The sequence below is a fragment of the Mycobacterium sp. 1245111.1 genome (assembly GCF_001673405.1).
Lineage (GTDB): Bacteria > Actinomycetota > Actinomycetes > Mycobacteriales > Mycobacteriaceae > Mycobacterium.
Map to the genome: position 1 here is coordinate 1 of NZ_LZLV01000009.1, position 57671 is coordinate 57671.

Below are 57671 nucleotides of genomic sequence, written 5' to 3' on the forward strand. Positions count from 1 at the left end.
CGGTGACCCCCTGATTTTTGATGCGGACTTGCATCGGCTGCGGGTTTTCTTCGAAAGCCAGGGGATCGCGATGCGGTTCGGTCAGCCCGACGAGCACGACGACACGTTGCCGCACAACGATTTAAGCGGGCGGTCGCTGGCTGAGTTCGTGCACGCCGAACTCGCCGCGACGTTGCAACTGGGCGACGCGCTGTCGATCGACCCGACCGCATCGCTGATCGACCTCGGGTTGGACTCGCTGCTTGCGCTCGACCTGCGGCGGCGCTTGCGCCGGACCGTGGGCCGCTCGGCTCCGGTGGCGCGGATGCTCGGCGGCATCACGGTCAACGAGCTGATCGAGGTCCTCGGTGCGACCAACGGACAGGACATGGGGAAGGTTGGGACGTACGCGTGACTGACACCACGAGCTTCGACACGCTCGAAGCGCAGCGTCTGGAGTTATTGCGTCGCAAGATCGCCGAGCGTGGCCTGACCCGACCGAACATCGGCGCGGCCGCCGTCACGCAGAACCCCGAAATGTCCGACGGCCAACGCCGGATGTGGTTCGTTCAGTCGGTCGACCCGGACGGGGCGCTGCTCAACATCTGTGTGTCCTACCGCATCACCGGTGAGGTCGACATCGCGCGGCTCCGCCGCGCCGTAGATGCCGTCGCGCTGCGTCACCCGGTGCTGCGCACCACGTACCAAACCGGCAGCGACGGCGATCCCTACCCGGTGATCCACGGCGACCTACGCCCGGACTGGGCCGAGCATGACCTGTCCGGCCTTGCCGATCAGGCCCGCCAGCTCAGGCTGGAAGTACTGGCGCAGCGGCAGTTTCGGCAACCGTTCGACCTGACCAAAGACGCGCCGCTGCGAATCGCCGCCGCGCGGGTGGGCGCCGACGAGCTGATCCTGCTGTTCACCGCTCACCACATCGCGTGGGATGACGGTTCGTGGGCGCCGTTCTTCAGCGACCTCACCCGCGCTTACACCGACGTCGACAGTGTGCCGCCGGTGTCGACGTCGGTTGCGGGGGACCCGGTCCGCAGCAGCGACGAAGACCTGGGTTATTGGCGGTCGCTGATGACGAATCTGCCTGAGCCGCTGGAACTTCCCGGCCCAAACGGATCGGTGGTCCCCAGCACCTGGCGCGCCCAGCGCACCGTCGCGCATCTGTCGGCGGAAACCATCGAGCGAGCCGCCGCGCTCGCCCGAGAGAGCGGCGCCACCCCGTACATGGTGTTGATGGCGGCGTTCGGCGCCCTCGTACACCGATACACCCACGCCTCGGACTTCCTCGTCGCGACGCCCGTGCTGAACCGCACAGCCGCAACCGAGAACGCGATCGGATACTTCGGCAACACCCTGGTGCTGCGGATGCGGCCGGAGTCACGGATGACGTTCCGTGAGTTGCTCGTGCAGACCAGGGACAGCGCTGTCGGAGCCCTGGCCCACTCGCGCGTCGACCTGGAATGGCTGGTGCGCGAATCCAATCCCGACCGCCGGCACGGCGCCGAGCGGATGACCCGGGTCAGCTTCGGGCTACGCGAGCCCGACGGCGGCGGGTTCAGTCCGCCCGGAGTGCGCTGTGAGCGCGCCGAGCTGCGCGGCCACATCAGCCAGCTGCCGCTCGGGTTCATGATCGAATTGGACGGTTCGGGTCGCGGCGCAACGGTCGAAGCCGAATACCTGGTCGAGGTTCTCGACCGTCCTCTGGTGGACCAACTGCTGCGCCACTACGGCGTGCTCTTGGAACACGCGCTGGCAGAACCGGATACCACGCTCTCAGCATGCCGACTGCTGAGCGACGCGGACGCCGAATGGCTACGGGACGTGTCGGCAGGCGAGGACTTCAGCAGCCCGGCAAGCACGCTCCCGAGCCTGGTCGCGCGGCGTGCGGCCCTGACGCCGGACGCCGTGGCCGTGGTCTACGAAGGCCGGCAGTACAGCTACCGCGAAATCGACGACGAGGCAAACCGGTTGGCGCACTGGCTGATCGAGCAGGGCATCGGCACCGAAGACCGGGTCGCGGTGCTGCTCGACAAGTCGCCCGAGCTGGTCATCACTGCGCTGGGCGTCCTGAAAGCGGGCGGCGTCTACCTTCCTGTCGACCCCACCTATCCCGACGACAGGCTGACGTTCATCCTCGACGACGCCGAAGCGAAACTGGTTCTTCGTGAACCGGTCACCGGCCTCGCGGACTACCCGGCCACCGAGCCGACGGACCTGATCCGCCCGCTCGGCCCCGCCAACACCGCGTACCTGATCTATACCTCGGGGTCGACCGGGCTGCCCAAGGGTGTGCCGGTGCCGCACGCGCCGATCGCGGAGTATTTCGTCTGGTTCGGCGAGGAATACCGAGTCGACGAAACCGACCGGCTGCTGCAAGTGGCCTCGCCGAGCTTCGACGTGTCGATCGGCGAGATCTTCGGCACCCTGATCTGCGGCGCGCGGCTGGTGATTCCGCGGCCGGATGGTCTGCGCGACATCGGATACCTGACCGAGCTGCTGCGGCGCGAAGGCATTACGTCGATGCACTTCGTCCCGTCGCTTCTCGGGCTGTTCTTGTCGCTGCCCGGGGTCAACCAGTGGCGCACCCTGCGGCGGGTGCCGATCGGCGGCGAACCGCTGCCCGGCGAGGTGGCCGACAAATTCCACGCCACCTTCGACGCGCTGCTCTACAACTTCTACGGCCCCACCGAGACCATCGTCAACGCGAGCAGCTACCCGGTGGAGGGCGCCCAGGGTACTCGGGTGGTGCCGATCGGCCGGCCCAAGATCAACACCCAGATACATCTGCTCGACGATGCGCTGCAGCCGGTCCCAGTCGGTGTCATCGGCGAAATCTACATCGGTGGAACGCATGTGGCTCGCGGCTACCACCGCCGGCCCGGGCTGACCGCCGAGCGCTTCATCGCCGACCCGTTCATCCCGGGCGCCCGGCTCTACCGTTCCGGCGACCTGGCGCGCCGCAACTCCGACGGCGATATCGAATTCGTCGGCCGCGCCGACGAACAGGTCAAGATCCGCGGCTTCCGGATCGAGCTGGGTGAGGTCGCCGCGGCGATTTCGGTCGACCCCAGTGTCGGGCAGGCCGTCGTGGTGGCCAGCGATCTACCGGGATTGGGTAAGAGCCTGGTCGGCTATGTCACCCCGGTCGACGGGAAGGGCCGCGAAACCGTTGACCTCGAACGGATTCGTGCGCGAGTAGCGGCGGCGCTGCCCGAATACATGACCCCGGCCGGCTACGTGGTGATCGACGAGATCCCGATCACGACCCACGGAAAGATCGACCGCTCTGCGCTGCCGGAGCCGGAGATCATGACCAAGGCGCAATACCGCGATCCGACGACCGTCACTGAACGCCGGATCGCTCAACTGTTTTCCGACCTGCTGGGTCATGACCCGGTCGGCCTCGACGACTCGTTCTTCGATCTCGGCGGCCACTCGTTGGTGGCCACCAAGCTGGTCACCGCGATCCGCGCGGACTGCGCCGTCGAGCTCGGCATTCGCGATATCTTCGAGCTCGGTACGGTCGGCGCGCTGGCGCAACGGGTCGACGATTTGCGTTCCGGGGCACACGGCCAGTCGAGGCCCAGGCTGATCGCCACCAACCACGACGAACCCTTGCCGCTGTCGGCGTCGCAACTGCGGAGCTGGTTCGCGTTCCGGGTGGACGGGCCGAGCCCGGTCAACAACATCCCGTTCGCCGCGCGGCTGACCGGGCCGTGGGACATCGACGCGTTGATCGCCGCCGTCGGCGACGTCATCGCGCGCCACGAAATCCTGCGCACCACATACGTTGACGACGACGGCATCCCGTACCAGATGGTCGGCCCGGTCGCCGAGCTGGCGGTGCGGCGCGCTGCGGGTAACGGCGAACGGTGGCTGCAGGAGCAACTCGAGGCCGAGCGTCGGCACTGCTTCGAGTTGGACCGCGAATGGCCGATCCGGGTCGCCGTGTTGGACAACGGCGGCGAACATGTGCTGTCGCTGGTCGTCCACCACATCGCCTCCGACCACTGGTCCGCGGGTGTGCTGTTCGCCGACGTGATGACCGCGTACCGGGCCCGCCGCGACGGCGAGGCGCCGGCATGGGCTCCGCTTCGCGTCCAGTACGCCGACTACGCCGCTTGGCAACGTGATTTCCTGGGGGAGCCGGGCGGACAAGAGACCGCGGTTGCCACCGAGCAACGGGACTACTGGACGAGCCAGCTGGCCGGTCTGCCGGAGGACAGCGGTCTGCGCCCCGACTTTCCGCGCCCGCCGCTGCCCAGCGGCGACGGTGAATCGGTCATTTTCAGCATCGACGCGGCCACCCGCGCCAAACTCGCCGACCGGTGCCGTGAGTTGGGCGTCACCGAATTCATGGCACTGCAGGCCGCTGTCGCCGTGGTGCTGCACAAGGCGGGCAGCGGGGTCGACATTCCGCTCGGTACGCCGGTCGCCGGCCGCACCGAAGCCGAGCTCGATCAACTGATCGGGTTCTTCGTCAATATCTTGGTGCTGCGCAACGACTTACGGGGCAACCCCACGCTCCGCGAGGTGTTGACCCGGTCGCGTGAGACCGCGCTGGCTGCCTACGCCAACCAAGACCTGCCATTCGACCGGGTGGTCGACAGCGTCAGCCCGGTGCGATCGCTGTCGCGCAACCCGCTGTTCCAGGTGATCGTGCACGTCCGCGATCACCTTCCCGCGACGCGGGTCATCGAGTCGGGGCCGGACGGTGACACCGTGTGCACCTCGCTGGATCCCGTGTTCGACATGGCGCACGCCGACCTCAGCGTGAACTTCTTCGGCACCGACGGATCCGGCGATGTCGGCTACAACGGCAACCTCATCTTCCGCACCGAGCTCTACCACCGCAACACCATCGAGCGGTTGGCCGGGTGGCTGACCCGAGTCGTCACTGAGTTTGCTGACGACATCGACCAGAGTTTGCGGGACGTGGTGCTTGCCGATGCGCACGAACAGCAGCGCATCCTCGCCCAGTGGAGCCGCGGCGAGCAGCCACCGCCCGACCGGCCGCGGACCGTGCCGGAACTGCTCGAAGCCAGCCGACAGTGCGATGCCGGCCGGGTCGCGGTGCGCTGCGCCGGAGAGGATCTCGATTACGCTGCGCTGCATCGACGTTCGGACAATCTAGCCACGATGCTCGCCGACCGGGGTGTGTGTCCGGGTTCCTTCGTGGGCCTCTCGACACGTCGCGGGATCGACATGGTGGTGGCGCTTGTCGGCATCGTGAAAGCCGGTGCGGCCTATTTCCCGATCGACCCGGCATATCCGTTGGCGCGCAAGCAGTTCATGCTCGATGACGTGCAACCACCGGTGGTGGTCGCGACCGTCGAAGCGCTCAACACCATGCCGGATGATTTTGCGGGTACCACCGTGTTGCTCGATGACGCCGAAGTGCGATCCGCGATCGAGGCCCCGGAGCCATTGTCCGCGCTACCGCGGTTGCCGCACCCCGACGACCCGATGTATCTGGTGTTCACCTCCGGATCCACCGGAAAACCCAAGGGCGCCGTAGGAACTCAACGCGCTATGGCCGCCCGGCTGGATTGGCAGCTGCGGCACTATCCCCCGAGAGGGGACGACATTCGGCTGTCACAGGCGTCGATGACGTTCCTCGAAGGTGGCATGGAGCTGTTGGCCGGCCTGGCAGCCGGCGCCACGATGATCCTGGCCGACGACATCGAGCATCGTGACGCGGAAGCGCTTGGCGCGCTGATGAATCGCGAGTCTGTCGCTCAGATCACCGCGGTGCCCAGCCTGGTGTCCGCATTGGTGGACAGCGCGCCGGACGCGGTGCGGTCACTGGCCCGGTTGGTGTGTGGCGGTGAGCCGGTGAGCAATTCGCTGCTGCAGCGACTGACGGCCGTGCGTGCAGACGCGGGCGACCAGGGTCCGCAGTTGTTGAACAACATCGGCTCCACCGAAACCTGCGGCGCGGTGTCGCGCGGACGGCTGAGCCTGCCGAGCCCGCGGGTCGGCTCACCCGTGGCCGGGGCGCAGGCCTACCTGCTCGACGACGGATTGCGGCCGGTGCCGGTGGGGGTGGTGGGCGAGTTGTACTACGCCGGTGACCAGTTGGCCCGCGGGTATTGGAAGCGGTCGGCGCTGACGTCGACGCGGTTCATCGCGAATCCGTTCGCCGACGAACCCGGTAGCCGGTTGTACCGCAGCGGCGATCTGGCGCGCTGGACCGACGACGGCGAATTGGAGTTCGCCGGACGCGCCGACCACCAGGTACAGGTGCGCGGATTCCGGGTCGAGCTCGCCGAGGTTGAGGCCGCGCTGGCCGCCGCAGACGGTGTCGCAGCGGCCGCCGCCCGCACCTGGGAGGTGCACGACGGTACGAGCCTGGCCGGTTACGTTGTGCCGCAGCACCCCATCACTGACGAGGCGGATTTCGCGGTATCGGTGCGCGCCGCGATCAGTGCGACATTGCCCGGCTACATGGTGCCGTCGTCGCTGACGGTGCTGGACGCGCTGCCGAAGACGGAGTCGGGCAAGCTGAATCGGCCCGGGTTGCCACGGCCCGCGGTGAGCACCAGCGGCCACACGGAGCCGGCCCGCACCGACACCGAACGCGCGCTGGCCGCCGTCTTCGCCGACCTGCTGTCCACACAGGAGGTCGGCCGCTTCGACGATTTCTTCGCGCTCGGCGGAGACAGCATCCTGTCGGTCCAGTTGGCCTCGCGGGCACGGGCGGTCGGGCTATCGGTCAACCCGCGAATGGTTTTCGAGAACCCCACCGTGGAGCAGCTGGCCGCCGCGGTCGATGCGCTGCCGACAGACAGTGAGGTGGGCCCCGTGGAAGACACCACCCGGTTCGAGCCGATGACGACCTCGGGCTTGTCGGCGACCGACTTGGCGGCGGTGACGCAGCTGTGGTCGAAGTCGCGGGACGGGACGTCATGACCGCGACCGAAGCCCAAGCCTGCGATGACGTCACGACACCCGACATCGAGGACGTGATGGCGCTGAGTCCTCTTCAGGAGGGCCTGTATTCGCTGACCGCACTGGCCGAATTCGCCGAAGGCCAGCCCGCCGACGACCCGTACGTGATCGGTATGGCCGCCGACATCTTCGGCGCCCTGGATGCCGCGTTGCTCCGCGACTGCGCGGCGAAGATGTTGGTCCGGCACCCGAATTTGCGAGCAAGCTTCTTCAGCCGCGGAATTCCCCGCCCGGTGCAGATCGTGCCGTCGCGAGTCGACCTGCCATGGCGCGACGTCACCGCTGTTGAAGCAGACATCGAGGCGATCGAACTCGACGAGCGTCGGCGGCCGTTCGATCTCGAGCGGCATCCGGCTATTCGGTTTCTGCTCATCGAATTGCCCGATGCGCGATGGCGTTTGGTGATCACCGCGCACCACATCGTGATCGACGGCTGGTCGCTGCCGGTGTTCGTCGCCGAGATGATGATCCTGTATCGCGCCGGCGGCGATCTCGACGCGCTACCGGTTGCCCCTCGGCCGTACCGCGACTACATCGGCTGGCTCGCCGGCCGGGATCAACAAGCCAGTCAACGGGTTTGGCGTGAGCACCTTGCCGGCCTGCCCGGTCCTACGCTGCTCGCGGCCGCGTTCGGCGGTGCTGATGCCGCGCGAACCTCGACGCGTCTGCCTCAGCGGACCGAGCTGCAGCTGGATGCCGAGGCCACCGAGCGACTGGTCACGGGTGCCCGCGCCCACGGGGTCACGCTCAACACCCTGCTGCAGACCGCGTGGGCGACGATCGTGTCCCGGCTGACCGATCGTGACGACGTGGTTTTCGGGGTCACCGTGTCCGGCCGCCCCGCCGAGTTGGCCGGCGTCGAGACGATGGTCGGCTTGTTCATCAACACCGTGCCGCTACGCGTGCGGCTCGATGCCGCCGCGCCGGTCGGCGAGCAATGCCGTGCCGTACAACGGGATTCGGCAATGCTGCGCGATCACAGCTACCTGGGGCATGCGCAGCTCCGGGCCATGGGCGGCGTCGGCGAAATGTACGACACCCTGCTGGTCTACGAGAACTTCCCGACGGGCGGGATGGCCGCGGGCGACCAGTTGGCCGGCACCGGCCTCACGTTCCGGCCAGCCGCCGTGGAAAGCCTGACGCATTTCCCGATCGTGCTCGCGGCGCACATGGCCGACCAGCGACTGGTCCTGATGGTCGAAGTCGTCGACGGCGCGATCGGAAACACCACCGCGGAAAACCTCGGCCAGCGGCTGCTGACCACCGCGGATCGGATGCTGGATCACTGGGACAGCCCGCTGCGCGACGTCAGCGTGCTGCTGGCCGGCGAGGCGGCACCGGTCGGCAGGAGTGCGGCGAAACCAGCCACGCCGCACGGCATTCACACCCGATTCGCGGAAGTCGTCGCCCGCGTGCCCGACCATCCGGCGGTGACGTGGTCGGGCGGCGTCCTGAGCTACCGCGAACTCGACGAGGCGGCCAATCGTCTGGCCGGCGCGCTCGCGGCCCACGGCGCCGGCGCCGAGACCCCGGTTGCCATCCAGCTCCCCCGCGGTCCGCAGTACATCGTCGCCATCCTCGCCGCGCTGAAAGCCGGAGCGACATACGTCCCGCTGGAGCCCGCAATGCCGGCCGAGCGGGTGAATTCGATTCTGCGGCAAAGCGGTGCGACCATCGTCGTCGACGACAACTTCACCGCCGACGGTCACGGCGACTTCCGCCCAGCAGACGTCGATTCCCGTCAGGCCGCCTACGTGGTCTTCACGTCGGGTACCACCGGAGAGCCCAAGGGCGTCATCGGAACTCACGCAGCGGTCGGCGCCTACGCCGATGACCATCTCGAGCATGTGCTGCGACCGGCCGCGGCCCGAGTCGGCCGGCCGCTGTGCATCGCGCACGCCTGGTCGTTCGCGTTCGACGCGGCCTGGCAGCCACTGGTCGGATTGCTCGACGGCCACACGGTCCACGTCGTCGACGAGCACACCCAGACCGACGCCGAGGCCTTGGTCGCGGCCATCGCCGAGCACGGTGTCGACATGATCGACACCACCCCGTCGATGTTTGCCCAGCTGCGCTCGGCAGGTTTGCTGGCCCGGGTGCCACTGGCCGTGCTCGCGCTCGGCGGCGAAGCACTCGGCCGCGGCTCCTGGGAGTTCATCCGACGCCGGTGCGCGCAGACCGGGATGACGGCCTTCAACTGCTACGGACCCACCGAGACCACGGTCGAAGCGGTGGTGGCCGCCATCGACCACTACGACGAGCCGTCGATCGGGCATCCGACCGGCCACACCCGCGGCTACGTGCTGGATTCCGCGCTGCGCCCGGTGCCCGACGGTGTCGCGGGCGAGTTGTACCTCGGTGGCGCCCAACTGGCCCGCGGGTACCTGAACCGTGCAGGCGAAACCGTCGGGCGTTTCGTCGCCGATCCCTTCGCCGCGGGCGAACGCATGTATCGCACGGGGGATTTGGTGCGGCGCCAACCTGACGGATCGCTGCAATACGTGGGCCGCGCGGACGCGCAGGTCAAGATTCGCGGCCACCGGGTGGAGCCCGGCGAGATCGCGGTCGTGCTCGAATCACACCCCGACGTCCGGCATGCCGGTGTGGTGGTGCGCGAGCATCAGGGCGTGCCGCGGTTGATTGCCTATGTGGCGCTTACGGATTCGTCATCGGTGATCGAGCTGCGCGGCATGCTGGCGGCTAGGCTGCCGCGGTACATGGTGCCGCAGCGCATCGTCGCCGTCGACGAGATCCCGCTGACCTCCAACGGCAAGCTGGATGAAGCCGCCTTGGTGGCAACCGATTCGACGGCGCTGACCGAGTCGGGCGGGGCCGAGCCCGAAACCGAGACGGAGTCGGTGCTGGCCGAGGTGCTGACCGAGATCCTGCGCGTCGGCCGCGTCGACCCGAACGCGGACTTCCTCGAGCTGGGACTGGACAGCATCGTGGCGCTGTCGGTCGTACAGGCGGCCCGACGGCGCGGTATCGCACTGCGTGCCAGGCTGATCCTGGAGTGCGCAAGCGTCCGCGAGCTTGCTGCGGCCATCGACGCCGAAGCCGCCGCCGGCAAGCCCATCGCAGACACCGAAACGGGCAGCGGGCCCATCCCCTTGCTGGCTAACGCGCACTGGCTCTACGAATTCGGTGAGCCCCGCCGGCTGGCGCAGGCCGAAGCGATTCGCCTGCCCGACGGCGTCACCGGCGAGCAATTGCGGACGGCGCTGGCGACCATCGTCGCCGGTCACGAAGTGCTGCGCAGCCGACTGGACCGCGCGACGATGTCCTTGCACGCCGCTCAGTCTGTCGACATCCTCACCGAGACAACGGTGTCCGGTGATCTGCGGGACGCCGTTGCCACCCAGACCGCGCAGGCGATCGACGGACTCGATCCTGAACACGGGAAGCTGATGACAGCCGTGTGGCTGCGACCGCAGACCGGCCAGAGCGTGCTGGTGCTGGCCGCCCACGTGCTGGCTTTGGACCCGGTGTCGTGGCAGGTGGTGCTCGGCGAACTCGACGCCACCATGCACGCTCTGATGGCTGGCAACACCCCGGCCCCGGTTCGCGAGCACACCAGCTATCGGCGCTGGGTGCGGGCGATGACGATACGCGCGGAATCCCTTGACAGCGAGCCGTATTGGACGACGCAGCTGGCCGGCGACGACCCCGAGCTCGGACAGCGGCGCTTGGCGCCGGCCAGCGACCGCGCCGCCGGGCTGTTGGTGCGGACGGCGATGCTCGACGTGGACGCCACCGCCCGGCTGCTGAAGTCCGGGCTGCCGGTGTTCGACGTCCTGATCGCCGCCGCGTCGCGGATGATCACCCGGTGGCGGCGACAGCGCGGGCAACCGACACCGCCGCCGCTACTGGCGTTGGAGACCCACGGCCGGGCCGATTCGCTGTTCGACACCACCGTCGATACGAGCGAGACCGTTGGGCTGTTGAGCGCGATCTATCCGCTCCGCGTCGACACCGACGACCCGCGACGCGTGCGGGAACTGCTGGCGGCCATCCCCGGCGACGGTGTCGACTACGGGCTGCTGCGGTATCTGCGCGGCGACACCGCCGGTCGCCTCGCCGCCTTCGACGGGCCGCAGGTGTTGCTGAACTACCTGGGTCGCGCCGAAGTGGGCGGCACCAGCGGACTGTGGCTGGATCGCGGGCTGCTGAACGGTGTTTCACCGCTGCCGGAGCCTGACCTCGCGGTCCGTTACGAGCTGAGCCTGGTCGCGACCGTGCTCGGCAGCGGCGAGCATCAGGTGCTGGTGACGCAGTGGCGGGCACTGCCCGACATCCTCAGTGAGTCGGACATCGCTGCCCTGCAGCAGCTTTGGACGCAGTCGCTCGAGGAGATGGTGTCATGACCACGCTTGCCGTCCTGGGTGCCGGTGTGAAGGCGGTGGCGGTTGCCGCCAAGGCGCACGTGCTGAGCGAAATGGGTGTCGAGGCACCCAAGGTGGTCGCCATCGAACGCACCGGGGTGGGCGCCAACTGGCAGGCCAGCGGCGGCTGGACCGACGGCGCCCAACGACTGGGCACCAGCCCGGAAAAAGACGTCGGATTTCCTTATCGCTCCTCCCTGGTCCCACGCCGCAATGCCGAACTCGACGAGCGGATGACCCGGCACAGCTGGCAGGCATATCTGATTGCCACCACCCAATTCGCGCAATGGATCGACCGTGGCCGGCCGGCGCCGACCCACCGACAATGGAGCCAGTACCTGCGCTGGGTGGCCGACGAAATCGGCATGACGGTGGTGTACGGAGAGGTCGACCGGCTGGCCGTCGACGGCGACCAGTGGGCGTTGCACACCGACGAAACATGTGTGCACGCCGACGGTTTGATGATCACCGGACCCGGACAAGCGGAACGCTCGCTGCTGCCGGGCAACCCGCGGGTGATGTCGATCGCGCAGTTCTGGCATCGCGCCGGACAGCACGACCGCATCAACGCCGAACGGGTCGCGGTGATCGGTGGCGGCGAGACCGCCGCGGCGATGCTGAATGAGCTGTTCCGGCACCGCGTTTCGACCATCACGGTGATCTCGCCGCAGGTCACGCTCTTCACCCGCGGTGAGAGCTTTTTCGAGAACGCGCTGTTCTCCGACCCCAGTGACTGGACCGCGCTGACGGTGGAGGAGCGGCGCGACGCGATCGCGCGCACCGACCGCGGGGTGTTCTCGGCCAACGTCCAGGACGCCCTGTTGGCCGACGACCGCATCCGTCATCTGCGCGGGCGGGTGGCGCACGCAGTGGGTCGCGACGAGCAGATCAGGCTGACGCTGTCGACCAACCGGGGCAGCGAAAACCTGGAAACGGTGCACGGTTTCGACTTGGTCATCGACGGGTCGGGCGCCGACCCGCTGTGGTTCACCTCGTTGTTCAGCCAGGACGCGCTCGACCTGCTGGAGCTGGGCCTGGGTGGTCCGCTGACCGGGGACCGCGTCCAGGAAGCCATCGGGCACGACCTCGCCGTCGTCGATGTCGCACCGAAGTTGTTCCTACCCAACCTCGCCGGGCTCAACCAGGGACCCGGTTTTCCCAACCTCAGTTGTCTGGGGCTGTTGTCCGATCGGGTGCTGGGCGCCGATCTGGGTGTCAGCACCGGCCCCTCGATCAGGAGAGATGATGAGCACCAATCCCTTCGATGACGAGAACGGCACCTTCGTCGTCCTCGTCAACGACGAAGACCAGCACAGTCTGTGGCCGACGTTCGCCGACATCCCGGTGGGCTGGCGCAAGGTCTTCGGGGAGGCTGGACGCGCGGAATGCCTGGCCTATGTCGAGGAGAACTGGACCGACATGCGGCCCCGAAGCCTGCGCGAGGCGATGGACAGCTGATGGCCCGCGGTTTTCAAGGTGCGATGCTGCGGGGCTTCGGCGCCCGCGACCACACCGCGACCGTGCTCGAAACCATCCGGATAGCACCGCATTTCGTGCGTATCCGGATGGAGTCGCCCACGCTGTTCTCCGACGCCCAGGCCGAGCCCGCGGCCTGGCTCAGGTTCTGGTTTCCCGACCCCGACGGGTCGACCACCGAATTCCAACGCGCGTACACGATTTCCGAGGCCGACGTGGCGGCCGGGCGGTTCGCGGTCGACGTGGTGCTGCACGACCCGGCCGGCCCGGCCTCGACGTGGGCCCGAACGGTCGAACCCGGCGCGACCATCGCGGTGATGTCGTTGATGGGCTCGTCGCGATTCGACACACCCGACGAGCACCCGGCCGGCTACCTGTTGATCGGTGACTCGGCGTCCATACCGGGCATCAACGGGATCATCGGCATCGTCCCCGACGACGTGCCGATCGAGGTCTACCTCGAGCAGCACGACGACAACGACCGGCAGATCCCGATCGCGCAGCATCCGCGGTTGCGGCTGCACTGGGTCGACCGACGCGACGAGAAATCCCTTGCGGGCGCTATCGAAACCCGCGACTGGTCCGACTGGTATTGCTGGGCCACACCGGAAGCCGGCACGCTCAAGCACGTCCGGACCCGGCTACGCGACGACTTCGGCTTCCCTAAGTCCGAGATCCACGCGCAGGCCTACTGGAGCGCCGGGCGCGCGATGGGTACGCGGCGCGGCGACCAAGAGCCGGCGATCACCGCCGAGCCGGAAAGCGTTGTCGCCCAGGATGTACCGACGGCAGTCCAGGGGAGTTGGCGCACCCAGGCCGCAGGCCGGCTGCTCGCGCCGCTGCGCTCGGCGTTGATCGCCTCGGGCGTCTTGCAGGCCATCATTACGCTGGTCCAGTTGGCGCCGTTCGTGCTGCTCGTCGAACTCGCCCGGCAACTGGTGTCCGGCGCCGAGGCTTCGCAACTGAAACAGATCGGCTTGGCCGCCGTGGTGCTGCTCGGGACCGGCACCTTGCTGGGCGCCGCGCTGACGCTGTGGCTACATGTCGTCGACGCGCGGTTCGCCAGTGACCTGCGTTCGCGGCTGCTGAGCAAATTGTCGCGAGTCCCGTTGGGCTGGTTCACCGCTCGCGGATCGGGGTCGATCAAACAACTGGTCGCCGACGACACCCTGTCGCTGCACTACCTGGTCACCCACGCCATTCCGGACGCGGTCGCGGCGGTAGTCGCACCGCTGGCGGTGTTGGTCTACCTGTTCGTGGTCGACTGGCGGGTCGCGCTGGTGTTGTTCCTTCCCGTGTTGGTCTATCTGGTGCTGACGTCGTCGATGACGATTCAATCCGGCCCGAAAATCCCGCAGTCACAACGCTGGGCGGAGCGGATGGGCGGCGAGGCCGGCGCGTATCTCGAAGGCCAGCCGGTGATCCGGGTCTTCGGTGGTGCCGCTGCATCCAGCTTCCGGCGCAGGCTCGACGAGTACGTCGGGTTCCTCACCGAGTGGCAGCGTCCATTGGCCGGCAAGAAGACGTTGATGGATCTCGTCACCCGGCCCACCACATTCCTGTGGCTGATCGCCGCGACCGGCACGCTGTTGGTCATCGGCGGCGACATGAATCCGGTCGACCTGTTGCCGTTCCTGTTGCTGGGCACCACCTTCGGCGCTCGGCTGCTCAACATCGCCTACGGACTGGGCGGGATCCGCGCCGGGCTGCTGGCCGCTCGCAGGCTGCAGATCGCGCTCGACGAGCCGGAACTCTCGGTGCGCGAAGAGCCGCGCAACGGCCCTGACGACTGCGTGGTGTTCGACCGGGTCACCTTTGGCTACCGGCCCGATGTGCCGGTAGTGCACGACGTCTCGTTAACGCTGCGGCCCGGCACGGTCACCGCACTGGTCGGCCCCTCGGGGTCGGGCAAGTCCACGCTGGCCGCTCTGCTGGCCCGCTTCTACGACGTGCAACAGGGCGCGATCACGGTTGGCGGCCACGATATTCGGTCGCTGACCGCCGACGAGCTCTACACCCGAGTCGGATTCGTGCTGCAGGAAACCCAGCTCGTCCACGGCACCGTCGCCGAGAACATCGCCCTGGCCGTCCCCGACGCGACCCCCGCGCAGATCGAGGCAGCCGCCCGCGAGGCCCAAATCCACGAGCGCATCCTGCGACTGCCGAACGGCTACGACACCGTGCTCGGCGCGGCGAGCGGGCTGTCCGGCGGGGAACGTCAACGACTCACGATTGCCCGGGCGATCCTCGCCGACACGCCGGTCCTAATCCTCGACGAGGCGACCGCATTCGCCGACCCCGAATCGGAATACCTTGTGCAGCAGGCACTCAACCGGCTGACTCGGGAGCGCACGGTCTTGGTGATCGCGCACCGCCTACACACCATCGCCGGGGCCGATCAGATTGTCGTGCTCGACCACGGCCGCATCGCCGAGCAGGGCACCCACGACGAACTGCTGGCCGCCGACGGACGCTATCGACGCTTGTGGGACAGCGGCCGCCGCGAACCGGTCAGCGCGACGAGCACTCAGGAGGCCACCCGATGATCCGCACCTGGATCGGCCTCGTCCCGCCGGAACGCCGGGGCAGGGTGATCGTGTACACCGTGCTCGCCCTGGTCTCGGTGATCGTGCGGGCCGTCGGCGCCGTGTTGCTCGTGCCGTTGGTGGGAGCGCTGTTCAGCGACGCTCCGCAGCGGGCGTTGATCTGGCTGGGCTGGCTCACCGCCGCGACCGCGGCCGGCTGGATCGTCGACACCGCCACTGCGCGAATCGGTTTCGATCTCGGCTTCGCTGTCCTCGACCATACCCAGCACGACGTCGCAGACCGGTTGCCCGATGTGCGCCTGGAATGGTTCGGTGCGGAGAACACCGCGACGGCACGGCAGGCGATCGCCGCGACCGGCCCAGAACTGGTCGGACTCGCCGTCAACCTGCTCACGCCGTTGGTCACCGCCGTGTTGCTGCCGGCCGCCATCGGGGTGGCGCTGCTGCCGGTGTCGTGGCAGCTCGGTGTCGCTGCGATGGGCGGTGTGCCACTGTTGCTCGGAGCGCTGTGGGCCTCGGCCCGGCTGGCCCGTCGCGCGGATCAGGCTGCCGCCGAAGCGAATACGTCGCTCACCGAGCGCATCATCGAGTTCGCCCGCACCCAGCAGGCATTGCGCGCGGCGCGCCGCGTCGAGCCGGCCCGCAGCATGGTCGGCGACGCGCTGGCCGCCCAGCACGGCGCCACGATGCGGCTGCTGACCATGCAGGTTCCCGGCCAGCTGCTGTTCAGCCTGGCCAGCCAGCTCGCGCTGATCCTGTTCGCCGGCGCGACAACGGCTTTGACCATCGCCCACACGCTGAGCGTGCCGGAGGCGATCGCGCTGATCGTGGTGATCGCCCGCTACCTGGAGCCGTTCACGTCGATCAGCGAGCTGGGCCCGGCCCTGGAAAGCACCCGCGCCACCCTCGAGCGGATCCGCGCGGTACTCGGTGCACCCGTCATGGCCGCCGGAACTCAACGCCGCCGTGCGGATGACCGCGCACCGCTGATCGAATTCGACGACGTCACGTTCAGTTACGACGGCGCGAGCGCACCGGTGCTGGACCGAGTCAGCTTCACGCTGCAACCGGGCACCACCACGGCGATCGTCGGACCGTCCGGATCGGGCAAGAGCACGATTCTGGCGCTCATCGCCGGGCTGTATCAGCCCGTCGAGGGCCGCGTTCTGGTCGACGGCGTCGACGTCGCCACATTGGACGCCGACGCCCGCCGGGCCGTCAGCAGCGTGGTGTTCCAGCATCCCTATCTGTTCCATGGGACGATCCGGGACAACGTCGCAGCCGGTGACCCCGCCGCAGGCGACGCGCAGTTCAGCAGGGCCGTCGCGCTGGCCCGCGTCGACGAACTCACCAGCAGGCTGCCCGCCGGCGCCGACACCATCGTCGGCGAGGCGGGTACAGCGCTGTCCGGTGGCGAGCGCCAGCGGGTCAGCATCGCGCGCGCTCTGCTCAAGCCGGCCCCGATCCTGCTCGTCGACGAGGCGACCAGCGCGCTGGACACCGAGAACGAGGCCGCGGTGGTCGACGCGCTCACGGCCGACCCGCGGCCACGGACCCGGGTGATCGTCGCCCACCGATTGGCCAGCATCCGGCACGCCGACCGGGTGTTGTTCCTCGACGCGGGCACGATCGTCGAGGACGGCACGGTCGACGAACTGCTCACCGCGGGCGGTCGTTTCGACGATTTCTGGCGCCAGCAACGTGACGCCGCCGACTGGCGGATCCACGTCAACTAGTCGCAGCCACACGCTCACCAGTGGTTTTGATGGGCGACAACGGGTAATACGACACGCCAGCATCAGGGTCGCGGCAGACCGCGCAACGACCAGCAGAATGACACCCGATGATCACGTCCAAATCGAAGGGACAACGATGACCATGAAATTCTTCGCCACCGGGGTGGCCGCCGTCGCCACCATTGGTGCCGCCGCGGCCGGCGCGACGGCACTGACCGTCGGCGTCGCGCCCCAGATCGTGCCCGTCGTGCACAACGCACCGCTCGACCCGCCGCCGCCGGCGCCCGGCCAGCCACCGCTTCCGGCCCCCGAGCAGCTGGCCGACCTGTGCACCCGCGTCACCGACCCCGGCGTGAACTACGAGACCAAAGTGGGCCTGGTGGAAAACGGCATAACGTCGGGCGAGGGCCACGTGGCCGACCACGACCTGCGCAAGGCCTACCGCAACGGAAACTTCCCGGAACAGTTCAACGTCACCAACATCCAGCCGATCCCGGGCAACGGGGTCAAAGCCGACGTCGGCATTACGGGCCCCAAGTTTGCCGGGCCGGTCGAAAAGACCCTCGTGTTCGTCGACCAGGGCGGCACGTGGATGCTGCAGCACGACTCCGCACTTGCGCTGGTGCAGGCGGCCACCGCCGTCAACTGAACGGCGGGCTAGGCCTGATCGGCCTGCTGGCTGACCGCGTCCAGATCGAGCAGCCGCGCGTGCAGGACGGTGCGATTCCGCAACGCCGACCGCACCGCGCGGTGCAGGCCGTCCTCGAGGTAGATGACGCCTTTCCACAGCACGGCGTGGGGGAAGAGGTCACCGTAGAAGGTGGAGTCCTCTGACAGCAGGCGGTCCAGCGCCAGCACTGTTGTCGTGGTGACGATCTCATCGAGCCGGATCTGTCGCGGCGGAATCCGCGACCAGTCCCGGTAGGACAGGTTGTGGTCTGGGTACGGTTTGCCGTCGCGCACGCCTTTGAAGATCATCTCCGGCGCTGCCTCCCCGATGCGGCCATGCAGGACAGGGTAGTCGCTGGTGGTCCCCGTAAACTGGGCGGAGGTTAGGAGGGCCAAGCGAAGATGAGCACTGCCGATGAGCGTCGCTTTCAGGTGCTGCAAGCGATCGTCGCCGACTTCGTCGCGACCAAGGAGCCGATCGGCTCCAAGTCGCTGGTCGACCGCCACAACCTCGGCGTCTCGTCGGCGACCGTGCGTAACGACATGGCCGTCCTCGAAGCCGAGGGCTACATCACCCAGCCGCACACAAGCTCCGGCCGGGTGCCGACGGAGAAGGGTTACCGCGAGTTCGTCGACCGGCTCGACGGCGTCAAGCCGCTGTCGGTGGCCGAACGCCGTGCCATCCAGAGCTTCTTGGAATCCGGCGTCGACCTCGACGACGTTCTGCGGCGCGCTGTCCGGCTGCTGGCCCAGCTGACCCGTCAGGTCGCCGTCGTGCAGTACCCGACGCTGTCGACGTCGACCGTGCGGCACTTGGAAGTGATCGCGCTGACCCCGGCGCGGCTGCTGATGGTGGTGATCACCGACACCGGCCGGGTGGACCAGCGCGTGGTCGAACTCGGCGACGTCATCGACGACCACCAGCTGTCGCAGCTGCGGGAGATGCTCGGGCAGGCGCTGGAAGGCAAGAAGCTGTCGGCGGCATCGGTCGCGGTGGCCGACCTGGCCGCTCAACTCGACGGTCGTGGCGGCCAGTCCAAGAGCCTCAGCGACGCGGTCGGCCGGTCGGCCACCGTGCTGCTGGAGTCGCTGGTCGAGCACACCGAGGAGCGGCTGCTGCTGGGCGGCACCGCCAACCTGACCCGCAACACCGCCGACTTCGGCGGCTCGCTGCGCTCGATCCTGGAGGCACTCGAGGAGCAGGTCGTCGTCTTGAAGTTGCTGGCCGCCCAGCAGGAGGCCGGCAAGGTCACCGTCCGCATCGGACACGAGACGGAGGCCGAGCAGATGGCGGGCACATCGGTGGTGTCCACCACCTATGGCACCCTCGACACTGTCTACGGCGGCATGGGTGTGCTCGGGCCCACTCGAATGGACTACCCGGGAACTATCGCTAGTGTCGCTGCGGTTGCTCTCTACATCGGCGAAGTGCTGGGTACACGGTGACTCCACTTTGCAGGCACAATTCATGGATGGCCGTCGATTCACGGCTGAGTAAGGCCTAAGGGCCCAGGAAGGTCAAGCGTGGCACGCGACTATTACGGTCTGCTCGGCGTGGGCAAGAACGCGAGCGATACGGAGCTCAAGCGCGCGTATCGCAAGCTGGCCCGCGAACTGCACCCCGACGTCAACCCCGACGAAGCCGCGCAGGCGAAGTTCAAGGAGATCAGCGTCGCCTACGAGGTGCTGTCTGACCCGGAGAAGCGGCGCATCGTCGACCTGGGCGGCGACCCGCTGGAGAACGCGGCGGCCGCGGGTGGTGGCGGCTTCGGGGGCTTTGGCGGTCTGGGTGACGTCTTCGAAGCGTTCTTCGGCGGCGGCGCGACCTCGCGCGGTCCGGTCGGCCGGGTCCGGCCGGGTTCGGACTCGCTGCTGCGGATGCGGCTCGACCTCACCGAATGCGCGACCGGTGTGAGCAAGCAGGTCACCGTCGACACCGCGGTGCTCTGCGACCGATGCCAGGGCCGCGGCACCAACGGCAACTCGCAGCCCGTGTCGTGCGACACCTGCGGCGGTCGCGGCGAAGTGCAAACCGTCCAGCGGTCGCTGCTCGGCCAGGTGATGACAGCGCGTCCCTGCCCGACCTGCCGCGGCGTCGGCGAGGTCATCCCCGACCCGTGCCATCAGTGCGGCGGCGACGGACGGGTGCAGGCCCGCCGCGAGATAACCGTCAAGATTCCCGCCGGCGTCGGCGACGGCATGCGGGTCCGGCTCGCCGCTCAGGGTGAAGTGGGCCCCGGTGGGGGACCGGCCGGTGACCTGTACGTCGAGATCCACGAGCAGCCGCACGACATCTTCGTGCGCGACGGCGACGACCTGCACTGCACGATCTCGGTGCCGATGGTCGACGCCGCGCTGGGCACCACGGTGACCATCGACGCGATCCTCGACGGCCTGACCGAGATCACCATTCCTCCTGGGACACAACCCAATTCGGTGACCACCCGTCGCGGTCACGGCATGCCGCATCTGCGTTCCGGGGCGCGCGGCGATCTGCACGTGCACGTCGACGTGGTGGTGCCCGAGCGGCTCGATAACCAGGACGCCGAGGTGCTGCGCGAGTTCAAGAGTCGGCGCACCCGCGACGTCGCCGAGGTCAAGTCGACCCACGCCTCCGCGACCAACGGCGGGTTGTTCAGCCGGCTGCGCGAAACGTTCACCGGCCGCTAATTGGCCGGCCTGTTTTACATCGACTCGCTGCCCGACAGCGGTGAGCTTGCCGTCGTCGACGGCGACGAAGGCTTCCATGCCGCCACGGTGCGACGCATCCGGGTCGGCGAGGAGTTGGTTCTCGGCGACGGAGACGGCGGGGTGGCCCGCTGCGTCGTCGAGGAAACCGCGCGAGACGGGCTTAGGGCCAGGGTGCTAGAGCGGCGGCAGGTGCCGGCCGCCTCGCCGCCGGTGACAGTGGTTCAGGCGTTGCCCAAATCCGAGCGCTCCGAGCTGGCGATCGAGCTGGCCACCGAAGCCGGCGCGGACGCGCTGGTGGCCTGGCAGGCCGCGCGTTGCGTGGCTCGCTGGGACGGCGCCCGCGCCGACAAAGGTTTGCGGCGCTGGCGAGCGGTAGCGCGGGCCGCCGCGCAGCAGTCGCGGCGGGCCTACCTGCCCGCCGTGGACGGCGTGTGGTCCACCACGACGTTGGTCACCCGGATCGGCGAGGTGGTGGCAACGGGTGGCATCGTCCTGGCGCTGGACGCCGAGGCCGCCGGGCCGCTGACGGATCTGAGCCTGGCGCAGGCGAAGTCGGTGATGTTGGTAGTCGGTCCCGAGGGTGGCATCGCTGGCGACGAGTTGACCGCGATCGTCGACGCCGGGGCGACGTCCGTACGACTGGGCCCGACCGTGTTGCGCACCTCGACCGCGGCGGCCGTCGCGTTGGGCGCGCTGGGTGTGCTGACACCGCGCTGGTCGCAGCCTGACTGATGGCGTTTTTGCGCGCCGAGATCGACGTGAGCGTGACTTGTTCTCGACTTTCCCCACGCTGTTGTCGATCTCGACGCTGCTGCTCGCGGGCATGCAGTCCGTTGCTCGGCACGGCTAAGCATTGGGCTCGTCGACCGGGCGGCGGTAGAATCGAAACGCTAACCCGCTGCATACACCACAGAAAGCAGGCTTTAGAACACACGTGACGCCTCGCGAAACCAACGCTGCTGGCCCGTCCACATCCTCGGTTCGCAGCAGCATCGACGTTCCGCCCGACCTCGTCATGGGCCTGCTCGGTTCCGCCGACGAAAATCTCCGCGCACTCGAACGCGTCCTGGCCGCGGATCTGCATGTGCGCGGCAACGCGGTGACGATCTCCGGTGAGCCCGCCGACGTCGCGCTCGCCGAACGGGTGCTCGCCGAGCTTGTCGCGATCGTCGCCGGTGGCCAGCAGCTCACGACGGAAGGGGTGCGGCACAGCGTCGCGATGATGGTCGGAACCGGCAACGAGTCACCGGCCGAGGTGCTGACGCTGGACATCCTGTCCCGCCGCGGCAAGACGATTCGTCCCAAGACCCTCAACCAGAAGCGCTACGTCGACGCGATCGACGATCACACCATCGTGTTCGGGATCGGCCCGGCCGGCACCGGCAAGACCTATCTGGCCATGGCCAAGGCGGTCAACGCGCTGCAGACCAAGCAGGTCACCCGCATCATCTTGACCCGGCCGGCGGTGGAAGCCGGTGAGCGCCTTGGCTTTCTGCCAGGCTCGCTGAGTGAGAAGATCGATCCGTATCTTCGTCCGCTCTACGACGCGCTGCACGACATGATGGACCCCGAGCTGATCCCGAAGCTGATGTCGTCGGGCGTAATCGAGGTTGCGCCACTGGCATACATGCGCGGTAGAACGCTCAACGATGCGTTCATCATCCTCGACGAGGCTCAGAACACCACCGCCGAGCAGATGAAGATGTTCCTCACCCGGCTCGGCTTCAGTTCCAAAGTCGTTGTCACCGGCGATGTTACGCAGATCGACCTGCCGGGTAACAGTCGATCGGGCTTACGCGCGGCGGTCGACATCCTCGACGGAATCGACGACATCCACATCTCGGAACTCACCAGCGCCGACGTGGTTCGCCACCGGCTGGTCTCCGAAATCGTGGACGCCTACGCGCGCCACGAGCAGCCCGGGCTGACGATGAACCGGGCCGCGCGCCGCGGCTCGGGTCGCCGGTGACCTTATGACGATCGAGGTCGCCAACGAATCCGGATTCGACGTTGCCGAATCCGAATTGATCAGCGTCGCAAAGTTTGTGATCACCCAGATGGACGTCAATCCGGCGGCGGAGCTGTCGATGGTGTTGCTGGACACCGCGGCCATGGCCGACCTGCACATGCGGTGGATGGATCTACCCGGACCGACCGATGTGATGAGTTTCCCGATGGATGAGCTCGAGCCCGGTGGTCGCCCGGACGCGCCCGAACCGGGTCCGGCGATGCTCGGTGACATCGTGCTGTGTCCCGAATTCGCCGCCGAGCAGGCGGCTGCGGCAGGCCACTCGTTGGGACATGAGTTGGCGCTGTTGACAATTCACGGTGTGCTGCACCTGCTCGGCTACGACCACGCCGAGCCGGACGAAGAAAAAGAGATGTTCGGCCTGCAGCATCGCCTGCTCGAGGAGTGGGTCGCCGACCAGGTGCAGTTCTATCGCGAGCAACGTCAGCAGGATCGCGATCAGCGATTGCTGGACAAATCAAGGTATTTCGACAATTGAACCACTCCGCTTCGCTGTTCGGCGCGATCGTGCTGATCTCTCTGGGCAGCGTATTCGCGGCCATCGACGCGGCGATCAGCACGGTGTCGATGGCGCGCGTGCACGAAATGGTCCGCGACGAACGACCGGGCGCGGTACGGCTGGCCAACATCATGACCGACCGCCCGCGGTACATCAATCTGGTGGTGCTGCTGCGGATCGTCTGCGAAATCAGCGCGACGGTGCTGCTGGCCCAGTTCTTCTACCGGCAGGTCAGCCGCGACTGGGGACTTTTCATCGCGGCGGTCGTCATGGTGGTGATCAGCTTCGTCGTCATCGGCGTGGGTCCCAGGACGCTGGGCCGGCAGAATGCCTACTCGATCGCCCTGGTCTCGGCGCTTCCGCTGCAAGTGATTTCGGTGCTGCTCACTCCGATCAGCCGAGTGCTGGTGGTGCTGGGAAACATGCTGACGCCCGGTCGCGGATTCCGCAACGGCCCGTTCGCCTCCGAGATCGAGTTGCGCGAAGTCGTCGATCTGGCGCAGCAGCGCGGTGTGGTGGCCGACGACGAGCGGCGGATGATTCAGTCGGTGTTCGAGCTCGGCGACACCCCGGCCCGCGAGGTGATGGTGCCGCGCACCGAGATGATCTGGATCGAGAGCGACGAGTCAGCGGCCGCCGCGACGTCGCTGGCCGTGCGCAGCGGTCACTCCCGCATTCCGGTCATCGGCGAGAACGTCGACGACATCGTCGGGGTGGTTTACCTGAAAGATTGTGTGCAGCAGGCGTATTACTCTTCGACGAACGGCCGGGAGATCCCGGTGACCGAGGTGATGCGCCCGGCGGTATTCGTGCCGGACTCCAAACCGCTGGACGCCCTGCTGCGCGAGATGCAGCGCGATCGCAACCACATGACGCTGTTGGTCGACGAATACGGCGCGATAGCCGGCCTGGTGACGATCGAGGACGTGCTGGAGGAGATCGTCGGGGAGATCGCCGACGAGTACGACGCCGCCGAGGTGGCGCCGGTGGAAGACTTGGGCGACAACCGTTTCCGGGTGTCGGCGCGGCTGCCGATCGAGGATGTCGGTGAGCTCTACGGCCTGGAGTTCGAGGAGGATCTCGACGTGGACACCGTCGGCGGACTGCTGGCGCTGGAACTGGGCAGGGTCCCGCTGCCCGGGTCGGAGGTGGTGTCGCACGGTTTGCGGTTGCACGCCGAGGGCGGACCGGACCATCGCGGACGGGTCCGCATCGGCACGGTTCTGCTGAGCCCCGTCGACGGAAACGGCGCGGCCAGTGACTGAATTCCATTCCGGCTTCGTCTGTTTCGTCGGCCGACCGAACACCGGCAAGTCGACCTTGACCAACGCCTTGGTCGGCTCGAAGGTCGCGATCACGTCGAACCGCCCGCAGACCACCCGCCACACCATCCGCGGCATCGTGCATCGCGACGAGTTCCAGATCATCCTCGTCGACACCCCGGGGCTGCACCGGCCGCGGACTCTGCTCGGCAAGCGGCTCAACGATCTGGTCCGCGACACCTACAGCGAGGTCGACGCCATCGGCTTGTGCATCCCCGCCGACGAGGCGATCGGCCCGGGGGACCGGTGGATCGTCGAGCAGATCCGAACCACCGCGCCCCGAACGACTTTGGTGGCCATCGTCACCAAGATCGACACCGTGTCCAAGGACAAACTCGCCGCGCAGCTCGTCGCGGTCAGCGAACTGGTCGGCGCCGATGCCGAGGTGGTCCCGGTGTCGGCTACCACCGGCGAGCAGGTCGACGTGCTGATCGGAGTGCTGGCCGCCGCGCTGCCGCCCGGACCGCCGTATTACCCGGACGGCGAGCTCACCGACGAGCCCGAAGAAGTCCTGATGGCCGAATTCATCCGGGAAGCGGCTCTGGAAGGCGTGCGCGACGAATTGCCGCACTCGCTGGCGGTGGTGATCGACGAGGTCAACCCGCGCGAGGGTCGTGACGACCTGATCGACGTGCACGCGCTGCTCTACGTCGAACGCGACAGCCAGAAGGGCATCGTGATCGGCAAAGGCGGCGACCGGTTACGCGAAGTGGGTACCGCCGCCCGGGGTCAGATCGAGAAACTGCTCGGCACCAAGGTGTATCTCGACCTGCGCGTCAAGGTCGCCAAGAACTGGCAGCGTGACCCGAAACAGCTTGGCCGACTGGGCTTTTAGCGCACCGCCTGGGTCTCCGTGTTCCACCACACCTCGGGCTGCTTGGACGCCCAGCCGCCCAGCGCCTCGAGTTCGGCGGCCAGCGACACCAGCAGCGGCTCGCTGTCGGCCGGCCCCATCAGCTGCACGCCGATCGGCAAACCCTCGGAGTTGAAGCCGGCCGGAACATTGATCGACGGCCATCCCAACACATTCCACGGCCACGTCACCGGGCAGGCGGCGATCATCGCGCGATCGGTGGCCATCCCGCTGAGCTCGTCGAAGGCCTCGGCGACCGGTGGCGGCAACGCGGTGGTCGGAGCCAGCACCACATCCACGATGCGGAAGATCGAGCCGACCCGACGCTGGTTAGCGGCTTCCCCGGCCCTGGCGGCGCGCAGGATCTGCTGCGAGAGAAATCGGCCCATCCGCATGTTGGACATCGTCCGGCGGTCGAACTCGACTCCGGGGCCAAGGCGCTCGGCCCAATCGAGCAGCCCGGATGTGGACCGTGCCAAGAAGTTCCACGACAACCGCAGCCCGTAGTCGGGATTGCCCTCGACCACGGTGTGCCCCAGCAGTCGCAGCTGATCGCCGACCGCGTCCAGCGCGGCCTCGATCTCGGGGTCGAGTCGGGCCGGAAACGCGGTGAACGGGAATCGCGTGGACAGTGCGATGCGCAGCGAGCCAGGGGCGCGCCCGACGTGGTCGGATACCGTCACCGGTCGCGGCTTGTGCAGGTCGCCTTCCACGTTGCCGGACGCCGCGTCGAGCACCAGCGCAGCATCGGCGACGGTGCGAGCCAGCACCCCGTTGACCGTGATCCCGTTGAACGCCTCGCGCAGTGGCCACGTCGAGATGCGGCCTCGCTGAGGCTTGATGCCGACCAAATGAGTCCAGGCGGCCGGAATGCGGACGCTGCCCGCCCCGTCCGAACCGATCGCGGCGGTGACCAAGCCGGCGGCCACCGCTGCCGCGCTGCCGCCAGAGGAGCCGCCCGGCGTATGACGCTGCGACCAGGGGTTGCGGGTATGCCCGAACGCAGGCCCGCTGGTGAACGGCCACTGGCCCAGCTCGCAGGTGTTGGTCTTGCCGACGATCACCGCACCCGCGGCTTTGAGACGTCGTACCACTTCTGCGTCCTGGGCCGCCGGCTGCACATATCCAGACGTGCCGAAATACGTGGGCAGGCCAGCGATATCGACGTCGTCTTTGACCGCGATCGGCACGCCCAGCAACGGTGCCTGGTCGCCGTCGGCGCGCCGCCGGTCGGCCGCGGCGGCATCGGCCAGCGCGGTCTCGGTGAGCACGACGCGGAAGGCATTCAGAGTCGACTGGCTCAGCTCGATGGCATGCAGCGAGCGGCGGACCAGTTCGTCGGAGGTCACCTCGCCGCTGGCCAGTTGGTACAGCTGGTCGGTCAGCGTCGGAAAACGGCGGTCGGGGGCGTTACTCATCGGTATCGACATTATCGGCGCGTGCGCCGGGTGCCGTCGTAACCAGGTGACAAACTGATATCTATGCGGCTGTACCGGGATCGTGCGGTGGTGCTGCGCCAGCACAAGCTCGGCGAAGCCGACCGGATCGTCACCCTGCTCACCCGCGACCATGGACTGGTCCGCGCGGTGGCCAAGGGTGTGCGCCGCACCCGCAGCAAGTTCGGTGCACGACTGGAACCGTTCGCGCATATCGACGTCCAGTTGCACCCGGGCCGCAACCTCGACATCGTCACGCAGGTCGTCTCACTCGACGCGTTCGCCACCGACATCGTCAGTGACTACGGCCGCTACACCAGCGCATGCGCGATGCTGGAAACCGCCGAGCGCCTCGCCGGTGAGGAGCGGGCGCCGGCGCCTGAACTGCACCGCCTCACGGTCAGTGCGCTGCGGGCGGTGGCCGACGGCAGCCGGCCGCGTGAGCTGGTGCTGGACGCGTATCTGCTGCGGGCCATGGGCATTGCCGGTTGGGCCCCCGCGCTGACCGAATGCGCGCGCTGCGCCACGCCGGGCCCGCACCGGGCATTTCATGTCGCGGCGGGTGGCAGCGTCTGCAGCTATTGCCGTCCGGCCGGCGCGACGACACCGACGCTGGGCGTGCTGGATCTGATGGCAGCGCTGCGCGACGGCGAGTGGGAGGCCGCCGAGGGTGCGCCGCAATCGGCCCGCAGCCAGGTCAGCGGATTGGTGGCGGCCCACCTGCAATGGCATCTGGAGCGGCAGTTGCGAACGCTGCCGTTGGTCGAGCGGATGCGACGGGTTGACCCGATCGATCAGAGCCTGCTCGACCGCCGGGTCGCGCTGGTCAGGCAGGATGTGGCCCATGAGGGCTGAGCGCACACGGAAGTCCGACTTCCCGCAGCTCGCCCCGGCTCCTGCCGACTATCCGGTCTTCCCCGATACTTCGACGTGGCCAGTGGTTTTCCCGTCGTTGCCGCCGTCGCCGGACGGTGGCCCCCGCCGCCCGCCGCAGCACATCTCCAAGGCGGCCGCCCCGTCGATTCCGGTGGACCAGTTGCCCAACCACGTGGCGATCGTGATGGACGGCAACGGCCGCTGGGCAACCCAGCGTGGTCTGCCCCGGGTCGAGGGCCACAAGATGGGCGAGGCGGTCGTCATCGACATCGTCTGCGGTGCAATCGAACTGGGCATCAAATGGCTGAGCCTCTACGCGTTCTCGACGGAGAACTGGAAGCGTTCGCCCGACGAAGTCCGCTTCCTGATGGGGTTCAACCGCGACGTGGTGCGCCGGCGCCGGATCAATCTCAACGAGATGGGCGTGAAGATCCGCTGGGTGGGGTCGCGTCCTCGCCTGTGGCGCAGTGTCATCAACGAGCTCGCGGTCGCCGAAGAGTTAACTCTCAACAACGACGTGATCACGGTCAACTACTGCGTCAACTACGGCGGTCGCACCGAAATCGCCGAGGCAGCAAGGGAAATCGCGCGCGAGGCAGCCGCAGGCAGGCTGAACCCCGACCGGGTCAACGAGACGACGATCGCGCGGCATCTGCAGCGCCCGGACATCCCCGACGTGGACCTGCTGCTGCGCACCTCGGGGGAGCAGCGCACCAGCAACTTCATGCTCTGGCAAGCGGCGTACGCGGAGTACGTCTTTCAAGACACCCTGTGGCCCGACTACGACCGCCGCGATCTGTGGGCGGCCTGCGAGGAGTATGCATTGCGGCACCGGCGATTTGGAACGGCGTGATGCCGACGTTGCAAGAGCGGTTGCTCACGGTGCTCGCCGAGGTGCTGCCCGTCGAGGAGGAATCCGACGGGGCGTTGACCGTCCACCATGGTGGAACGATCGCGTCGCTGCGCGGGGTGTCGATCACCGAGGACCTCGACCTGGTGTCGCTGACCCAGATGGTGGCGTGGGATCTGGTACTTACCAAGAAGATTCGCGACAGTGTCGCCGAGCAGGTGCACTCGACGTTGCTGGGATCGGTGACACTGACCGAGAAAGGCAAGTCCGCCGACGTGCTGTTGCGCTACAACTTTCCGGGCAACGGCCTCAACGATGAAGCGCTGCGCACGCTGATCTTGATGGTGCTCGACAAGGGCGCCGAGATCCGTGCCACGTTGTTGGACCGTCTGTAAGCGCGTATTCCTCAGCCGCAGTCCGAGCAGGTGCCGTAGATCTCGATGGTGTGACTGACATCGGAGTAGCCGTATTTGGCCGCCACTTCCGCCGCCCACTCTTCGACCTCGCGATCGCCGACTTCGACGGTCGACCCGCAACTGCGGCATACCAGGTGGTGGTGGTGATGATCGGAGCAACGGCGATACACCGATTCGCCGGTGTCGTTGCGCAGCGTGTCGAGCAGGCCCGCGGCAGCCATCGACTGCAATGTCCGATAGACCGTGGTGAGCCCGATGTTCTCGCCACGCTGTCGCAGCTCGTCGTGCAACTCCTGAGCGGAGCGGAATTCGTCGAGGGTATCCAGCAGACCCGCGATAGCGGCCCGCTGCCGCGTGGCCCGCACGCCGGCTTTGACCTCGCCCGCCGCGGCACTCACTGCTTGTCCTCCCCGGCATGGGCGACGGCGTCGACGACGATGTGCGCCAGGTGGTGATCGACCAGCCGGTAGAGCACCTCGCGTCCGGACCGCTCACCGGCGACGACGCCCGCGGCCTTCAGGATCTTCAGGTGCTGGCTGACCAGCGGCTGCGGCACGCCGAGCGCGTCGACCAGCTCATGCACGCAGCGTTCAGAGACGTTCAGCTGCAGCACGATTGCGATCCGCACCGGCGCGGCCAGCGCGCGCAGCAGCTCGCCGGCGGCGTCGAGGATCTCGCGCGGCGGCGGCGCCGGCAGTGCAGCGGAGTCGCCGTGTTGGTGCTCGCCGACCAGCTCGTCGCCGTCTGCTGCGGTGGAGGATGAGAGAGACATGCTGCCTCCACTGTCACATGCACAACCACGCATGTCAAAGAACGCCGGGTGGATCGCTACGATGACGGATCGTCCGCGTTTTACAACAACAGGAGTGCGCAGCTAGTGGCGTCCGTCATCGACACCGTCGTCAACCTCGCCAAACGGCGTGGCCTGGTCTATCCCGCCGGCGAGATCTACGGCGGCACCAAATCGGCGTGGGACTACGGGCCGCTGGGCGTCGAGCTCAAGGAGAACGTCAAGCGGCAGTGGTGGCGCTCGGTGGTGACCGGCCGCGACGACGTCGTCGGCCTGGACTCGTCGATCATCCTGCCGCGCGAGGTGTGGGTGGCCTCCGGCCACGTCGAGGTCTTCAACGACCCGCTCGTCGAATGCCTGAGCTGTCACCACCGACACCGCCAGGACCACATGCAGGAGGCCTACGTCCTCAAGAAGGGCGGCGATCCAGACTCAGTGCCGATGAGCGAGATCGTCTGCCCGGACTGTGGCACCAAGGGTCAGTGGACCGAGCCGCGCGAATTCAACATGATGCTCAAGACGTATCTCGGCCCAATCGAGTCCGAGGAGGGTCTGCACTACCTGCGGCCCGAGACCGCGCAGGGCATCTTCGTCAACTTCGCCAACGTGGTCACCACGTCGCGCCGCAAACCACCGTTCGGTATCGGTCAGATCGGCAAGAGCTTCCGCAACGAAATCACCCCGGGCAACTTCATCTTTCGCACCCGCGAGTTTGAGCAGATGGAGATGGAGTTCTTCGTCGAACCGTCGACCGCGGCCGACTGGCACCAGTACTGGATCGACACCCGGCGGCAGTGGTACATCGACCTCGGCATCAACCCCGAGAACCTGCGGCTCTACGAGCACCCGAAGGAGAAGCTGTCGCACTACTCGGATCGCACGGTCGACATCGAGTACAAGTTCGGCTTCTCGGGTAACCCGTGGGGTGAGCTCGAAGGTGTGGCCAACCGCACCGACTTCGACCTGTCCACGCACGCAAAGCATTCCGGGGTCGACCTGTCGTACTACGACCAGGCCGGCGACACCCGGTACACGCCGTATGTCATCGAGCCGGCAGCGGGCCTCACCCGGTCTTTCATGGCGTTTTTGATCGACGCGTACCACGAGGACGAAGCGCCCAATGCCAAAGGCGGAGTGGATAAGCGGACCGTGTTGCGGCTCGACCCGCGGCTGGCGCCGGTGAAGGCCGCGGTGCTGCCGCTGTCCCGGCACGCCGACCTGAGCCCCCAGGCGCGCGATCTGGCCGCCGAGTTGCGCAAGTGCTGGAACGTCGACTTCGACGACGCCGGCGCGATCGGCCGCCGTTACCGGCGCCAGGACGAGATCGGCACGCCGTTCTGCGTGACGTTGGACTTCGACTCGCTCGAGGACCACGCGGTGACGATCCGCGAACGTGACGCGATGACGCAGGAGCGGGTGTCGATCGACGCGGTGGTCGACTACCTGGGTTCGCGACTGCGGGGCTGCTAACCGGCCCGCCGGGGGGCCGATGCGACACGTGGCAAATAAATCTCGCGATTTTCTCGCTTATTGATCATCCGTTTAATATCATCGGTAAGTCGACGCGGCGGCTCACTAGGGCGTGGTGAGCTGCCGCGTCCACCATTTTGGCAGAAGCCCTGCTCAGAAGCGGCCGCCGCCACCCATGAAGCCGCCGTCGGACGAGCCCGAACCACCGAAGGACGTCGGGCCCCAGCCTCCGCCGCCCCAGCCGCCCCCGAAGCCGCCGCGCATCGCATCGCCGAGCATGTCGCCGATGATGATGCCGCCCATCATCGCGCCGGTGTGGTCGCCGCTGCCGTACCGCGACGTGTACGCCATCTGGGCCGACTGCACATCCGACTCCGCCAGCGACTGCGCCTCCGCGGCCAGCGCCGCGGCCTTGTTGGCGAGAGCGATCGCCGCGTTCAGGTCGTTCGCCTTCTGGTCCTGCGCGGCGTCGATTTGACGGCTGGCCTCGGCCAGCCGCGTCCGCGCCTCGGGTCCGACGCTCCCGCGACGATTGTCGATGTACTCCGACACCGCATGCACCCGAGACTGCGCGGTGAACATCGCCTGTTCCAGCGTCCGGGTGAGGCGTTCGGCGGTCGCCTGCTCCTCGGCGACGGCGGCTTGCAGTCGATTCAGGTCGGCGTCGGCCTTGGTGAGCGCGGTGAACGCGCTGAGCGGGTCGGCGGAACCGGTGGCGTGCGCCGCGTCGAGCGCGCGCGAAGCCGCCTCGCGGGCGCTGGCCAGATCGCGCAGGTGCGGTGCCTTCGTCTTCTCGGCGCTGCGCAGCGCGGTTTCGGCCTGCTCGATACCGGACTGGATGTCGGCGATCAACGACGGCAGCGTGGCCACCGCGTGCCGAATGTCGCTGGCGGCGCTATCGACCGCGTCGAGCAACGAACGGGCTTGTCCCAGTGACGATTCCGCGGCATGGACGGCGTCGACGAGGGCGCTTTGCTCACCGCTGACCGGCTTGGCCGCCTTCTCGCGGGCCTGGCCGAGATTCTGCTCGGCGAAGGCCAGCCGATCCTTGGCGGTCGCGACGTTGGTGGCCACCGACGCCAGCGCGGACGAATCGAATTCGTTGTGCAGCTCGCTCATTCGCTGTTCGGCCGGCCCGATGCGGGCGGTCAGGTCGACCACCTGCTGGGTCAAACCGTCCAGGCGGGTCGGGGCGTTGACCACCAGGTCACGCATCTCCTCGAAGGCTTCCCGCTGCGACTCCAGCTCGCGGTCGGCCCGTGCCGCGGCGACGATCACCTCGGTCAGCAGCTGACGACGCTGTGCACGGGTTTCGGGGATCGCGTCGTCGAGTTGTTGACGCACGGTGAACGCCTGGGCCAGAGCAGCTTTGGCGGCGTCGACCGCGTGGGTGAAGGGCGCGGTTCGTTGCTCGCCGAACTCCTCGATCGTCAAGGCGAGCTCATTGGCGCTGGTGCGTACGGCGTTGTCGACGTCGACGACCTTCCACCGCGAGAGGTCGTCGAGGGCGCCTAACGACAGGCTCGCCAACGCATCGGGGTCGGTGGCGTCGATCCGCTTGGCCGCGGCCAGCTCGGCGGCCCGCCGTCGACGGCGCCGCCAGCGGGTGAACACGTACAGCGCCAGCACCGCGACCAGGATGACGCCCAGGCCGACCAACAACGGCGCCGAGCTTCCCGACTGCTGGTCCCGGTTCAGGCCGTTGGCCGCCGCGACCGCCGCGCCGCTCCAGTCGCCGCGGCGCAGCGCCGGCTCGATCTGGTCGCGCCGCAGATTGTCGACCTGGGTGGCATCGATCGTCTTGACCCGGCGCGGAACCAGGAACGCGTAGGAATGGTCGACGGTCGCGACCGCGAGCACCGCGCCGAAGTCGCCGAGATCGCTGAGGCCCACGGTGTTTTCGGCCCAGCTTTGGGCCGGTTGACCGGAGAAGTCGTCGACGAACACCACCCACAGCTGAATGCGCCGGTCGGAGTAGAGCTTTCCGGTGGCCGCCTTGATCGCCGAGCGGCCAGCGTCATCGAGGACGCCGGCGTGGTCGGTGAGGTAGCCGGGCAACCGGAACGGGGGCTCGGCGGCGGCCGACGGTGCGACCGTGAGGGCGGTGATCAGCATCGCCATGAACACGGCGACCGAGCGGCGGAGGGTGCTCATGATCGACAATCTAGCCTCGCGACGAAGCGGGTCCCAGCGCTATCGGTCTGGCTGGCAGACTGTGGATCGATGACGCAGCAAGACCCCTACGACGATTTCGACCGCCAGCGGGTTGTGCCCGAGGCGCCGAAGACGGCGGGCTTGCCGGGTACCGAGGGGCAGACTCGCACCGACTTCGCCCGCGACCGCGCCCGGGTGCTGCATTGCGCCGCATTGCGTCGCCTCGCGGACAAGACGCAGGTGGTCGGGCCGCGACAAGGGGACACCCCGCGCACGCGCTTGACCCATTCGCTGGAGGTTGCCCAGATCGGCCGGGGGATGGCGATCGGATTGGGCTGCGATCCAGACCTGGTCGACATGGCCGGGCTGGCCCACGACATCGGGCATCCGCCCTACGGACACAACGGCGAGCAGGCTCTCGACGAATTCGCCGCCGCGTACGGAGGTTTCGAGGGAAACGCGCAGAACTTCCGGATCCTGACCAGTCTGGAGCCCAAAGTCCTTGACCGGCAAGGCCGTAGCGCGGGGCTCAACTTGACCCGGGCGGCACTCGACGCGGTCACCAAGTATCCGTGGTCGCGCGACCAGCATCGGCGCAAGTTCGGCTTTTACGACGTCGACCGCGCCAAAGCCGACTGGATGCGCGACCGCGCCCCTGCGGATCGCGCCTGCCTGGAGGCCCAGGTGATGGACTGGGCCGACGACGTCGCCTACTCGGTGCACGACGTCGAGGACGGCGTGGTGTCTGGCCGGATCGACCTTCGTGTACTTGCCGACGAGGACGAGGCCGCCGCGTTGGCCGAGCTCGGTGAGCGCGACTTCGCCGGGATCAGAGCCGACGACTTGAGCGCGGCCGCGCATCGACTGGCGGAGCTTCCGGTGGTCGCCGCGGTCGGCAAGTACGACGCCACGCTGTCGGCCGCGGTGTCGCTCAAGCAGATGACCAGCGAACTGGTCGGCCGGTTCGCGTCGGCCGCGATCGCGGCCACCCGGGCCGACGCCGGCCCCGGCCCGCTGGCCCGCTACCAGGCCGAGTTGTCGGTGCCCGAGGTCGTGCGCGCCGAGGTCGCCCTGCTGAAAACGCTTGCGCTGCAATTCATCATGTCGGACCCGCGGCATCAGGAAATCCAGGCACGACAACGGGAAAGCATTCGTCGGGTGGCGCAGGCGCTGCTGGCCGGAGCGCCCGGCACCCTCGACCCGATCTACGTGCCGGCCTTCAACGCCGCCGACGACGACGCCGGCCGGTTACGCGTGATCGTCGATCAGATCGCCTCGTACACCGAAGGACGCCTCGAACGCATCGCGGACGCGCAGGCGTAGGCCGCCCGACTAGGGTCGTGGCCATGGTCAAGTCTTCGGTAATCGTCGCCGCCCTCTCCGTCGTCACGCTCAGCGCGTGTAGCCCCCATCAGGACGCATCCACCGCGACCTCGTCCAACACGCCAACGCCACTTACGCAGGCGTCGGGCACGCCGGCGTCGGGCGCGCCGTCGCCCAGCGGCCAAACCCTCAGCGCACAGTTACACACCGCCGACGGCCGCTCGGTGGCCACCGCCACCTTCGCGTTCGCCAACGGCTACGCCACTGTCACGGTGAAGACCACCGCCGACCACATCCTGACCCCGGGATTTCACAAGATGCACATCCACGCCGTCGGCAAGTGCGAGCCCAACTCGGTCGACCCGATGGAGCCCGGCAAGACCGGCGACTTCCTGTCGGCCGGCATGCACTTCCAGGCGCCCGGGCACACCGGTGAGCCGATGAGCGGGGACCTCGACCCGCTGGAGGTGCGCCAGGACGGCGCGGCCTACCTGGTGACCACCACCGACGCGTTCACCCGCGACGACCTGCTGGCCGGCAGCAAAACCGCGATCCTGCTGCACGAGGCCGACGGCAGCCCCGACGCGGAGAAGCGATTCGCCTGCGGAGTCATCGGCACCAGCTAATCGCTCTACACTGGCCCGATGGCCGGCCGCATCTCTGATCGCGATATCGCCGCCATCCGCGAACGGGTCCGCATCGAGGACGTCGTCGGCGACTACGTCCAACTGCGCAGGGCCGGCGCGGATTCGATGAAGGGCCTGTGCCCGTTCCACGACGAGAAGTCGCCGTCGTTCCATGTGCGGCCCAACCACGGCCACTTCCACTGCTTCGGCTGCGGCGAGGGCGGCGACGTGTATGCGTTCGTCCAGAAGATCGAGCACATCAGCTTCGTCGAGGCCGTCGAAGTGCTGGCCGACCGGATCGGGCACACCATCACCTACACCGGAGCGGCGGCCACCAATGTGCAGCGCGACCGCGGGAGTCGCAGCCGGCTGATCGCCGCCAATGCCGAGGCGCAGGCGTTCTATGCGGCGGCTCTGGAGTCCCCCGAGGCGCAGTTGGCGCGCAAATACCTGACCGAGCGGAATTTCGACGGCGACGCGGCCCGCCATTTCGGTTGCGGGTTTGCCCCATCGGGGTGGGAGACGTTGACAAAGCACTTGCTGCGCAAGGGTTTTGAATTCAAGGAGCTCGAGGCCGCGGGCCTGTCGCGGGAGGGCCGCCGCGGGCCGATGGATCGATTCCACCGCCGGCTGCTGTGGCCGATCCGCTCGTCGGCCGGCGAGGTGATCGGGTTCGGTGCGCGACGGCTGTTCGACGACGACCCGATGGAAGCCAAGTACGTCAACACGCCAGAGACGTTGCTGTACAAGAAGTCGTCGGTGCTGTTCGGCATCGACCTGGCCAAGCGCGACATCGCCAAGGGGCATCAGGCCGTGGTCGTCGAGGGCTACACCGACGTGATGGCGATGCATCTGGCCGGGGTCACCACCGCGGTCGCCTCCTGCGGCACCGCATTCGGTGACGAGCACCTCTCGATGCTGCGCCGACTCATGATGGACGACAACTTCTTTCGCGGTGAGCTCATCTACGTGTTCGACGGCGACGAGGCCGGCCGGGCCGCGGCGCTCAAGGCGTTCTCCGGTGAGCAGCACTTGGCCGGCCAATCGTTCGTCGCGGTCGCAGACGACGGGATGGATCCGTGCGACCTGCGGTTGAAGTCCGGCGACGGCGCGCTGCGCGATCTGGTGGCACGACGAACTCCGTTGTTCGAGTTCGCCATTCGCACCACGCTCAACGACATCGACCTCGACAACGCCGAAGGCCGAGTGTCGGCGCTGCGACGCTGCGTGCCGATCGTCGCCCAGATCAAAGATCCGACGCTGCGCGACGAATACGCGCGGCAGCTGGCAGGCTGGGTCGGCTGGGCCGACGTGGCTCAGGTGATCGGCCGGGTCCGCGAAGAGGCGAAAAGCCCGACCGCGCAAGGCCGCAACAAAACCCGTCGCCCCACCGCGCAGCCCGATGCGAAACCAGCGGTGCCCCGGCCCGACCCCAGCGACCCGACGCTGCGGCCACAACGCGAGGCGCTCAAGGCCGCGTTGCAGTACCCCGCGCTGGCCGGGCCGGTGTTCGACACGCTGACCGTGGAAAGCTTCACCCACCCCGGCTACGCGGCCGTACGGGCGGCGATCACGGCGGCCGGCGGCATCGCCGCCGGTATCACCGGGGCACGCTGGATCGAGGTGGTGCGCGAAGGTGCGGCGACGCCGGCGGTCGAGGCGTTGACCAACGAGCTCAGCGTGGAATCGATCCAGGTCGATGACGAAGACAAGCTGCCGCGTTCCATCGCCGGCGTGCTGGCCCGCCTGCAAGAGGTCTGGATCGGCCGGCAGATCGCCGAGGTCAAGTCCAAACTGCAGCGGATGTCACCGGTGGAACAGGGCGACGACTACCACGCGCTGTTCGGCGACCTGGTCGCGATGGAGGCCTATCGGCGCAGCCTCAAAGAACAGGCCACCGGCGACGACCTGACCGTCTAGGGCGCGGTAGGCCGCTGCGGCTCGACCACGGAGGTCGCGTCGTCGATCTCGGCGAGAGTCACCATCCGCGCGTCGGGCGACACCCGGTTCGCGATCCGGCGCCGACTCCCGTCGATCACCGATTTGGCGGCGGGGCTGCTGGTCAGTGCCCGGTAGGTGCCGACGATCTGCTCGTAACGACGCCGACCGGCCTTTGTGCCCAACACATAGCCCAGTCCCAACACGACGACGTAGCGGATCAAAACGGTCCTTTCCGAGGTGTGGCGCGTGTGCGTCCATCCTGCCCCATGACGACGAGCACGCGCCCCCCGGCGGGCGAACGGTCTGGTTGGGCGCGCGGACGCCGGTACGCTAGAGTCATCACTCGGTCCGCGCCGTGTTCGCGGGCACCAAGCAGTCCCCTGTAGCTCAATTGGCAGAGCATTCGGCTGTTAACCGGAGGGTTGGTGGTTCGAGTCCACCCGGGGGAGCAAGTCCTTCTATCGGCCCATCCCGCCGAACGGCCCCTGATTCTGCGGCTTGTCGGGCGCGCTCGACTTATTCAGGTAATCCGGACAGTAAGCGCTCGACGCGAGTGCGGCGAATTTCATCGCACCGCCGGAGTTCAAGCCGGGATTGAGCATGCTCAGCTTGTCGATGACGTCCTTCTCTGCCGCTCCGGCATTCATCATGTCGCACGCGAATTTGCCCGCCTTGATCGCGCTCGGGCCGTTGTTGTAGGTCATGCCGGCCTTGTTCAGGGAGTCCAAGAACGTCGCATCGGCGGCCGGGTTGTCCGGCACGCTCGGTGGCGGCGGATCGGCGAGCGCCGGGCCGGCCAGGCCAACGGCGATGGCGGCGCCGGCAAGTGTTAAAAGCAGTCGCATCGGACCATTGTTCTCCAGATCAGCGCGGTTGTCCTGTTAAGGGTCCTGGCAGCAACGCCGTACACGGAGTTGGATGGATCAAGTGACGACAGCTGAGACCACGGTCGGCTGGGCCGATGGCGCGGTCCTGGCCATCGATCAGCGGGTGCTGCCGCACGAGCTCCGCTGGCTGCGCCTAACCACGGTCGATGACCTGGTCGACGCGATCCAGACGCTGGCCATCCGCGGGGCCCCGGCCCTCGGGGTGGCCGGCGCCTTCGGGGTGGCGCTGGCGGCGTATGCCCATGTCGGCGACGACGAGAAGGCCATCTCGGAGGCGCAGCGGATCGCGTCGGCCCGGCCCACCGCGGTGAATCTGGCCTGGGGTGTGCGCCGGGCCATGGCCGTGTTGCCGAGCGGTCCCGATGCCGTGCTGGCCGAGGCCCGCCGGATGCTGGCCGAGGACGGCGAGGCCAACCGGCGATCCGCCGCCCACGCGGCCGACCTGGTGACGCGGTTGTGCCCCGACCGGCCGCTGCGGGTGCTCACGCACTGCAACACCGGTCGGCTGGCCACCACCGCCGTCGGAACCGCGTTGGGTGCGGTGATCGAGCTGCATGCCCGTGGCCGGGTGGCCGAAGTGCTGGTCGACGAGACGCGCCCGCTGTTGCAGGGCGCCCGACTGACCACCTGGGAGTTGGCCGAGGCCGGGATCCCGCACCGGCTGACCATCGACTCCGCTGCGGCGTGGGCGATGGCCACCGGACAGGTCGACTGCGTCATGGTGGGCGCCGACCGGATCACCGCCGACGGCTCGGTCGCCAACAAGATCGGCACGTACGCGCTCGCGGTCGCCGCGCACCGACACGGCATTCCGTTCATCGTGGTCGCGCCCGAGTCGACCCGCGATCTGGACACCGCGACGGGAAGCGAAATCGTCGTCGAGCAGCGGGCCGCCGACGAGATCACCCACGTCGGCGGGGTCGCCACCGCCCCAGAGTGGACGGCGGCGTTCAACCCCGCCTTCGACGTCACACCCCCGGAGCTGGTCACCGCGGTCGTCACCGAGAACGGTGTGATCGGCGAGGCGAATACCGCTGTCGGACAACAGATCGCCGAGATTGCCCGTGGCTTGTATGCGCGCGGCTGGATGCCGGGCACCGCAGGCAACATCTCGGTGCGCACCGGAGCGACGGCGGTCATCACCGGCAGCGGGCTGTCCAAGGGTGAGCTGACCGCCGCCGACATGGTGACCGTCAGCGTCGCCGACTCCCACCCGGTGTCGGGTAGCCGCCGCCCGTCGGCCGAGACCGCCATCCACACCGCGATCTACCGGGCCACCGACGCCGGTGCCGTGGTGCACGTGCACGCCCCGCATGCGACCGCTCAAACCGCGACCGTTGCAATGTCTCTGACGTACCAGGGCTACGAGCTGATCAAGGGCCTCGGCACCGCCGAGATCATCACCATCCCGGTCGTCAGAAACCATCCCGACGTGGCACGCATCGGTGCCGACATCGAGCGGCATCTCACCGAGCATCCCGACAGCCCGCCGGTGTTGTTCATCGCCGGCCATGGCATCACCGGCTGGGGCGCCCACCTCGCACAGGCCCGCGACCGCGTCGAATGTCTGGAAGCCATGTGCGAATTGGTGACGCTGACCGGACGCCGCGAGATAGGGATCGAATGACACTTCTACAGGTGATGTCCGACGACGACGCCGACGAGGTGCGGCTGCGCACCGACGACGCCACCACGATTCGTGACGAACTTGCCACGCGCGGAATCGCTTTCGCACGCAGCTCGGTTGCGGCGGATCTCGACCTGAACCAGCCCGCCGAACGGATCCTGGCCCGGCACGCCGACCAGATCGCCGCGATCAACGCCGACGGCCGCTACCAACACATCGATGTGGCCGCCCTGCACCCCGACCCCGACGATCCCGACTGGCGCGCCAACGCGGCCGTCGCACGCTCGAAATTTCTCGACGAGCATCGCCACGCCGAAGACGAAGTGCGTTTCTTCGTGGCCGGACGCGCCTGCTTCTATCTGCATCTGGAGCCTGAAGTGCTTGCGGTGGTGTGCGAAACCGGCGACCTACTCACGGTCCCCGCAGGTACGCGGCACTGGTTCGACATGGGTTCGGAGCCCGACTTCGCCGCGATCCGGTTCTTCGAGGGCGTGGACGGCTGGATTGGGGATTTCACCGGCGACACCATCGGACAACGCTTTCCGACGCTCGACCAACTCGCCGCGACGTGATCGCCGCGATCGTCGTCGACATCGAGGGCACCACCAGCCCGACCGACTCGGTCCGCGAGAAGCTCTACGACTACACCCGCCGGAACCTCGGGCAGTGGTTGTCCGCCAATCTGGGTGGTGCCGCGGATCCGGTGATTGTGGAAACCCGGGAGTTATCCGGCCAGGCGGACGCCGGCCCGACCGAAGTAGCGGAGATCCTCTGCGGTTGGCTGAATTCCGACGTCAAGGCCGCGCCGCTGAAGGCCGCGCAAGGTCTGGTGTGCGCCGAAGGTTTTCGCAGCGGCGAACTGCACGGCGAGTTCTTCGACGACGTGCCACCGGCGCTCGCGGCTTGGCACGCCGATGGTATCCGGCTGTACGTCTACTCGTCGGGTTCGGTTCGCAACCAACAGGATTGGTTTGCCTTCGCCCGCGGCGGCGAGCTGTCGTCGTTGATCAGCGGCTGGTTCGATCTGGCCAACGCCGGCGCCAAGTGGGATAGCTCCTCGTACGACGCCATTGCCGCCGCGATCGACGTGGCACCCGACCAAATTGTGTTTCTGTCCGACCACCCCGATGAACTCGACGCCGCTGTTGCCGCCGGCTGGTCGGCGGTCGGCGTCGTCCGACCGGGCGAACCGAATTCGCCTCGCCCGCCGCATCGCTGGATCAGCTCGTTCGACGCGCTTTAGATCGAGAAGTCCTCGCCGTGCCATACGCCGGCCTCCGGTGGCCGGATGACGCCTTCGGTCTGCGGTGTGTGGGCCTGGTCTTCGAGCTTGGCGACTCGAGTGAGTAGCGACTGCAGGCTTACCCCGACCAGGTCGGGCATCATCGTGTCGTCGCCGGTACCCGGCTGGGCGCGGCTGATAGCCTGCCCGGGCACCCCGACCACCACCGCACACGACGGAACTTCTTTGACCACAACGGCATTCGCGCCGATGCGGCTATCGTCACCGACTTTGATCGCGCCGAGGATTTTGGCGCCCGCGCCAATGGTCACCCGGTCGCCGATGGTCGGATGCCGCTTTCCGCTGTCTTTGCCGCTGCCGCCCAGCGTGACGCCGTGATAAATCGTGACGTCGTCGCCGATTTCGGCGGTTTCGCCGATCACCACACCGGTGGCGTGGTCGATGAACAAACCGCTGCCCAACGTGGCACCCGGGTGAATGTCGACGCCGGTGAGGATCCGGGTGACTTCACCGAGCGTGCGGGCGGCCACCTTTGCCCCACGGCCCCACAGCCAATGGCTCAGCCGGTGACCCCAGATCGCGTGCACGCCTGGGTAGGCGAAGACGACCTGCAGCGTGCTGGGGACGGCGGGGTCGCGCTCCTTAGCCGCCCGTATGTCGTCCCGGAACGCGTCGAGCATCGCTAGTCCGCCAGATCGGAGTACAACACGGTGCTCAAATATCGTTCACCGTTGGACGGTAGGACGACGACGACGAGCTTGCCCTTGTTTTCCGGTCGGCGCGCGACTTGCAGCGCTGCGGATACCGCAGCCCCTGACGAAATCCCGACCAGCAGGCCTTCTTCGGACGCCAGGCGGCGGGCGAGCTCGAGCGACTCCTCGTTGCCGACCTGGATGACCTCGTCGACAATGTCTTCGTCGTAGACGGGCGGGACGAATCCGGCGCCGATGCCCTGAATCGGGTGTGGCCCCTTCTGCCCGCCGGACAGCACCGGCGAAGCCGACGGCTCGACGGCGATGAATTTGGCTTCGGGCTTGCGTTCTTTGATCACTTGCGCGACACCGGTAATCGTGCCACCGGTGCCGACGCCGGCGACGAAAATGTCTACCTTTCCGTCGGTTTGCTTCCACACCTCTTCGGCAGTGGTAGCGCGGTGGATCGCCGGGTTCGCCGGGTTCTCGAACTGCTGGGGGATGAAGTAGCGCTGGTCGCTCTTGGCCAACTCCTCGGCTTTGGCGATCGCACCCGGCATGCCGTCTTTCCCTGGCGTCAGAACGATCTCGGCGCCATACGCGCGCAACAGAATTCGGCGTTCGTTGCTCATGGTGTCCGGCATGGTCAGCACAAGCTTGTAGCCGCGTGCCGCCGCCACCATCGCCAGCGCGATGCCGGTGTTGCCGCTCGTCGGCTCGAGAATGATGGTGTCGGGCTTGATCAGCCCCGCTTCTTCGGCGGCGTCGAGCATCGCGACCCCGATGCGGTCCTTGACGCTGCCGCCGGGATTGAAGTACTCCAACTTGGCCACCACATCGGCCACGGCGCCTTCGGTGACTCGGCGCAGCCGGACCAGCGGTGTGTTCCCGACCAGTTGTGTGACGTCTTCGGCAATGCTCATTTAGATTCGCTCCCACGGTCGCGGATCAAAGTTCGTCGCCCTCCCAGCTTATGTCGAACTCTAGGTGTGTCTCGGTGGGGATGGCTAGCGCCACGGGGGTAAAGCGCTGCGCCGCGGGGTCCAACGCCACCCCGGTCAACACGCGTCCGTGCAGATCGCGCGGAGTTTTCGCGGTCAGTGTTGCGGCCGCCGAGCCCGGCGCCCGGCGCAGATAGAAATCGGTGCGCGGCTCGACCGACTCGACCGGGAAGCCGTCGGCGTCGACCAGGGTGTGCCCATCCGATGCGGTGATCACGAGCGGCGTCGTGACCCGAAAAGGACCGACCAGGTCGGCATCCCCGACGGCGTCGGTGTCGACGAGTGCTGGCTCAGCGGAGCCCTTTTGGGTTGCGCGACCGGCCGCCGCGGCCCCGGCCAACAGGTAGTTGTACAGGTGCACAACCTTGTCCGAGTTGCGGTAGTGCCGCGCGCCGGTCAGCCAGAAGTTCACGTGCTCGATTCTCGGCGTCCCGTTCTCGGACGTCGCGATCAATCGGTAGAAGCGATAACCGCGTCCGCCGCGACCGTGACTGCTCGTCGACAGCGTGCTGCCCTCGCCGAGCGTGCGCTGATAGCGGCCCGCCTCGACTCCCGTGGTCAGCAGTGAGCCCGAAACATCATGCCAGACAACGCCATTCGATGATTTCTGCAGCCGCAGCTCCGCACTCGACCGGGACCACACCGAGTAGCCGCCCAGCTGAGGTTCACCGTCGAACTCGAACGTGGTGACCGCTCCGCGGGCGTTATGCACGCCGATCGGGACGTTGAGCGGCCGCGTGTCGAGGGCTAGCCCGTTGGTCAGGTACCAGATCGCAGCCTGGGTAGCGGCGATCGCTTCGTGCTCGCTGATGTTGGCCGTGCCGATCGGGTAGCCGGCCTGGCGCACGCGTCGGCTCAGCTCGGCGGCGGGCAGCAGCGGGTACGAATGGCGCAGGATCCAGTCGACCTGGGCCTCGTTGCCCGACGCGTGCAGGTGCGGGAGCTCCGACCAGGTGCCCGGTTGATAACGCGACGGGTGGCGCGGCGCGACGCCGGTGAAGTCCAGCGAGTAGGCCGGCACGTTGGGATTGAGCCGAATCAGGTCGGTGCGCGCCGAGCTGCCGTCGGTGAAGAAGACTTTTTCCACCGTGTGCGAATAAGTCCCGCCGCGATAGCGCGTCATGCGCGACAGTTCGGTCGCCGGACGGACCGAAACGCGGCGATCGGTCGCTATCCGTCCCGTCGTGCGGTGGTGTGAGAACAGAATCGTCATTGTTGTTTGAGCTTCCTGAAAGACTTTGGAGCGGTGCGCATTTCGATCACTCCGGCCATGCGGAGGTGATCGCCCTGAAGGGGAAGCGCGAAGATTTCTACAGCGTCAGAAGGGCGTCAGGAAATCAACGACAACAACAGCAACAACAGATCGCGGCGAGGCAGCGCGGGCTGGCATGGCGCGGCTGAGCGGCGTGTTGCATATCGCCACTATAGGGCATGATTTGACGCGGGCTCGTCGACCGCTGGACCCGCATCTTTGCCGAGATAAAAATCACGCTGAGTCTTAGACTTGCCTCGGCTCAGCGCGGAGTCGCATTTGGTTGGCTGGCCTGCGGCCCCACACCGATCAGCACTCGACGCGGAAGGATCACGATGACGTCGGCTCAGAACGAGTCACAGGCACTTGGCGACCTTGGAGCCAGGCAGCTAGCGAACGCGACCAAGACTGTTCCCCAGCTTTCCACGATCACCCCGCGTTGGCTGCTTCACCTGCTCAGCTGGGTGCCGGTGGAGGCGGGCATCTACCGCGTCAACCGTGTCGTCAATCCCGAGCAGGTCGCAATCCATGCCGAGGATGGTGCGGGCATTGAAGGGCCGCTTCCCGAGACCTACGTCGACTACGAGACCAGCCCGCGGGAATACACGCTGCGGACGATCTCCACGCTGCTCGACGTCCACACCCGGGTGTCCGACCTGTACTCCAGTCCTCACGACCAGGTCGCCCAGCAGTTGCGGCTGACCATCGAGACGATCAAGGAGCGCCAGGAGTCCGAGCTGGTCAACAGCCCGGAATACGGTCTGCTTGCCCAGGCCACCCCCGAGCAGACGATCCAGACGCTGACCGGCCCGCCCACGCCCGACGACCTCGACGCCCTGATCACCAAGGTGTGGAAGACGCCGAGCTTCTTCCTGACCCATCCGCTCGGTGTCGCGGCGTTCGGTCGCGAAGCCACCCGTCGCGGAGTCCCGCCGGTGGTCGTGAGCCTGTTCGGTGCCCAGTTCATCACCTGGCGCGGCATTCCGATCATCCCGTCGGACAAGGTTCCGGTGGACAAGAGCAAGACCAAGTTCATCCTCGTCCGTACCGGTGAAGAGCGTCAGGGTGTGGTGGGGCTGTTCCAGCCCGGCCTGGTCGGGGAGCAGGCGCCCGGGTTGTCGGTGCGGTTCACCGGCATCAACGAGTCGGCGATCGCCCGCTACCTGGTGACGCTGTACACCTCGTTGGCCGTGCTCACCGACGATGCGCTCGCCGTTCTCGATGGCGTTGCCGTGGACCGATTCCATGAGTACAAGTGAGCACCGCGCGGTAGATGCCGAAAGCGACTTGCCACTGAGCTCCGCGGAACTCTCGGCGCTGGCCAGCCAGCTCTACGCGGCCAGCATCCGGCCCGGTTTCGACAGTCCGCCGCAGTCGGCGCCCGTTGCCCCGCGAGGCAACGCGCCCGACACGACGACGGCCGCCTCAGCAGGTCAGACCGTGGCAGGCTCGGCCGATCAGTACCCGGTGCCGGTCCCGCTTCTCGGCGTCTCCGACGTCTACGTTCCTGCTCCGACGTCCCCGGAACCGGAGCCGCCGCCCCAGGCGGTTCCGGTCGCCCCGCGCGGCAGCGTGCCGGATACGACGGCAGGGCCGTCGGCCGCGGCGACGTCCGGCGGTATCGCCGATCCGTTCGTGCCGGCCGACCTCAGCGCGTTTGCCGTGCCGACCGAAGGCATCGTGCCGACGGTGCCGGGAGTGCTGGCCGGCGGGGTGACGACGGTTCCGGTCGCGCCACGCGGCTCGGCGCCGTCGTGGCCGACGGGCGCACCGTCGGTTCCCGACCTGGGGTGGACGGGCACGGTGCCGGTGGCACCGGACGCCCCGATCGGAGACGAGGGCAACTACCACTTCCTCACCGCCCAAGACCCGGTAGCCGCACCTGGCCTGCAAAACGGGGCGCACGAGATCTTCGACGTCAACGCGGTGCGAGCGGACTTTCCGATCCTCAAAGAGGTCGTCAACGGAAAGCCGCTGATCTGGTTCGACAACGCTGCGACCACGCAGAAGCCGCAGGTGGTGATCGACCGGCTGGTGCAGTTCTATTCGCACGAGAACTCCAACATTCACCGCGCCGCACACGAATTGGCGGCCAGGGCCACCGATGCCTACGAGGAGGCGCGGGACACCGTCGCCGAATTCATCGGTGCGCCAAGCTCGGAGAACATCGTGTTCGTCCGCGGCACCACCGAGGCGATCAACCTTGTCGCACACGCGTGGGGGAATAAACACCTGCAGCCCGGCGACGAGATCGTCATCACGCACCTGGAACATCACGCGAATATCGTTCCATGGCAACTTATTTCGCAGAAGACCGGAGCCATTCTCAAAGTGGCTCCGATCGACGACGCGGGCAACCTGCTGCTGAACGAGTTCGAACAGCTGCTGGGTCCGCGCACGAAGCTGGTTGCCGCCAGCCATGTTTCGAACGCTCTCGGCACGGTGGTCCCGGTCGACAACATCGTCGAACTGGGCCACCGCTATGGCGCCCGGGTGCTGATCGACGGCGCGCAGTCGATCCAGCACATACCCACCGACGTCGCCGAGCTCGGCGCGGACTTCTACGTGTTCTCGGGGCACAAAATCTACGGCCCCACCGGAATTGGCGCGCTGTACGGCACCGAAGAAGCCCTCACCGAGACACCACCGTGGCAGGGCGGCGGGCACATGATCGCCGATGTCACCCTCGAGCGTTCGCTGTATCAAGGACCGCCGACCAAATTCGAGGCCGGCACCGGCAACATCGCCGATGCAGTCGGGCTGACCGAGGCGCTGCGTTACGTGCAGCGGCTGGGCATCGAACGCATCGCGGCCTACGAGCACACCCTGCTCGAATACGCGACGCCGCGGTTGGCGGACATCCCCGGGGTTCGGTTGGTGGGCACCGCGGAAGAGAAGGCCAGCGTGCTGTCGTTCGTGCTGGCCGGCCACGAGCCGCTCGAGGTGGGCAAGGCGCTGAACGCCGAGGGGATCGCCGTGCGTGCGGGTCATCACTGCGCGCAACCGGCGCTGCGGCGATTGGGGTTGGAGGCGACGGTGCGCCCGTCGTTCTCCTTCTACAACACCCACGAGGAGATCGACGTCTTCCTGCGCGCGGTGCGGCGCATCGCCGAAGGCGGGACGAACGTCGGCTGAAGCCTCCCGTCGTGACCCGGTCTCACATTTCTTCTGACTGATTAGAACCCTGCCGTTGGCGCCCATGCGTCCGTAAGTTTCCGACGTGGTCTGTGTGTGCAGGCGAGCAGCGGCGTCGATGTCGCATGCCTGCGCGTGTGGAGACCCACGGACAGCCGGGTGACCCCGGACCTTCCCCAGAGTCAGAGGAGCGCGATGACGTGCATCACGAGCCAGCGAATCGAGCAAACTCAGTGAACGCCGTCGTCGCCAGCCAAACTGGCCGTCTGAGCTGCCGGAGTCTCCGTCCAGCAGCCCGGCTGCGGTGCACTGAGCAAAGTCATCCAGGTTTAACGTCATGGCATCCGTCACACCGGCCCGGCCTTCGTAAGAGTGGGTAGGGCGGTGCCGCAAACTTCCCTGCGTCCGACACAATCGGGGATCGATTGGTCCAAGCCCGCGGCCGCAATAGGTGACTTCGTTGTACTGGCCGGCGAGACGTTCTCTGTCGCCGTACGCCGACCTTTGGCGGTTCGCGAACTGATCGACCAGATCTGGTTCGTCGCGAGGGTGTCGATTGTCCCGACACTGGTGCTCTCGATTCCCTACACGATTCTCATCGTCTTCACGCTCAACATCGTCCTCATTGAGGTGGGCGCCGGAGATCTGTCTGGTGCGGGCGCTGCGCTGGCGTCGGTGACCCAGGTCGGACCGGTTGTCACGGCGATCGTGGTATCGGGCGCCGGCGCCACCGCGATCTGCGCGGATCTGGGTGCACGGACGATCCGCGAGGAGATCGACGCGATGAAGGTCATCGGCATCAATCCCATTCAAGCGCTCGTGGTGCCGCGAGTGATCGCGGCGACTTTCGTTGCGCTGTTGCTATATTCGGCAGTCGCTGTGGTTGGACTCACCGGCAGCTATTTCTTCGTGGTGTACGTCCAGCACGTCACGCCGGGCGCCTTCATCTTCGGGATGACCATTCTGACCGGCCTTCCGCAGGTGATCGTGTCCCTGGTCAAAGCGCTTCTTTTCGGGCTGTCGGCAGGTCTGATCGCTTGCTACAAAGGACTTTCCGTCGGTGGTGGCCCGACAGCCGTGGGAAACGCGGTCAACGAGACAGTGGTCTTCGCATTCATGGCGCTGTTTTTGATCAACATCTTGGCGACCGCCTTCGGCGTGAAGGTGTCGCCGTGATGCGCGCCGAACGCAAGTGGCGCCGAGAACGGCAGTACGCCACGGCCGAGCAGGGCGGCGCGACGCTGCGGAAATATGCGTCGCGGACGGGAAATTGGGCTGAACCGGAAGTCGATCCGTCGCGCCTCGGGCAGACTTTCGACACGCTGGTCGACTCAATCCGGAGTCTGGGAGAGCAGACGGCGTTCATCGGTAGCGCGTTGGGCTCCACCGTCGATGCCGTCAGGCGATATCCAGGTGAAGTTCTGCGGTTGATCGCCGTGTTGGGTATGGGAACCGGAGCGCTCGCCGTCATCGGCGGCACGGTGGTCATCGTCGGGTTCTTGACGCTGACCACGGGTGCGCTGATCGCCGTGCAGGGCTACAACACCCTGTCCAATGTTGGAATCGAAGCTCTCACAGGATTTTTGGGCGCATTCCTCAACGTTCGCTTCATCGTGCCGGCAACCGCTGGCGTCGCGCTCGCAGCGACCATCGGTGCCGGCGCGACCGCGCAACTGGGGGCGATGCGCATCAACGAGGAGGTCGACGCGCTGGAGGCGATGGCCATCCGGCCGATCACTTACCTGGCGTCCACCCGCATCGTGGCCGGGGTGGTGGCGGTGATCCCGATCTACACCATCGCGATGCTGATGGGCTTTCTAGCGACCCGGTTCGGGACAACCGTCATCTATGGCCAGTCCCGCGGTGTCTACGACCACTACTTCTCATCGTTCTTGCACCCGACCGATCTGGTTTGGTCGTTCACCGAGGCGTTGTCGATGGCGGCAGCGGTGATGGCGATTCACACCTATTACGGCTACAACGCGACCGGCGGACCGGCGGGAGTCGGCGAGGCGGTGGGTCGCGCCGTGCGGTCGTCGATTACCGCCGGGGTTTTTATTCTGTTGACCATCACACTGTCGGTGTACGGGCAGTCCGGCAATTTCCATCTGTCGGGGTGATCGCATGAGCCAAGAGGCCCGGCGGCGCAGGGGAATTGACCCTATTTGGTGGGCGCCCGTGCTTGTGCTGTTCGTCGTCACGGTCAGCACGCTGACAGCGATGGCGTTCGAGGGAACGCTGAGGTCGACCGTGCCGCTTACCGTCATTTCCGACCGGGCCGGCTTGGTGATGGAGGACGACGCCAAGGTGAAGTTGCGCGGTGTCCAGATCGGGGAAGTGTCCAAAGTCGAGTCCTATGCGGATTCGGCCGGCACCAACCTGTCGAAGCTGAAGTTGAAGATCTATCCCAACGAATTTCGGTATCTGCCTAGCAACATCGAGGCCGAGATCAAGTCCAGCACCGCGTTCGGAGCCAAGTACGTCGACCTCATCGTCCCCGACTCGGGTCCGAGCCGACGAGAATTGGCCAAAGGTGCTGTACTGCATAGCCGTAATGTGACCGTCGAGGTCAACACCGTATTCCAGAACCTGCAGTCGATCGTGCACGCGATCGACCCCGCGAAACTCAATGGAGTGCTTTCGGCACTGGCCGAAGGGTTCCGCGGCAAGGGTGAGCGCATCGGCGAGGCCATCAGCGGCGGCAACCAGTTCCTTACTGCCGTCAACCCGAAGCAGGCGACCATCCGCAAGGACTGGCAGCTGTTCGGTAAGACCGCCGCAGCCTATTCGGTTGCCGCGCAAGATATTTTGTCGACGCTTGATTCTTTCTCGGCGACGAGCGTCACGATCACCAAGAACAAAAAGGCACTCAACGACGTGCTGCTGGATGCGATCGGCTTTTCGAACGCCGGGATCAACACGATCGGCCGCAACGAGAAGAACCTCGTCGATGCGGTCAATCTGGTGGCGCCGACGTTTGAGTTGCTGAACAAATACTCACCGACCTACAAGTGCACCTTCGAGGGCGCGGTCTGGTATTTGGAGAACGGTGGCCGAGCCGCGATGGGCGGTAATGGCAAGTCGCTCAACATCGATGGTGGCCTGCTCTTCGGCGACGACCCGTACCGCTATCCCGACAACCTGCCCCGTGTGCAGGCCAAGGGTGGCCCCGGCGGAAAGCCGAGTTGTGGGTCGTTGCCTGACGCCAGCGCGAACTTCCCGGTCAAATACCTCGTCACCGACACCGGATTCGGCACTGGGCTCGACATTCGACCGAACTCGGGTATCGGTTTCCCGGGTTACGTGAACTACTTCCCGGTTACCAAGGGAACGCCGCAGCCGCCTCTGATCCGTTACCCTGGCGGTCCGGCGCCGGGCCTGCCGCCCGCTTACCCCGGCCAACCGCCTTCTGGTGCACCAGATTACGCGGGTGCCGCCACGCCACCGGCACCGCCCGGATCCTAGGTCACCCTGTCCAAGACGAGAAGTAAGGAGATGCAATGAGAACCAACGCCGGCGCCATCGCGCGCGTGGTGGCGTTCACCGTTGTGTCCCTCGCCTTCGTCTTCATCCTGGTCACGGTCTTCGGCCAGTTCCGCTTCGATTCACGCACGTCCTACAGCGCAGTGTTCTCGAATGTCTCGGGGCTCAAGGGCGGCAACTTCGTTCGCATCGCTGGCGTCGAGGTCGGAAAGGTCAGTGACCTCAAGCTGCAGAAGGACGGCACGGTTCGGGTCGACTTCGCGATCGACCAAGGACTGCGGCTCACCGAAGGTACCAAGGCTTCAGTGCGGTATGAAAACCTCATCGGTGACCGGTATCTCGCGCTCGAGGATGGACCCGGTCCGCCCAGGCGGCTGCAGGAGAAGGCGACGATCCCGTTGGCCCGCACCTCTCCGGCCCTCGACGTCGACGCGCTCATCGGCGGCTTCCGACCGCTGTTCCGAGCGCTGGACCCTGATCAGGTCAATGCACTGTCCGGTCAACTGTTGAGGGTGTTCCAGGGTGAGGGCGCAACCATCTCGTCGGTGCTCGGCGAGACCTCCGCGCTGACCACCACACTGGCCAACCGGGACAAGCTGATCGGTGACGTGATCAACAATCTGAACGTGGTGCTGCACACCTTCGGCACGCGTGACAAGCAATTCTCGGACGGCCTGGACAAACTGTCCCAGCTCGTCGGCGCGCTGTCCGAACGCAAGAACGACATCACCAAGGATGTCGCGTACATCAACGCCGCCACCGGATCGGTCGCCGACCTGTTGACCCAGGCCCGTCAACCGATCAAAGACGTGATAGCGCAGACGGATCGGTTCTCGGGGCAGATCGAGTCCGACCACACCTACTTCGACGACCTCGTCAAGACGCTTCCCGACGTCTATCAGGTGCTGTCCCGTCAGGGCCTCTACGGCGACTACTTCGGATTCTTCATCTGCGACATCGTCATCAAGCTCAACGGCCGCAACGGGCAACCCACGTTCGTCAAGCTGGCGAGCCAGGTAACGGGGCGGTGCTTGCCGAAAAAATGACCTCATTCACAAGCCGCTTCAGCGCGTTGAAGAAGAAGATCAAGCGACCCGACATCAAGCCGCTCGCCGACCGCAACCGGGTCACCGTCGGCCTGGTCGGCATCGGCATCGTCGTCGCGCTGGTCGCCGCCGTCTTCTCCTACGAGAAAATCCCATTCCTCACCGGAAAGTCCGGCTACTCCGCGTATTTCACCGAGGCAGGCGGCATCAAGCCGGACAGTGATGTGCGGGTGTCAGGGCTCTCGGTCGGCCGGGTGTCCAGCGTCAAACTGGACGGCACCACAGTGCTGGTCAATTTCACCGTCGACGACGACGTGGCGCTGGGCAACCGCACCGAGGCGTCGATCAAGACCGAGACCGTGCTCGGCACCAAGATGCTCGAGATCACCCCGCGAGGAGACGGCAAGCTCCAGGGGCCGATCCCGGTCGAGCGCACTCGCGCGCCCTACGACTTACCGGACGCCCTAGGCGATTTGACGAGCACGGTCAGCGCCTTGGACACGACGAAGCTGTCCGAGGCGCTGACAACCTTGGCCAATACGTTCAAAGACACGCCGCCCGACGTGAAGGCCGCACTGGACGGTGTCGCGCAGTTCTCCAGCACGCTGGACAACCGCGACGCGAAACTGCGCAGCCTGCTGAGCAATGCGAACAAGGTCGTCGGCGTGCTCGCCAAGCGCAGCGACCAGATCGCCGGTCTGGTCACCAACGCCAACGCGCTGCTGGCCGAGTTGCTGACCCAACGCAATGCGATTGACGCACTGATGACCAATGTCGGCGCGGCGTCCCGCGAGATCTCCGCGGTGGTCGGCGACAACCGGACGCAACTCAAGCCCGCACTGGACAAGCTCAACAGCGTGCTCGGGGTGCTGGACGACCGAAAAAAGGAACTTCAGCGCACGCTGTATCTGATCCCCAAGTACGCCATGTCATTTGGTGAGGTGCTGGGATCGGGACCGTTCTTCAAAGCCTCGCTGCCGAACCTGACCCTGGGCCAGTGGGTGCAGCCGTTCACCGACGCCGCGTTCTCCGACCTCGGGCTCGACCCCGCCACGCTGCTGCCATCGCAACTCGTCGATCCCGGCAACGGCCAACCCGGGCTGCCGTACCTCCCGGTGCCCTATCCGCGAACCGGCCAGGGCGGCGAGCCGCGACGCAACATCCCGGACGCCATCACCGGCAACCCTGGCGACCAGCCGTGCAGTGTGCCGGGCAGGCCGGGCGCCCGCGGCTGCTACCCGCTGCGGCCGGAACCACCGGCGCCGCCGCCCGGTGGGCCACCGCCCGGGCCGCCGGCAGACCTCAAGCCACCACCGACACAGACGCCGGTGTATGTGCCCGCGCCCAATGAAGTGCCTGCGAACGGAGGCCGGTGATGGCCTTCGCGAAAGCCCGTGCGCGACTTGACAAAGGCGCAGCCTGGATTGAGAACCATCGACGCGTCACCAAGGTGGGGACAGCGACCAGCCTGCTGGTGATCCTCGCGGTCGGGATAAGCATGATCGTGTCACCGTGGTGGAAGCAGGTGACGCGCAACACCTACATCGCCTACTTCCCGAACACCAACGGTGTCTACACCGGCGACGAAATCCGCATCCTGGGCGTGGCGGTCGGAACGATCGAGAAGATTGAGCCGCAACCCCAAGCGGCGAAGGTCACGTTCACAGTCGACTCGCAGTACTCGTTGCCCGCCGACGTCAAGGCAGCGATCCTGTCGCCGTCGCTGGTCACCTCGCGGGCGATTCAACTCGTCCCCGTGTATTCCGGCGGCCCGAAACTGGCTGACGGCGCGACGATTCCTTTAGAACGGACCGCGGTGCCGGTGGAGTGGGACGACCTGCGCAAGCAATTGGAGAAGCTGACCGACTCCCTGCAGCCGACGACCGAGGGCGGGACCAGCGCGCTCGGGCAATTCGTCAACACCTCTGCGGCGAATCTGCGCGGAGAGGGCGACACCGCGCGCGACACCCTCGTCAAGCTGTCGCAGGCGGTTTCGGCGCTTGGTGACCACAGCACGGACATCTTCAGCACGCTGCGCAACCTGCAGACGTTCGTCTCCGCGCTGACCTCGAGCAGCGAGCTGCTGGCGTCGTTCAACAAGAACCTGGCCACCATCACCACGGTGATGTCCAATACCCCCAACGAGTGGGGTCAGGCGATCGCGGGATTGGACGCCGCCGTCAACGATCTGCGTCCGTTCGTCGCCGAGAACCGCGAGGCCATCGGCACCACATTCGACCACCTCAACGAGATCACCACGGCGTTGAACGACAGCCGTCGCGACATCAAGCAAACCCTGCACGTCGCGCCGAACGTCTTCCAGAACTTCCTGAACATCTACCAGCCGGCGCAGAGCGCGGTCACCGGAATCTTGGCGCTGTCGAACTTTGCCGACACCGTCCAATCCATCTGCGGGTCAATCGAATCCGACGGCCGGGTCGGGGCGAAGCAGTCGGCGCGACTGTGCGAGCAGTATCTGTCGCCGATCATCAAGAACCGGCAGTACAACTTCCTTCCGATCGGCCTCAACCCGTTCGTCGGCGCTGCGGCGCGTCCCAACGAGATCACCTACAGCGAGGACAAGCTCAACCCGCACATCCCGCCGCCGGGAGCACCCCCCGGCGCACCACCGGCCGACGCGCCGCCTCCGGTGTCGCCGCAGGCATTGCCGGGAGGCGCCGTGCCGCCCGCACCGACGGCGGTTCGGGCCACCGACCCACACGCAGGGTTGACCGGCATGATGGTGCCTGCGCCGCCAGGGGGCACGCCGTGAGGCGCATACTATGTGCGGCGCTTGCCATCTCAACCCTGTGCCTGCTGACGTCCTGTGGCGGCTGGCGAGGTCTCAATTCGCTGCCGCTGCCCGGCACCGCGGGTGACGGTAAGGGCGCCTACACCATTCAGGCTCAACTACCTGATGTCGTTGTCATTCAACCGAATACCCGGGTGCGGGTTGCCGACGTGAACATCGGCAACGTCACCAAAATCGAAGTCCAGGACTGGCACGCGCTGGTGACCATGCGGATCGACGGCAGTGTTCAATTGCCCGAGAACAGCACCGCCAAAGTCGGGCAGACCAGCCTGCTGGGCTCGATGCACATCGAACTGGCTCCGCCTACTGACGAAGCGCCGAGAGGTCAGCTGAAGAACGGCTCGGTGATCCCGTTGGCGAGGGCCGCCACCTACCCGACTACTGAGCAGACCCTTGCGTCGGTAGCAATTTTGCTCAACGGCGGCGGTCTGGGCCATATCCAAGAACTCACAAGGACTTTCGCAACGGCCTTGAGCGGCCGGGAGAAAGAGATGCGCAGCCTGTTGACCCAGCTGGACACCTTCGTCACCGAGACGAAGAAGCAAACCGACGACATCATCACGGCCATCGACAGCGTCAACCAACTCGTCGGTCAGGTCGCGGACAAGGATGAAACGGTCGATAAGGCGCTTACGACAATCCCGCAAGCGCTCGGAGTCCTGTCAGACACGCGGAAGGTGCTCGTCGACGCGATCGACAGGGTGGGTCAGTTCAGCGCGGTCTCGGCTTCCACGATCCAGCAGTCCAAGAAGTCGCTCGTCGACAACTTCCGCAACTTGGCGCCAGCGCTGCGAGAACTGGCCAACGCCGGGCCGGCGCTCACCCGCGGCCTAGACTTCCTCTCCACGCTCCCGTGGGTGAAAAGCACGGTGCCCAACTGGTTTAGGGGTGACTTCGCCAACATCTCGCTTGTCGTCGACCTGACCTTGAGCCGATTGGACAGCGGCTTCTTCACCGGGTCGCGGTGGGAGGGGAACCTCACCGAACTCGAGATGCAGTGGGGTCGAACGATCGGCCAGATGCCCAGCCCCTACACCGCGGTCAATCCGTTGATCGCGCCCTACCACTGGGGTGGTTACTAGCATGGCGCGTTCGAGCTCGCTGCGGCTGTCTCGCGGGGTGTGGACCCAGTTGGCGATCCTGGCGTCGGTCACCGTGATCTCCATCGCGGTGATGGCCTTCGGCTTCATCAAAGTGCCTGCGCTGCTTGGCATCGGGCGGTACACGGTCAAGGTCGACCTGCCCGCATCGGGCGGACTGTACCCGACGTCGGTGGTGAATTACCGCGGCAGCGAGATCGGCAGCGTCAAGTCGGTCGACGTCACTCAAAGCGGAGTTCAGGCTGTCCTCTCGCTGAAATCCGAGATCGCGATTCCCCGCGACGTGACCGCCGCGGTGCACAGCCGATCCGCGGTTGGAGAGCAATTCCTCGAGCTCACCCCGCGGTCGGGCACCGCCCAGGACATCGGCCCGAAGTTGCGCGACGGTGACGTCATCGCCCTTGGCAGAACGCAAATCCCAGTCGATATCGGTTCGCTGCTCGACACCACCAACAAGGCGCTCGCGGCCATCCCGCAGGACAACCTGCACACCGTCGTCGAAGAAGCCTCCAAGGCTGTGGCGGGCCTCGGCCCGGAATTGTCTCGCCTCGTCGATGGCGGAACCGCGCTGGCGATCGACGCCGGTAAAACCACCGACTCGTTCTCCCGGCTGATCGACGAGTTCGTACCGGTCGCCAATTCGCAAGTGCGAACCTCGGATTCGATCGCGACGTGGGCGCGACGGGTGAACGCGATCACCAGCCAGGTGAAGGACCAAGACAGCAGGCTCGCGGATCTGCTCAACACCGCCGGCCCGGCCCTCGGCGAAGGCACTGCGCTGTTCGATCGGCTGGCGCCGACGTTGCCGGTGCTGCTGTCGAACCTGGTCAGCCTGGGCACTATTGCGGTGAACTACCGAAACGACCTAGAACAGCTACTGGTGATGTTCCCGCAGGGGACCGCGGTCATGTCGTCCATCATCGTGCCGGACCGGGTTGCCAAGATGGACTACAAGGGCATCTATCTCGACTTCAATCTGAACCTCAACTCACCGCCCCCGTGCAATGCCGGTTTCTTGCCTGTGCAGCAGCAGCGCATCCCGGTGCGGGAGGACTATCCCGACCGCACCAACGGTGAGTTGTATTGCCGGATCCCACAGGACTCCGACATGAACGTCCGCGGCGTTCGTAACGTCCCCTGTGAGACCAAACCGGGCAAGCGCGCACCGACGGTCGAAATGTGCGAAAGCGACGAGCAGTACGTCCCGCTGAACGATGGCCTGTTCTGGAAGGGCGATCCGAACGCGACGTTGAGCGGCCAGAGCGTGCCGCAGTATCCGAAGGGTGGGGCGCCGTATTCGCCGGGCGAGCACTGGCACCCTCCCGTTGACCCGGCGGCGCCCAAGCCGGTGACCGCCATTCCCTACGACCCCATGACCGGGAACTACGTCGGGCCGGATGGCAAGCACTACAGCGATTCCGACCTGGCATTCACCTCGAAAGGCAAGACATGGCAAAGCATGCTGGTGCCACCGACAAAGCCGAACCCGTAGACCCGGACGAACTCGCCGACGTCGACAGCGCCGCTGAGGAGATCGACACGGCGGACTTCGATGCCGAAAGCGCCGTCGACGAAGCCTCACCGGACGAGAAGGCGACGGGCACTAAAAAGCGTGTGCCGCAATGGTTGTTGCGGACTCCGACGCCGATCGCGGTCGGCGCCGGCGCTGTCGTGGCGCTACTCGGCGTGGGAGGCTGGCTCGGTCTCCGACTGCACCAGGATCACCAGGTGCAGGACCAGCGCAGTCTTTACGTGCAGGTTGCGCGCCAGACCGCGATCAACCTGACGACGATCAACTACGCCGAGGTCGATACCGACATCAAGCGGGTGTTGGATTCGGCCACCGGCGGCTTCCACGACGAATTCCAAAACCGGTCACAACCCTTCGTCGAGGTCGTGAAGAAGGTGCAGTCGAAGACCGAAGGCACCATCGCCGAGGCGGGCCTGCTGTCCTACACGAAAGAGCAAGCGCAGGTGTTGGTCGCGATATCGGTCAAGACGTCGATGGGCACGGCTCCGGCCGACCAAGAGCCTCGCCGGTGGCGGATGCGGCTTACCGTGGACAAAGTTGGCGATAGCGCCAAGGTGTCGAATGTGGAGTTCGTGCCGTGAGTAGTCGGACCGCATTGACCACGCGAGAGGAGGACTCCGCGATGTCCGATGACAACGACTCGGCCTCCCACGAGTGGGACGACTTGGCCGACGCGGCGGAGGCCGCCGACGAGGCAGACCTGGTCGACGCCGACGACGCGACCGCCAAAGAGCGCGTTCGGATCAGGTGGGGCCGTCTGCTGGTCGCGGCACTGCCCACCGTGGCGTTGATCCTGGCGCTCGGCGTCGGTTACCTGAAGTGGCTCGATGGC

Annotated in this window: 48 protein-coding genes and 1 tRNA gene (1 of these 49 running past the window's edge); 39 read left to right on the forward strand and 10 right to left on the reverse strand. The window is 66.8% G+C overall.

The window, feature by feature from the left end:
• The 8 genes from A5658_RS02005 to A5658_RS02040 all read left to right on the forward strand — a co-directional run.
• The coding region (locus A5658_RS02005; RefSeq protein ID WP_197503014.1) for an acyl carrier protein at positions 1-394 on the forward strand (394 nt) is incomplete at its 5' end.
• The gene (locus A5658_RS02010) at positions 391-6906 is read left to right on the forward strand and encodes a non-ribosomal peptide synthetase (protein WP_067330501.1); all 6516 of its coding nucleotides are present in this window, start codon (positions 391-393) and stop codon (positions 6904-6906) included. The genes A5658_RS02005 and A5658_RS02010, both read left to right, overlap by 4 nt.
• Positions 6903-11309: a non-ribosomal peptide synthetase gene (locus A5658_RS02015; protein ID WP_067330628.1), complete on the forward strand. Its 4407-nt coding sequence runs from the start codon at positions 6903-6905 to the stop codon at positions 11307-11309. Before A5658_RS02010 ends, A5658_RS02015 begins: the two co-directional genes overlap by 4 nt.
• Positions 11306-12595 carry an NADPH-dependent L-lysine N(6)-monooxygenase MbtG gene (gene mbtG / locus A5658_RS02020; RefSeq protein WP_067330504.1) on the forward strand — a complete coding sequence of 430 codons (1290 nt, stop codon included), beginning with the start codon at positions 11306-11308 and terminating at the stop codon, positions 12593-12595. The genes A5658_RS02015 and mbtG overlap by 4 nt, the downstream gene beginning before the upstream one ends.
• A complete protein-coding gene (locus tag A5658_RS02025) occupies positions 12573-12785 on the forward strand; it encodes an MbtH family protein (RefSeq protein ID WP_067330506.1) in 213 nt (70 codons plus the stop codon). Before mbtG ends, A5658_RS02025 begins: the two co-directional genes overlap by 23 nt.
• Complete coding sequence (locus tag A5658_RS02030; RefSeq protein WP_067330509.1) at positions 12785-15349, forward strand: ABC transporter ATP-binding protein/permease; 2565 nt, start codon at positions 12785-12787, stop codon at positions 15347-15349. The genes A5658_RS02025 and A5658_RS02030 overlap by 1 nt, the downstream gene beginning before the upstream one ends.
• A complete protein-coding gene (locus A5658_RS02035; RefSeq protein ID WP_067330624.1) occupies positions 15346-17085 on the forward strand; it encodes an ABC transporter ATP-binding protein in 1740 nt (579 codons plus the stop codon). Before A5658_RS02030 ends, A5658_RS02035 begins: the two co-directional genes overlap by 4 nt.
• 136 nt (positions 17086-17221) lie before the next feature.
• The gene (locus A5658_RS02040) at positions 17222-17734 is read left to right on the forward strand and encodes a hypothetical protein (RefSeq protein WP_067330511.1); all 513 of its coding nucleotides are present in this window, start codon (positions 17222-17224) and stop codon (positions 17732-17734) included.
• 8 nt (positions 17735-17742) lie between these two features.
• Here the strand turns inward: A5658_RS02040 and A5658_RS02045 are convergent, their stop codons facing one another.
• Entirely contained in the window at positions 17743-18063 is a 321-nt protein-coding gene (locus A5658_RS02045; protein WP_067330514.1) for a type II toxin-antitoxin system VapB family antitoxin, read from the reverse strand.
• Positions 18064-18156: 93 nt separating this feature from the next.
• Here A5658_RS02045 and hrcA point away from each other — a divergent pair, with 93 nt between their 5' ends.
• From hrcA to era, 7 genes are all read left to right on the forward strand, one after another.
• On the forward strand, positions 18157-19200 hold the full coding sequence (gene hrcA / locus A5658_RS02050; protein ID WP_067330516.1) for a heat-inducible transcriptional repressor HrcA: 1044 nt from the start codon (positions 18157-18159) through the stop codon (positions 19198-19200).
• 78 nt (positions 19201-19278) lie between these two features.
• On the forward strand, positions 19279-20424 hold the full coding sequence (gene dnaJ, locus A5658_RS02055; RefSeq protein ID WP_067330519.1) for a molecular chaperone DnaJ: 1146 nt from the start codon (positions 19279-19281) through the stop codon (positions 20422-20424).
• Entirely contained in the window at positions 20425-21177 is a 753-nt protein-coding gene (locus A5658_RS02060) for a 16S rRNA (uracil(1498)-N(3))-methyltransferase (RefSeq protein WP_067330522.1), read from the forward strand.
• Positions 21178-21379: 202 nt separating this feature from the next.
• On the forward strand, positions 21380-22414 hold the full coding sequence (locus tag A5658_RS02065; RefSeq protein ID WP_067330525.1) for a PhoH family protein: 1035 nt from the start codon (positions 21380-21382) through the stop codon (positions 22412-22414).
• 4 nt (positions 22415-22418) lie between these two features.
• Positions 22419-22952: an rRNA maturation RNase YbeY gene (gene ybeY / locus A5658_RS02070; protein ID WP_067330527.1), complete on the forward strand. Its 534-nt coding sequence runs from the start codon at positions 22419-22421 to the stop codon at positions 22950-22952.
• Complete coding sequence (locus A5658_RS02075; RefSeq protein WP_067330530.1) at positions 22949-24238, forward strand: hemolysin family protein; 1290 nt, start codon at positions 22949-22951, stop codon at positions 24236-24238. Before ybeY ends, A5658_RS02075 begins: the two co-directional genes overlap by 4 nt.
• Positions 24231-25130, forward strand: coding sequence for a GTPase Era (era, locus tag A5658_RS02080; protein WP_067330533.1), 900 nt, complete (start codon positions 24231-24233; stop codon positions 25128-25130). Before A5658_RS02075 ends, era begins: the two co-directional genes overlap by 8 nt.
• Here era and A5658_RS02085 read toward each other — a convergent pair.
• Positions 25127-26566: an amidase gene (locus A5658_RS02085; protein ID WP_369830472.1), complete on the reverse strand. Its 1440-nt coding sequence runs from the start codon at positions 26564-26566 to the stop codon at positions 25127-25129. The two genes, era and A5658_RS02085, sit on opposite strands and share 4 nt — an antisense overlap.
• A 63-nt stretch (positions 26567-26629) precedes the next feature.
• Here A5658_RS02085 and recO point away from each other — a divergent pair, with 63 nt between their 5' ends.
• Genes recO through A5658_RS02100 form a run of 3 tightly spaced genes read left to right on the forward strand, consistent with a single transcriptional unit; the run spans position 26630 to position 28705 of the window.
• Positions 26630-27439 carry a DNA repair protein RecO gene (recO, locus tag A5658_RS02090; protein WP_067330539.1) on the forward strand — a complete coding sequence of 270 codons (810 nt, stop codon included), beginning with the start codon at positions 26630-26632 and terminating at the stop codon, positions 27437-27439.
• Complete coding sequence (locus tag A5658_RS02095; RefSeq protein ID WP_067330543.1) at positions 27429-28313, forward strand: decaprenyl diphosphate synthase; 885 nt, start codon at positions 27429-27431, stop codon at positions 28311-28313. The genes recO and A5658_RS02095 overlap by 11 nt, the downstream gene beginning before the upstream one ends.
• Entirely contained in the window at positions 28313-28705 is a 393-nt protein-coding gene (locus A5658_RS02100; RefSeq protein WP_067330546.1) for a hypothetical protein, read from the forward strand. Before A5658_RS02095 ends, A5658_RS02100 begins: the two co-directional genes overlap by 1 nt.
• Positions 28706-28716: 11 nt before the next feature.
• Here the strand turns inward: A5658_RS02100 and A5658_RS02105 are convergent, their stop codons facing one another.
• On the reverse strand, positions 28717-29124 hold the full coding sequence (locus A5658_RS02105) for a Fur family transcriptional regulator (protein ID WP_067330549.1): 408 nt from the start codon (positions 29122-29124) through the stop codon (positions 28717-28719).
• Positions 29121-29498 carry a helix-turn-helix transcriptional regulator gene (locus A5658_RS02110; RefSeq protein ID WP_156751207.1) on the reverse strand — a complete coding sequence of 126 codons (378 nt, stop codon included), beginning with the start codon at positions 29496-29498 and terminating at the stop codon, positions 29121-29123. Before A5658_RS02110 ends, A5658_RS02105 begins: the two co-directional genes overlap by 4 nt.
• 105 nt (positions 29499-29603) lie before the next feature.
• Between A5658_RS02110 and A5658_RS02115 the strand changes: the two genes are divergently transcribed.
• Positions 29604-30986: a glycine--tRNA ligase gene (locus A5658_RS02115; protein WP_067330631.1), complete on the forward strand. Its 1383-nt coding sequence runs from the start codon at positions 29604-29606 to the stop codon at positions 30984-30986.
• A gap of 153 nt (positions 30987-31139) precedes the next feature.
• Here the strand turns inward: A5658_RS02115 and A5658_RS02120 are convergent, their stop codons facing one another.
• Positions 31140-33140 (reverse strand): TPM domain-containing protein, encoded by a 2001-nt coding sequence (locus tag A5658_RS02120; RefSeq protein WP_067330554.1) that lies wholly within the window; start codon positions 33138-33140, stop codon positions 31140-31142.
• A 69-nt stretch (positions 33141-33209) separates the two neighbouring features.
• Between A5658_RS02120 and A5658_RS02125 the strand changes: the two genes are divergently transcribed.
• From A5658_RS02125 to dnaG, 3 genes are read left to right on the forward strand one after another with little or no spacing between them, the layout of a single operon-like run.
• Positions 33210-34463 carry a deoxyguanosinetriphosphate triphosphohydrolase gene (locus tag A5658_RS02125; RefSeq protein WP_067330556.1) on the forward strand — a complete coding sequence of 418 codons (1254 nt, stop codon included), beginning with the start codon at positions 33210-33212 and terminating at the stop codon, positions 34461-34463.
• A 23-nt stretch (positions 34464-34486) separates the two neighbouring features.
• Complete coding sequence (locus tag A5658_RS02130) at positions 34487-35089, forward strand: superoxide dismutase family protein (protein ID WP_082992883.1); 603 nt, start codon at positions 34487-34489, stop codon at positions 35087-35089.
• Between the two features lie 18 nt (positions 35090-35107).
• Positions 35108-37009 carry a DNA primase gene (gene dnaG / locus A5658_RS02135; protein WP_067330559.1) on the forward strand — a complete coding sequence of 634 codons (1902 nt, stop codon included), beginning with the start codon at positions 35108-35110 and terminating at the stop codon, positions 37007-37009.
• On the opposite strand, the gene A5658_RS02140 is transcribed toward dnaG, so the two are convergent.
• Positions 37006-37251, reverse strand: coding sequence for a hypothetical protein (locus A5658_RS02140; RefSeq protein WP_067330562.1), 246 nt, complete (start codon positions 37249-37251; stop codon positions 37006-37008). The two genes, dnaG and A5658_RS02140, sit on opposite strands and share 4 nt — an antisense overlap.
• 155 nt (positions 37252-37406) lie before the next feature.
• Here A5658_RS02140 and A5658_RS02145 point away from each other — a divergent pair.
• A tRNA-Asn gene (locus A5658_RS02145) sits at positions 37407-37479 on the forward strand.
• A 9-nt stretch (positions 37480-37488) separates the two neighbouring features.
• Here A5658_RS02145 and A5658_RS02150 read toward each other — a convergent pair.
• Positions 37489-37875: a DUF732 domain-containing protein gene (locus A5658_RS02150; protein WP_067330565.1), complete on the reverse strand. Its 387-nt coding sequence runs from the start codon at positions 37873-37875 to the stop codon at positions 37489-37491.
• Between the two features lie 82 nt (positions 37876-37957).
• On the opposite strand from A5658_RS02150, the gene mtnA reads away from it, so the two are divergent.
• Genes mtnA through mtnC form a run of 3 tightly spaced genes read left to right on the forward strand, consistent with a single transcriptional unit; the run spans position 37958 to position 40787 of the window.
• Positions 37958-39544, forward strand: a complete 1587-nt coding sequence (mtnA, locus tag A5658_RS02155; protein WP_231997177.1) for an S-methyl-5-thioribose-1-phosphate isomerase — start codon at positions 37958-37960, stop codon at positions 39542-39544.
• The gene (locus A5658_RS02160) at positions 39541-40116 is read left to right on the forward strand and encodes an acireductone dioxygenase (protein WP_067330573.1); all 576 of its coding nucleotides are present in this window, start codon (positions 39541-39543) and stop codon (positions 40114-40116) included. Before mtnA ends, A5658_RS02160 begins: the two co-directional genes overlap by 4 nt.
• A complete protein-coding gene (gene mtnC / locus A5658_RS02165; RefSeq protein WP_067330576.1) occupies positions 40113-40787 on the forward strand; it encodes an acireductone synthase in 675 nt (224 codons plus the stop codon). The genes A5658_RS02160 and mtnC overlap by 4 nt, the downstream gene beginning before the upstream one ends.
• On the opposite strand, the gene cysE is transcribed toward mtnC, so the two are convergent.
• Genes cysE through A5658_RS02180 form a run of 3 tightly spaced genes read right to left on the reverse strand, consistent with a single transcriptional unit; the run spans position 40784 to position 43693 of the window.
• Positions 40784-41467 (reverse strand): serine O-acetyltransferase, encoded by a 684-nt coding sequence (gene cysE / locus A5658_RS02170; protein ID WP_067330579.1) that lies wholly within the window; start codon positions 41465-41467, stop codon positions 40784-40786. The two genes, mtnC and cysE, sit on opposite strands and share 4 nt — an antisense overlap.
• 2 nt (positions 41468-41469) lie before the next feature.
• Positions 41470-42402, reverse strand: coding sequence for a cysteine synthase A (gene cysK / locus A5658_RS02175; protein ID WP_067330582.1), 933 nt, complete (start codon positions 42400-42402; stop codon positions 41470-41472).
• A 25-nt stretch (positions 42403-42427) separates the two neighbouring features.
• Positions 42428-43693: a thioester domain-containing protein gene (locus A5658_RS02180; RefSeq protein WP_067330585.1), complete on the reverse strand. Its 1266-nt coding sequence runs from the start codon at positions 43691-43693 to the stop codon at positions 42428-42430.
• A 2-nt stretch (positions 43694-43695) separates the two neighbouring features.
• Between A5658_RS02180 and A5658_RS27835 the strand changes: the two genes are divergently transcribed.
• The 13 genes from A5658_RS27835 to A5658_RS02240 form a co-directional block, all read left to right on the forward strand.
• On the forward strand, positions 43696-43881 hold the full coding sequence (locus tag A5658_RS27835) for a hypothetical protein (protein WP_156751208.1): 186 nt from the start codon (positions 43696-43698) through the stop codon (positions 43879-43881).
• A 186-nt stretch (positions 43882-44067) separates the two neighbouring features.
• The gene (locus tag A5658_RS02185; RefSeq protein ID WP_067330589.1) at positions 44068-44991 is read left to right on the forward strand and encodes a family 2A encapsulin nanocompartment shell protein; all 924 of its coding nucleotides are present in this window, start codon (positions 44068-44070) and stop codon (positions 44989-44991) included.
• On the forward strand, positions 44978-46867 hold the full coding sequence (locus A5658_RS02190) for a family 2A encapsulin nanocompartment cargo protein cysteine desulfurase (protein WP_067330638.1): 1890 nt from the start codon (positions 44978-44980) through the stop codon (positions 46865-46867). Before A5658_RS02185 ends, A5658_RS02190 begins: the two co-directional genes overlap by 14 nt.
• Positions 46868-47251: 384 nt before the next feature.
• Positions 47252-48043, forward strand: a complete 792-nt coding sequence (locus tag A5658_RS02195; protein WP_231997178.1) for an ABC transporter permease — start codon at positions 47252-47254, stop codon at positions 48041-48043.
• Positions 48040-48987 carry an ABC transporter permease gene (locus tag A5658_RS02200; RefSeq protein WP_231997179.1) on the forward strand — a complete coding sequence of 316 codons (948 nt, stop codon included), beginning with the start codon at positions 48040-48042 and terminating at the stop codon, positions 48985-48987. Before A5658_RS02195 ends, A5658_RS02200 begins: the two co-directional genes overlap by 4 nt.
• A gap of 4 nt (positions 48988-48991) precedes the next feature.
• A complete protein-coding gene (locus tag A5658_RS02205; RefSeq protein WP_067330593.1) occupies positions 48992-50332 on the forward strand; it encodes an MCE family protein in 1341 nt (446 codons plus the stop codon).
• 35 nt (positions 50333-50367) lie between these two features.
• On the forward strand, positions 50368-51396 hold the full coding sequence (locus tag A5658_RS02210; protein WP_067330596.1) for an MCE family protein: 1029 nt from the start codon (positions 50368-50370) through the stop codon (positions 51394-51396).
• Positions 51393-52772, forward strand: coding sequence for an MCE family protein (locus tag A5658_RS02215; RefSeq protein WP_082992885.1), 1380 nt, complete (start codon positions 51393-51395; stop codon positions 52770-52772). Before A5658_RS02210 ends, A5658_RS02215 begins: the two co-directional genes overlap by 4 nt.
• Complete coding sequence (locus A5658_RS02220) at positions 52772-54169, forward strand: MCE family protein (protein WP_082992886.1); 1398 nt, start codon at positions 52772-52774, stop codon at positions 54167-54169. Before A5658_RS02215 ends, A5658_RS02220 begins: the two co-directional genes overlap by 1 nt.
• A complete protein-coding gene (locus A5658_RS02225; RefSeq protein ID WP_067330599.1) occupies positions 54166-55290 on the forward strand; it encodes an MCE family protein in 1125 nt (374 codons plus the stop codon). Before A5658_RS02220 ends, A5658_RS02225 begins: the two co-directional genes overlap by 4 nt.
• A 1-nt stretch (position 55291) precedes the next feature.
• A complete protein-coding gene (locus A5658_RS02230) occupies positions 55292-56800 on the forward strand; it encodes an MCE family protein (protein ID WP_082992887.1) in 1509 nt (502 codons plus the stop codon).
• Positions 56758-57420, forward strand: a complete 663-nt coding sequence (locus A5658_RS02235; RefSeq protein ID WP_067330602.1) for a hypothetical protein — start codon at positions 56758-56760, stop codon at positions 57418-57420. Before A5658_RS02230 ends, A5658_RS02235 begins: the two co-directional genes overlap by 43 nt.
• Positions 57417-57671: the start of a hypothetical protein gene (locus A5658_RS02240; RefSeq protein ID WP_231997180.1), read on the forward strand. Its footprint extends 390 nt past the window's final position; 255 of the gene's 645 nt are visible here — the first part of the coding sequence; its start codon is at positions 57417-57419; the stop codon falls past the right edge of the window. Before A5658_RS02235 ends, A5658_RS02240 begins: the two co-directional genes overlap by 4 nt.

Bases quoted from the DNA above. Each gene is read 5' to 3' on its own strand.
- A5658_RS02015 (WP_067330628.1), top strand. From the start codon at position 6,903: ATGACCGCGACCGAAGCCCAAGCCTGCGATGACGTCACGACACCCGAC.
- mbtG (WP_067330504.1), top strand. From the start codon at position 11,306: ATGACCACGCTTGCCGTCCTGGGTGCCGGTGTGAAGGCGGTGGCGGTT.
- A5658_RS02025 (WP_067330506.1), top strand. From the start codon at position 12,573: ATGAGCACCAATCCCTTCGATGACGAGAACGGCACCTTCGTCGTCCTC.
- A5658_RS02030 (WP_067330509.1), top strand. From the start codon at position 12,785: ATGGCCCGCGGTTTTCAAGGTGCGATGCTGCGGGGCTTCGGCGCCCGC.
- A5658_RS02035 (WP_067330624.1), top strand. From the start codon at position 15,346: ATGATCCGCACCTGGATCGGCCTCGTCCCGCCGGAACGCCGGGGCAGG.
- A5658_RS02040 (WP_067330511.1), top strand. From the start codon at position 17,222: ATGACCATGAAATTCTTCGCCACCGGGGTGGCCGCCGTCGCCACCATT.
- A5658_RS02045 (WP_067330514.1), bottom strand. From the start codon at position 18,063: ATGATCTTCAAAGGCGTGCGCGACGGCAAACCGTACCCAGACCACAAC.
- hrcA (WP_067330516.1), top strand. From the start codon at position 18,157: ATGAGCACTGCCGATGAGCGTCGCTTTCAGGTGCTGCAAGCGATCGTC.
- ybeY (WP_067330527.1), top strand. From the start codon at position 22,419: ATGACGATCGAGGTCGCCAACGAATCCGGATTCGACGTTGCCGAATCC.
- A5658_RS02085 (WP_369830472.1), bottom strand. From the start codon at position 26,566: ATGAGTAACGCCCCCGACCGCCGTTTTCCGACGCTGACCGACCAGCTG.
- recO (WP_067330539.1), top strand. From the start codon at position 26,630: ATGCGGCTGTACCGGGATCGTGCGGTGGTGCTGCGCCAGCACAAGCTC.
- A5658_RS02095 (WP_067330543.1), top strand. From the start codon at position 27,429: ATGAGGGCTGAGCGCACACGGAAGTCCGACTTCCCGCAGCTCGCCCCG.
- A5658_RS02100 (WP_067330546.1), top strand. From the start codon at position 28,313: ATGCCGACGTTGCAAGAGCGGTTGCTCACGGTGCTCGCCGAGGTGCTG.
- A5658_RS02110 (WP_156751207.1), bottom strand. From the start codon at position 29,498: ATGTCTCTCTCATCCTCCACCGCAGCAGACGGCGACGAGCTGGTCGGC.
- A5658_RS02120 (WP_067330554.1), bottom strand. From the start codon at position 33,140: ATGAGCACCCTCCGCCGCTCGGTCGCCGTGTTCATGGCGATGCTGATC.
- A5658_RS02125 (WP_067330556.1), top strand. From the start codon at position 33,210: ATGACGCAGCAAGACCCCTACGACGATTTCGACCGCCAGCGGGTTGTG.
- A5658_RS02130 (WP_082992883.1), top strand. From the start codon at position 34,487: ATGGTCAAGTCTTCGGTAATCGTCGCCGCCCTCTCCGTCGTCACGCTC.
- dnaG (WP_067330559.1), top strand. From the start codon at position 35,108: ATGGCCGGCCGCATCTCTGATCGCGATATCGCCGCCATCCGCGAACGG.
- A5658_RS02150 (WP_067330565.1), bottom strand. From the start codon at position 37,875: ATGCGACTGCTTTTAACACTTGCCGGCGCCGCCATCGCCGTTGGCCTG.
- A5658_RS02160 (WP_067330573.1), top strand. From the start codon at position 39,541: ATGACACTTCTACAGGTGATGTCCGACGACGACGCCGACGAGGTGCGG.
- cysE (WP_067330579.1), bottom strand. From the start codon at position 41,467: ATGCTCGACGCGTTCCGGGACGACATACGGGCGGCTAAGGAGCGCGAC.
- cysK (WP_067330582.1), bottom strand. From the start codon at position 42,402: ATGAGCATTGCCGAAGACGTCACACAACTGGTCGGGAACACACCGCTG.
- A5658_RS02180 (WP_067330585.1), bottom strand. From the start codon at position 43,693: ATGACGATTCTGTTCTCACACCACCGCACGACGGGACGGATAGCGACC.
- A5658_RS02185 (WP_067330589.1), top strand. From the start codon at position 44,068: ATGACGTCGGCTCAGAACGAGTCACAGGCACTTGGCGACCTTGGAGCC.
- A5658_RS02190 (WP_067330638.1), top strand. From the start codon at position 44,978: ATGAGTACAAGTGAGCACCGCGCGGTAGATGCCGAAAGCGACTTGCCA.
- A5658_RS02205 (WP_067330593.1), top strand. From the start codon at position 48,992: ATGAGCCAAGAGGCCCGGCGGCGCAGGGGAATTGACCCTATTTGGTGG.
- A5658_RS02210 (WP_067330596.1), top strand. From the start codon at position 50,368: ATGAGAACCAACGCCGGCGCCATCGCGCGCGTGGTGGCGTTCACCGTT.
- A5658_RS02215 (WP_082992885.1), top strand. From the start codon at position 51,393: ATGACCTCATTCACAAGCCGCTTCAGCGCGTTGAAGAAGAAGATCAAG.
- A5658_RS02220 (WP_082992886.1), top strand. From the start codon at position 52,772: ATGGCCTTCGCGAAAGCCCGTGCGCGACTTGACAAAGGCGCAGCCTGG.
- A5658_RS02230 (WP_082992887.1), top strand. From the start codon at position 55,292: ATGGCGCGTTCGAGCTCGCTGCGGCTGTCTCGCGGGGTGTGGACCCAG.
- A5658_RS02235 (WP_067330602.1), top strand. From the start codon at position 56,758: ATGGCAAAGCATGCTGGTGCCACCGACAAAGCCGAACCCGTAGACCCG.